Origin of the sequence: Massilia orientalis (assembly GCF_030411975.2) — a bacterium.
Classification (GTDB): Bacteria; Pseudomonadota; Gammaproteobacteria; order Burkholderiales; family Burkholderiaceae_D; genus Telluria; species Telluria orientalis.
The window spans coordinates 1-56,011 of the sequence record NZ_JASNRB020000007.1; the positions used below are offsets into that span (position 1 = coordinate 1).

At 65.5% G+C, this 56,011-nt stretch carries 52 protein-coding genes and 3 tRNA genes (1 of these 55 cut by a window edge); 26 read left to right on the forward strand and 29 right to left on the reverse strand.

All coding sequences use genetic code 11. The features are described from left to right. Position 1 precedes the first annotated feature (1 nt). The 5 genes from QPK29_RS12325 to QPK29_RS12345 form a co-directional block, all read right to left on the reverse strand. Positions 2-75: transfer RNA gene (locus tag QPK29_RS12325), tRNA-Met, on the reverse strand. A 79-nt stretch (positions 76-154) separates the two neighbouring features. Next, positions 155-231 (reverse strand) — tRNA-Met (locus QPK29_RS12330). Between the two features lie 86 nt (positions 232-317). Next, positions 318-1,271 carry a tRNA (adenosine(37)-N6)-dimethylallyltransferase MiaA gene (miaA, locus tag QPK29_RS12335; RefSeq protein WP_371768977.1) on the reverse strand — a complete coding sequence of 318 codons (954 nt, stop codon included), beginning with the start codon at positions 1,269-1,271 and terminating at the stop codon, positions 318-320. An 8-nt stretch (positions 1,272-1,279) separates the two neighbouring features. Next, positions 1,280-3,244, reverse strand: a complete 1,965-nt coding sequence (mutL, locus tag QPK29_RS12340; protein WP_371768978.1) for a DNA mismatch repair endonuclease MutL — start codon at positions 3,242-3,244, stop codon at positions 1,280-1,282. Between the two features lie 102 nt (positions 3,245-3,346). After that, on the reverse strand, positions 3,347-4,300 hold the full coding sequence (locus tag QPK29_RS12345; protein WP_371768979.1) for a peptidylprolyl isomerase: 954 nt from the start codon (positions 4,298-4,300) through the stop codon (positions 3,347-3,349). Positions 4,301-4,482: 182 nt separating this feature from the next. On the opposite strand from QPK29_RS12345, the gene QPK29_RS12350 reads away from it, so the two are divergent. Together QPK29_RS12350 and QPK29_RS12355 are read left to right on the forward strand one after the other, a co-directional pair. After that, positions 4,483-5,127 carry a VTT domain-containing protein gene (locus QPK29_RS12350; RefSeq protein WP_056130107.1) on the forward strand — a complete coding sequence of 215 codons (645 nt, stop codon included), beginning with the start codon at positions 4,483-4,485 and terminating at the stop codon, positions 5,125-5,127. A 148-nt stretch (positions 5,128-5,275) separates the two neighbouring features. Continuing rightward, positions 5,276-6,343 (forward strand): carbonic anhydrase, encoded by a 1,068-nt coding sequence (locus QPK29_RS12355; protein WP_371768980.1) that lies wholly within the window; start codon positions 5,276-5,278, stop codon positions 6,341-6,343. Between the two features lie 12 nt (positions 6,344-6,355). Here QPK29_RS12355 and QPK29_RS12360 read toward each other — a convergent pair whose 3' ends face one another. The 4 genes from QPK29_RS12360 to tsaE all read right to left on the reverse strand — a co-directional run bounded on the left by QPK29_RS12360 (position 6,356) and on the right by tsaE (position 9,456). Then, on the reverse strand, positions 6,356-6,586 hold the full coding sequence (locus tag QPK29_RS12360) for a hypothetical protein (RefSeq protein WP_371768981.1): 231 nt from the start codon (positions 6,584-6,586) through the stop codon (positions 6,356-6,358). A gap of 118 nt (positions 6,587-6,704) precedes the next feature. Beyond that, entirely contained in the window at positions 6,705-7,538 is an 834-nt protein-coding gene (locus tag QPK29_RS12365; protein ID WP_371768982.1) for a D-hexose-6-phosphate mutarotase, read from the reverse strand. A gap of 38 nt (positions 7,539-7,576) precedes the next feature. Continuing rightward, a complete protein-coding gene (locus QPK29_RS12370; protein ID WP_371768983.1) occupies positions 7,577-8,992 on the reverse strand; it encodes an N-acetylmuramoyl-L-alanine amidase in 1,416 nt (471 codons plus the stop codon). Continuing rightward, positions 8,956-9,456: a tRNA (adenosine(37)-N6)-threonylcarbamoyltransferase complex ATPase subunit type 1 TsaE gene (gene tsaE / locus QPK29_RS12375; protein WP_371768984.1), complete on the reverse strand. Its 501-nt coding sequence runs from the start codon at positions 9,454-9,456 to the stop codon at positions 8,956-8,958. Before tsaE ends, QPK29_RS12370 begins: the two co-directional genes overlap by 37 nt. 31 nt (positions 9,457-9,487) lie before the next feature. Here tsaE and queG point away from each other — a divergent pair, with 31 nt between their 5' ends. Beyond that, complete coding sequence (queG, locus tag QPK29_RS12380; RefSeq protein WP_371768985.1) at positions 9,488-10,579, forward strand: tRNA epoxyqueuosine(34) reductase QueG; 1,092 nt, start codon at positions 9,488-9,490, stop codon at positions 10,577-10,579. Here the strand turns inward: queG and QPK29_RS12385 are convergent. The 3 genes from QPK29_RS12385 to QPK29_RS12395 form a co-directional block, all read right to left on the reverse strand. Then, the gene (locus tag QPK29_RS12385) at positions 10,576-10,905 is read right to left on the reverse strand and encodes a DUF3052 family protein (protein ID WP_371768986.1); all 330 of its coding nucleotides are present in this window, start codon (positions 10,903-10,905) and stop codon (positions 10,576-10,578) included. The genes queG and QPK29_RS12385 overlap by 4 nt on opposite strands. 164 nt (positions 10,906-11,069) lie before the next feature. Then, positions 11,070-11,663: a response regulator transcription factor gene (locus QPK29_RS12390; RefSeq protein WP_056130130.1), complete on the reverse strand. Its 594-nt coding sequence runs from the start codon at positions 11,661-11,663 to the stop codon at positions 11,070-11,072. A 30-nt stretch (positions 11,664-11,693) separates the two neighbouring features. After that, positions 11,694-13,688, reverse strand: a complete 1,995-nt coding sequence (locus QPK29_RS12395; protein ID WP_371768987.1) for a two-component system sensor histidine kinase NtrB — start codon at positions 13,686-13,688, stop codon at positions 11,694-11,696. Positions 13,689-13,937: 249 nt separating this feature from the next. On the opposite strand from QPK29_RS12395, the gene QPK29_RS12400 reads away from it, so the two are divergent. The 4 genes from QPK29_RS12400 (at position 13,938) to QPK29_RS12415 (ending at position 17,024) form a co-directional block, all read left to right on the forward strand. Further along, complete coding sequence (locus tag QPK29_RS12400; RefSeq protein WP_371768988.1) at positions 13,938-14,957, forward strand: TRAP transporter substrate-binding protein; 1,020 nt, start codon at positions 13,938-13,940, stop codon at positions 14,955-14,957. Between the two features lie 411 nt (positions 14,958-15,368). Next, a complete protein-coding gene (locus tag QPK29_RS12405; protein ID WP_056130139.1) occupies positions 15,369-15,899 on the forward strand; it encodes a methylated-DNA--[protein]-cysteine S-methyltransferase in 531 nt (176 codons plus the stop codon). Next, positions 15,872-16,777 carry a site-specific tyrosine recombinase XerD gene (xerD, locus tag QPK29_RS12410; RefSeq protein ID WP_056130141.1) on the forward strand — a complete coding sequence of 302 codons (906 nt, stop codon included), beginning with the start codon at positions 15,872-15,874 and terminating at the stop codon, positions 16,775-16,777. The genes QPK29_RS12405 and xerD overlap by 28 nt, the downstream gene beginning before the upstream one ends. Positions 16,778-16,850: 73 nt before the next feature. Next, positions 16,851-17,024 carry a hypothetical protein gene (locus tag QPK29_RS12415; protein WP_200948776.1) on the forward strand — a complete coding sequence of 58 codons (174 nt, stop codon included), beginning with the start codon at positions 16,851-16,853 and terminating at the stop codon, positions 17,022-17,024. 138 nt (positions 17,025-17,162) lie between these two features. Here QPK29_RS12415 and QPK29_RS12420 read toward each other — a convergent pair whose 3' ends face one another. The 3 genes from QPK29_RS12420 to QPK29_RS12430 form a co-directional block, all read right to left on the reverse strand. Then, positions 17,163-20,270: an efflux RND transporter permease subunit gene (locus QPK29_RS12420; RefSeq protein WP_371768989.1), complete on the reverse strand. Its 3,108-nt coding sequence runs from the start codon at positions 20,268-20,270 to the stop codon at positions 17,163-17,165. Between the two features lie 3 nt (positions 20,271-20,273). Continuing rightward, on the reverse strand, positions 20,274-21,461 hold the full coding sequence (locus QPK29_RS12425; RefSeq protein ID WP_371768990.1) for an efflux RND transporter periplasmic adaptor subunit: 1,188 nt from the start codon (positions 21,459-21,461) through the stop codon (positions 20,274-20,276). Positions 21,462-21,790: 329 nt separating this feature from the next. Then, the gene (locus QPK29_RS12430; protein ID WP_371768991.1) at positions 21,791-22,762 is read right to left on the reverse strand and encodes an endonuclease/exonuclease/phosphatase family protein; all 972 of its coding nucleotides are present in this window, start codon (positions 22,760-22,762) and stop codon (positions 21,791-21,793) included. A gap of 38 nt (positions 22,763-22,800) precedes the next feature. Here QPK29_RS12430 and ybaK point away from each other — a divergent pair, with 38 nt between their 5' ends. From ybaK to QPK29_RS12445, 3 genes are all read left to right on the forward strand, one after another. Next, positions 22,801-23,292, forward strand: coding sequence for a Cys-tRNA(Pro) deacylase (ybaK, locus tag QPK29_RS12435; protein ID WP_371768992.1), 492 nt, complete (start codon positions 22,801-22,803; stop codon positions 23,290-23,292). A gap of 75 nt (positions 23,293-23,367) precedes the next feature. Continuing rightward, positions 23,368-24,009, forward strand: a complete 642-nt coding sequence (gene plsY, locus QPK29_RS12440; protein WP_056130155.1) for a glycerol-3-phosphate 1-O-acyltransferase PlsY — start codon at positions 23,368-23,370, stop codon at positions 24,007-24,009. Positions 24,010-24,164: 155 nt separating this feature from the next. Beyond that, positions 24,165-24,833 carry a DsbA family oxidoreductase gene (locus QPK29_RS12445; RefSeq protein ID WP_202114405.1) on the forward strand — a complete coding sequence of 223 codons (669 nt, stop codon included), beginning with the start codon at positions 24,165-24,167 and terminating at the stop codon, positions 24,831-24,833. 7 nt (positions 24,834-24,840) lie between these two features. On the opposite strand, the gene QPK29_RS12450 is transcribed toward QPK29_RS12445, so the two are convergent. From QPK29_RS12450 to QPK29_RS12460, 3 genes are all read right to left on the reverse strand, one after another. Further along, positions 24,841-25,686: an endonuclease/exonuclease/phosphatase family protein gene (locus QPK29_RS12450; protein ID WP_056130156.1), complete on the reverse strand. Its 846-nt coding sequence runs from the start codon at positions 25,684-25,686 to the stop codon at positions 24,841-24,843. A 98-nt stretch (positions 25,687-25,784) separates the two neighbouring features. Continuing rightward, the gene (locus tag QPK29_RS12455; RefSeq protein WP_371768993.1) at positions 25,785-26,486 is read right to left on the reverse strand and encodes a tetratricopeptide repeat protein; all 702 of its coding nucleotides are present in this window, start codon (positions 26,484-26,486) and stop codon (positions 25,785-25,787) included. Between the two features lie 6 nt (positions 26,487-26,492). Next, on the reverse strand, positions 26,493-28,592 hold the full coding sequence (locus tag QPK29_RS12460; protein ID WP_371769174.1) for a bifunctional 2',3'-cyclic-nucleotide 2'-phosphodiesterase/3'-nucleotidase: 2,100 nt from the start codon (positions 28,590-28,592) through the stop codon (positions 26,493-26,495). A gap of 321 nt (positions 28,593-28,913) precedes the next feature. On the opposite strand from QPK29_RS12460, the gene QPK29_RS12465 reads away from it, so the two are divergent. Genes QPK29_RS12465 through QPK29_RS12475 form a run of 3 tightly spaced genes read left to right on the forward strand, consistent with a single transcriptional unit; the run spans position 28,914 to position 31,817 of the window. Continuing rightward, positions 28,914-30,146 (forward strand): CmpA/NrtA family ABC transporter substrate-binding protein, encoded by a 1,233-nt coding sequence (locus QPK29_RS12465; protein ID WP_371768994.1) that lies wholly within the window; start codon positions 28,914-28,916, stop codon positions 30,144-30,146. A 13-nt stretch (positions 30,147-30,159) separates the two neighbouring features. Further along, entirely contained in the window at positions 30,160-31,014 is an 855-nt protein-coding gene (ntrB, locus tag QPK29_RS12470) for a nitrate ABC transporter permease (protein WP_371768995.1), read from the forward strand. Then, complete coding sequence (locus QPK29_RS12475) at positions 31,011-31,817, forward strand: ABC transporter ATP-binding protein (RefSeq protein WP_371768996.1); 807 nt, start codon at positions 31,011-31,013, stop codon at positions 31,815-31,817. The genes ntrB and QPK29_RS12475 overlap by 4 nt, the downstream gene beginning before the upstream one ends. 6 nt (positions 31,818-31,823) lie before the next feature. On the opposite strand, the gene tsaD is transcribed toward QPK29_RS12475, so the two are convergent. Both tsaD and QPK29_RS12485 read right to left on the reverse strand, forming a co-directional pair. Next, positions 31,824-32,861, reverse strand: a complete 1,038-nt coding sequence (gene tsaD, locus QPK29_RS12480) for a tRNA (adenosine(37)-N6)-threonylcarbamoyltransferase complex transferase subunit TsaD (protein ID WP_371768997.1) — start codon at positions 32,859-32,861, stop codon at positions 31,824-31,826. Positions 32,862-32,952: 91 nt separating this feature from the next. After that, entirely contained in the window at positions 32,953-34,011 is a 1,059-nt protein-coding gene (locus tag QPK29_RS12485; RefSeq protein ID WP_202114419.1) for a 3-deoxy-7-phosphoheptulonate synthase, read from the reverse strand. A 101-nt stretch (positions 34,012-34,112) separates the two neighbouring features. Between QPK29_RS12485 and ybiB the strand changes: the two genes are divergently transcribed. The 7 genes from ybiB to QPK29_RS12520 all read left to right on the forward strand — a co-directional run bounded on the left by ybiB (position 34,113) and on the right by QPK29_RS12520 (position 41,853). Next, positions 34,113-35,087 (forward strand): DNA-binding protein YbiB, encoded by a 975-nt coding sequence (gene ybiB / locus QPK29_RS12490; RefSeq protein ID WP_371768998.1) that lies wholly within the window; start codon positions 34,113-34,115, stop codon positions 35,085-35,087. A gap of 45 nt (positions 35,088-35,132) precedes the next feature. Then, on the forward strand, positions 35,133-36,344 hold the full coding sequence (locus QPK29_RS12495; protein WP_371768999.1) for a BaiN/RdsA family NAD(P)/FAD-dependent oxidoreductase: 1,212 nt from the start codon (positions 35,133-35,135) through the stop codon (positions 36,342-36,344). Between the two features lie 107 nt (positions 36,345-36,451). Beyond that, positions 36,452-36,664, forward strand: a complete 213-nt coding sequence (rpsU, locus tag QPK29_RS12500; RefSeq protein ID WP_005665410.1) for a 30S ribosomal protein S21 — start codon at positions 36,452-36,454, stop codon at positions 36,662-36,664. A 128-nt stretch (positions 36,665-36,792) separates the two neighbouring features. Beyond that, entirely contained in the window at positions 36,793-37,242 is a 450-nt protein-coding gene (locus QPK29_RS12505) for a GatB/YqeY domain-containing protein (protein WP_056130182.1), read from the forward strand. Between the two features lie 150 nt (positions 37,243-37,392). Next, complete coding sequence (gene dnaG / locus QPK29_RS12510; RefSeq protein ID WP_371769000.1) at positions 37,393-39,195, forward strand: DNA primase; 1,803 nt, start codon at positions 37,393-37,395, stop codon at positions 39,193-39,195. Positions 39,196-39,464: 269 nt separating this feature from the next. Further along, positions 39,465-41,675, forward strand: coding sequence for an RNA polymerase sigma factor RpoD (rpoD, locus tag QPK29_RS12515; protein WP_056130187.1), 2,211 nt, complete (start codon positions 39,465-39,467; stop codon positions 41,673-41,675). Positions 41,676-41,774: 99 nt separating this feature from the next. Continuing rightward, positions 41,775-41,853, forward strand: a tRNA-Ile gene (locus QPK29_RS12520). A gap of 59 nt (positions 41,854-41,912) precedes the next feature. Here QPK29_RS12520 and QPK29_RS12525 read toward each other — a convergent pair. The 3 genes from QPK29_RS12525 to QPK29_RS12535 all read right to left on the reverse strand — a co-directional run bounded on the left by QPK29_RS12525 (position 41,913) and on the right by QPK29_RS12535 (position 45,299). Further along, complete coding sequence (locus QPK29_RS12525) at positions 41,913-42,695, reverse strand: hypothetical protein (RefSeq protein WP_371769001.1); 783 nt, start codon at positions 42,693-42,695, stop codon at positions 41,913-41,915. A 142-nt stretch (positions 42,696-42,837) separates the two neighbouring features. Continuing rightward, positions 42,838-44,232 (reverse strand): FAD-containing oxidoreductase, encoded by a 1,395-nt coding sequence (locus QPK29_RS12530; RefSeq protein ID WP_371769002.1) that lies wholly within the window; start codon positions 44,230-44,232, stop codon positions 42,838-42,840. A 101-nt stretch (positions 44,233-44,333) separates the two neighbouring features. Then, the gene (locus QPK29_RS12535) at positions 44,334-45,299 is read right to left on the reverse strand and encodes a helix-turn-helix transcriptional regulator (protein WP_371769003.1); all 966 of its coding nucleotides are present in this window, start codon (positions 45,297-45,299) and stop codon (positions 44,334-44,336) included. A 79-nt stretch (positions 45,300-45,378) separates the two neighbouring features. Here QPK29_RS12535 and QPK29_RS12540 point away from each other — a divergent pair, with 79 nt between their 5' ends. The 3 genes from QPK29_RS12540 (at position 45,379) to QPK29_RS12550 (ending at position 48,144) form a co-directional block, all read left to right on the forward strand. Next, positions 45,379-46,056 carry an NIPSNAP family protein gene (locus QPK29_RS12540; RefSeq protein ID WP_056130200.1) on the forward strand — a complete coding sequence of 226 codons (678 nt, stop codon included), beginning with the start codon at positions 45,379-45,381 and terminating at the stop codon, positions 46,054-46,056. 10 nt (positions 46,057-46,066) lie between these two features. Continuing rightward, the gene (locus QPK29_RS12545) at positions 46,067-46,531 is read left to right on the forward strand and encodes a DUF1579 domain-containing protein (RefSeq protein ID WP_229412005.1); all 465 of its coding nucleotides are present in this window, start codon (positions 46,067-46,069) and stop codon (positions 46,529-46,531) included. Positions 46,532-46,728: 197 nt separating this feature from the next. Beyond that, positions 46,729-48,144 (forward strand): GGDEF domain-containing protein, encoded by a 1,416-nt coding sequence (locus QPK29_RS12550; RefSeq protein WP_371769004.1) that lies wholly within the window; start codon positions 46,729-46,731, stop codon positions 48,142-48,144. A gap of 92 nt (positions 48,145-48,236) precedes the next feature. Here QPK29_RS12550 and QPK29_RS12555 read toward each other — a convergent pair whose 3' ends face one another. After that, positions 48,237-48,407 carry a hypothetical protein gene (locus tag QPK29_RS12555; protein WP_371769005.1) on the reverse strand — a complete coding sequence of 57 codons (171 nt, stop codon included), beginning with the start codon at positions 48,405-48,407 and terminating at the stop codon, positions 48,237-48,239. Positions 48,408-48,503: 96 nt separating this feature from the next. Between QPK29_RS12555 and QPK29_RS12560 the strand changes: the two genes are divergently transcribed. Beyond that, the gene (locus QPK29_RS12560; protein ID WP_371769006.1) at positions 48,504-49,520 is read left to right on the forward strand and encodes a GGDEF domain-containing protein; all 1,017 of its coding nucleotides are present in this window, start codon (positions 48,504-48,506) and stop codon (positions 49,518-49,520) included. A gap of 14 nt (positions 49,521-49,534) precedes the next feature. Here QPK29_RS12560 and QPK29_RS12565 read toward each other — a convergent pair whose 3' ends face one another. After that, positions 49,535-50,116 (reverse strand): DJ-1/PfpI family protein, encoded by a 582-nt coding sequence (locus QPK29_RS12565; protein ID WP_371769007.1) that lies wholly within the window; start codon positions 50,114-50,116, stop codon positions 49,535-49,537. Between the two features lie 128 nt (positions 50,117-50,244). Here QPK29_RS12565 and QPK29_RS12570 point away from each other — a divergent pair, with 128 nt between their 5' ends. Continuing rightward, entirely contained in the window at positions 50,245-50,628 is a 384-nt protein-coding gene (locus tag QPK29_RS12570; RefSeq protein ID WP_082577120.1) for a hypothetical protein, read from the forward strand. A gap of 7 nt (positions 50,629-50,635) precedes the next feature. On the opposite strand, the gene QPK29_RS12575 is transcribed toward QPK29_RS12570, so the two are convergent. Genes QPK29_RS12575 through QPK29_RS12585 form a run of 3 tightly spaced genes read right to left on the reverse strand, consistent with a single transcriptional unit; the run spans position 50,636 to position 54,998 of the window. Continuing rightward, positions 50,636-52,501: a putative bifunctional diguanylate cyclase/phosphodiesterase gene (locus QPK29_RS12575; RefSeq protein ID WP_371769008.1), complete on the reverse strand. Its 1,866-nt coding sequence runs from the start codon at positions 52,499-52,501 to the stop codon at positions 50,636-50,638. Continuing rightward, on the reverse strand, positions 52,498-52,986 hold the full coding sequence (locus tag QPK29_RS12580) for a YfiR family protein (protein ID WP_160409372.1): 489 nt from the start codon (positions 52,984-52,986) through the stop codon (positions 52,498-52,500). Before QPK29_RS12580 ends, QPK29_RS12575 begins: the two co-directional genes overlap by 4 nt. Before the next feature lie 2 nt (positions 52,987-52,988). Next, complete coding sequence (locus QPK29_RS12585) at positions 52,989-54,998, reverse strand: TonB-dependent receptor plug domain-containing protein (RefSeq protein ID WP_400189763.1); 2,010 nt, start codon at positions 54,996-54,998, stop codon at positions 52,989-52,991. Positions 54,999-55,281: 283 nt separating this feature from the next. Here QPK29_RS12585 and QPK29_RS12590 point away from each other — a divergent pair, with 283 nt between their 5' ends. Continuing rightward, positions 55,282-55,728, forward strand: a complete 447-nt coding sequence (locus QPK29_RS12590; RefSeq protein ID WP_371769010.1) for a glycine zipper 2TM domain-containing protein — start codon at positions 55,282-55,284, stop codon at positions 55,726-55,728. A gap of 94 nt (positions 55,729-55,822) precedes the next feature. On the opposite strand, the gene QPK29_RS12595 is transcribed toward QPK29_RS12590, so the two are convergent. After that, positions 55,823-56,011, reverse strand: the final stretch of a protein-coding gene (locus tag QPK29_RS12595; RefSeq protein ID WP_371769011.1) for a cytochrome P450. Its footprint extends 1,119 nt past the window's final position; the window shows 189 of its 1,308 coding nt (coding positions 1,120-1,308); its start codon lies off the right edge, out of view; its stop codon occupies positions 55,823-55,825.

Here is a 56,011-nt window from a genome sequence, read left to right on the forward strand (position 1 = left end):
GTGGTGATAGGTGGACTTGAACCACCGACCCTAGCATTATGAATGCTATGCTCTAACCAACTGAGCTATATCACCAGCTGCATCACTGCTGAAACAAACACTTTTAAAACAAAATGGCTCAGCCTCGAGTGCCAAGCCATTTCGCTTGAATCCTTGGTGGTGATAGGTGGACTTGAACCACCGACCCTAGCATTATGAATGCTATGCTCTAACCAACTGAGCTATATCACCAGAACGGGGTGCATTATGCCGTCCGCACCCCGACGTGTCAAGGCTACCCCCTCAGGATCACCCTGTCCAGCCCCGCACGAATCGTCTCACGCCCGCAACGTGGCCAGATGAGCAAGCATCCGGCGCGCCGGATCCGGCCCCAGGCAATCGATCACGATCCGCTCCGGCATCGACCGCAACCAGGTCAGCTGGCGCTTGGCCAGCTGGCGCGTGGCGATGATGCCCGTCTCGCGCAGCTGGGCGCGGTCGATCGTGCCGTCGAGGTATTCCCACGCCTGGCGGTAGCCCACGCAGCGCATCGACGGCAGGTTCGGGTTTAAATCGCCGCGCGCGCGCAGGCCCGCGACCTCGGCCACGATGCCGGTGTCGTCGTACTTGCCCAGCATCTGGTCGAAGCGCAGCGCGATGCGCTCGTGCAGCACGGCGCGGTCCGATGGCTCCAGTGCGAACGGTACGAGGTCGAATGGCAGTTCCTGCTTCTCGCGGCGCGCGAGCAGGGCGGACATCGGCTTGCCCGACAATTCATGGATCTCCAGCGCGCGGTTGATGCGCTGGGCGTCGTTCGGCGCGAGACGGTCCGCGGTGACCGGATCGACGTCGCGCAGCTTCGCGTGCATGCCGGGCCAGCCGATGCGCGCCGCTTCCGCGTCGAGGCGTGCACGCACGTCGGCATCGGCGGTGGGCAGGTCGTCCAGGCCGTCGTTCAGGCCCTTGAAGTACATCATCGTGCCGCCGACGAGCAGCGGCAGCCGGCCGCGCGCCTGGATCTCGGCCACGAGCCGGATCGCATCTTCGCGGAACTGCGCGACGGAGTAGGCGTCGAGCGGATCGATGATGTCGATGAGGTGATGCGGCGCGCTCGCGAGTTCCTCGGCCGACGGTTTTGCCGTGCCGATGTCCATGCCGCGGTAGACGAGGGCGGAGTCGACCGAGATGATCTCGACCGGGATTTCCTTGGCGATGGTGAGCGCCGCTGCCGTCTTGCCGGACGCGGTCGGGCCCATGATGGCTACCGCCAGCGGTTTGTGTTGCGATGTCATGTGAGGCTTTACTGGCCGCGCAGGAACAGCTTGTCGAGCGCGGCGATTTCGAGTTGGACCCAGGTCGGGCGGCCGTGGTTGCACTGGTCGGCGCGTTCCGTCGCTTCCATCTGGCGCAGCAGGGCGTTCATCTCGGGCTGCGTGAGGATGCGGTTCGCGCGCACGGCCGTGTGGCAGGCGAGGGTGCCGAGCAGTTCGTTGCGGCGCTCGATCAGCACGCGCGAGCCGCCGAATTCGCGCACGTCGCGCAGCACGTCGCGCGCGAGCGTTTGCGCGTCGGCGTTCTTGAGGAGCGTCGGCACGGCACGCACGGCGAGCGTCGTCGGCGATACGGCCGCGATGTCGAAGCCCAGCGCCTTCAGCGTCTCCTGTTCTTCCTGCGCGGTGCCCACTTCGATGGCGTCGGCGAAGAACGTCACGGGGATCAGCATCTGCTGCACCTGCATCTGCTCGCCGCCGGCCTGGGCATCGAGCGCGTTCTTCAGCTGTTCGTACAGGATGCGTTCGTGCGCCGCGTGCATGTCGACGAGGACCAACCCTTTGCGGTTCTGCGCCAGCACGTAGATGCCGTGCAGCTGGGCCAGCGCGAAGCCGAGCGGGAAGTCGTCGTCGGAGGCGGGCCTGGTCGTCTCTGGCAGCGGGGCTTCCTGCACGCCCGGCGGTTGCGGGGGTTTCGGCGTGCCGGTGAACAGCGCGCCATAGTCCGAGGTGCGTTGCGGGACGCCGGCGCCCGTCGGCGCATCCCAGCGGCTGCCGGGCGGGAACGGGGACGGCGAGAACGTCGATGAGGCGCGCGAGCCACCGCCACCACCGCCGCCCGAGCCCGAGGTCCAGGCGGGCGATGCCAGTTGCGACCCGAACGACGTCTGCTCGTGCGGCCGGCGCCACGACGGCGTGTCGCCCAGCGACGTGGACGACGGCGTGATCTCGGCGGCGCTCACGGGTGCGGGCGTATCGCCGTGCGCCGTCGCCGACGTGCGGGCCAACGCGCGCTGCACGGCGTGGAACACGAACTGGTGGACGGCGCGGCTGTCGCGGAAGCGCACTTCGATCTTCGACGGGTGCACGTTCACGTCGACCATCGCCGGGTCGAGTTCGAGCGCCAGCACGTACGACGGAAAGCGGTCGCCGTGCAGCACGTCCTCGTACGCGGCTTTCACGGCGTGGACGAGCAGCTTGTCGCGCACGAAGCGGCCGTTGACATAAAAATACTGGCTGTCGGCGCGCGCCTTCGACGCCGTCGGCAGGCCGACGTAGCCGTGCAGGCGCAGCGGACCGGCACTCTCGTCGAGCTGCAGGCGGGCTTCGGCGAAGTCGCCGCCGAGGATCTGCGCGCTGCGCTTGGCCGATTCGCTCGTGTTCCAGTGGTCGATCGTGCGGCCATTGTGGGTCAGGCTGAACGACACGTCCGGCCGCGCCAGCGCGATGCGGCGCACGACTTCGGCGCAGTGGCCGTATTCGGTCTGCTCGGATTTCAGGAACTTGCGGCGCGCGGGCGTATTGAAATACAGGTCCTGCACGTCGATCGTCGTGCCGAACGGACCGGACGACGGCGACACCGTGCCCTGGTGCGAGCCGACGATCTCCCACGCGTGCGCGGCGCCCTGGGTGCGTGACGTGATCTTGACGGCGGCGACCGACGCGATCGACGCGAGCGCCTCGCCGCGGAAGCCGAGTGTGTTCACGTTCTCGAGGTCGGTCAGCGACGCGATCTTCGACGTCGCGTGACGGGCCAGCGCGAGCGGCAATTCCTCGGGCGGGATGCCGCGGCCGTTATCGGTAATGGCGATGCGTTTGACGCCGCCTTCCTCGAGCCGGACCGTGACCTGCGTGGCGCCGGCGTCGAGCGCGTTTTCCAGCAACTCCTTCACCACCGCCGACGGCCGCTCGACGACCTCGCCGGCGGCGATCTGCGAGATGAGCTGGTCGGGAAGCTGCTGGATGGGGCGGTGGGTGGGGGCCGGGGCGTTCATCCGTAAATTATAGCTCGCGGCAAGCCCCGAAACCGGAGGTGTTTGATTTTTCCCAAACCGGGGTCAGAGCCCGATTTGAGGACATTGATTGACAAAATGTCTTTAAAGAAGTTGCCAAAAACCGGGCTCTGACCCCGGTTTTTGTTCCCGCACGGGAGTCGGCGCTGCGCACAGGTCGAGATGGCCGGCCGCGACCTTGGTCCACGGGCCGCCGCGGTTGCGCTGGGCGTCCAGGACGCTCTGGTAGACGGCGCTCTCGGTGCGCATCACTTCGAAACGGCTGCGCTGGTCCGCCGGGACGTCGGCCGCCACCTTAACCGATGCGATCGGCACGTTCATCTCCGGCTTGTCGTAGAACCCCATCGGCGCGGGGCCGCGCGGCAGGGCGGACAGTTGCGGCATGCCGGAGATCACGCGGCCGACCACCGTGATGTTGCGGTCGAGGTGGCGCGCCGGGCCGATCACGGCATACAGCGCCGTGCCGCCGCCGCTGTCGGCATCGTTGTCGCGACCCACGCCGACCATGCCGTAGCAGTGCGCCAGCCAGGTCTCGCCCGTCTTCGGGTCGCGGCCGACCGGGAAACCGTTCGAATGGCCGACCTGGGGCGCGTAGCCGTCGACGTCCTTCATCCGCGTGAAATGCGTATCGTTCCTGAGGGGGACGGTGAACTCGGCCTTCAGCGTCTTCTGCGCACCTTTGATCGGGCGCACCTTGTCGTTGTCTTCGTTCGGATCGCCCCATTGCACGACCCAGTTGTCCTGCACGCGCACGACGGCCAGTCCGTCGAAATAATGCTCGCGCACGAGGGCCTTGATGTTCTTCACGTGGTTCGGCGCGAACGTCGGCGCCAGTTCGATGACGACGCGGCCGAACGGGAGTTCCATGTACAGCGTGTTGTCCGGGTCGAGAGGCCGCCAGTCCGACGGTTTCGATGCCTTGACGATGTCGGCGACGCTGGGCTTCGGCGGGAGTTCCCTGGCGCCGGCGGCCGCCGCGAAAAGGGCGCAGGTGGCGGCGAGAATCGTGTGCCGGAAGGGGAAATATGCCTTCTTCAATGTCGTCTCCTTGGCCGCTTGTGGCGGGCCGGATCATTGGATGTGTGATGACGATTGTAATCTGGAAAATATTAAAATTAAAACATTTTTGCCGATGAAGAAAATTCGCCGTGAAGATGAGCCGGCAGCCATTTTCGGGGTCGGACTGATGGTATGATTCGGCGCTACCATTTAGGAAAATTATGGATCTGATGCAATTCTTCGACATGATTCTTCATGTCGATAAGACCCTCGGCACATTGCTGGCGCAATACGGGGTGTATGTGTATGCCGTGCTGTTCGCCATCGTGTTCTGCGAAACCGGCCTCGTGGTTCTGTTCTTTTTCCCCGGTGACACCCTCCTGTTCATCGCCGGCGCCTTCTGCGCCACCGGCGAGATGAGTTATGCCTTGCTAACGCTCCTGTTGATCGTGGCGGCGGTGACGGGCAATACCCTCAACTATTACATCGGCGGGGCGATCGGGCATCGCGTGTTCACGCACGATTACCGCTGGCTGAACAAGGACGCCCTGCATCGCACCCACGAATTCTTCGAACGCCACGGCGGCAAGACGATCATCCTGGCCCGTTTCGTGCCCGTCGTGCGCACGTTCGCGCCGTTTGTCGCGGGCATCTCGGACATGACCCATGCCCGCTTCCAGATGTACAACGTCACGGGCGCCGTGGCCTGGGTGGTCAGCCTGGTGACCGGCGGTTACTTCTTCGGCAATATCCCGGTGATCCGCGATCACCTGACGATCATCGTGCTGGTGGGCGTCGGCGCGGCCGTCGTGCCCCTGGCGCTGGGCGGGCTGTACAAGGTTGGACGGCGCATGATGAGCCGCTGAAGCCCGACAATGTGATCACATGAAACGCGCCGCATGACGGCGCGTTTTTTATTTGCGGCGGCTATTGATGCACGGAATTGTTCCCCAGGCTCAAGTTTACTGTCGGTCACGCCGATAAGACAGGGGAGAGCAATACTACTGGATTCCCATGCGTACCCTGATCGCCCTGTTCGCTTGCAGCTGCGTCGCCCTGAGCGCAAGCGCCGCGAACGATCCCGCCGCCGCGGCGGCAGCCAGGCTGGCGGCTTCCGTGTCCCGGCCGGCTTCGGCCATGGTGCCGGCCGCGACGAAAAAGGCCGAGCCCGCCGAAAAGAAAGCCGAACCGAAAGCCGAACCGGCCGCGAGCGCCAGCTCGGCCAGCGAGGAAGATGCCGAGGTCGAGCTGTCGGCCAAGATCGCCCAGCGCCTGGCCGCGCTGCGCGAGCGCCAGCAAGCCCGCGCGACGGCCGCCGCGCGCGCGAAAAAACTCGCCGATGCGAAGCGCAGGCAGGAGGAGCAGGCCGCCGCCGCGGCGGCCGCCATCGCCGCTGCGCCGAAGCACGGCACCGTGTGGTCGTACGAGGGCGAGCTGGGCCCGGCGAACTGGTCGAAGATCAATGTCGACTGGGCCAAGTGCGGCACCGGCAACCGCCAGTCGCCGATCGACTTGCGCGACGGCATCAAGGTCAATCTCGAACAGATCAGCTTCGACTACCACCCGTCGTCGTTCAGCGAGGTCAACAACGGCCACACGATCCAGGTGACGGTGGGTGGCGGCAATTTCATCACGGTCGGCAACACCGTGTACGAATTGCAGGAATTTCACTTCCACCGTCCGTCGGAAGAAAAGATCAACGGCAAGGGCACGGAGATGGTCATCCACCTCGTGCACAAGAGCGCCGAAGGCAAGATCGCGATCATCGCCGTGCTGCTGGAGCGCGGCCAGCCGCACCGCCTGATGCAGACGATCTGGGACAACCTGCCGCTGGAAAAATTCGACACCGTCTCGCCCTCGATCGTGATCGACCCGACCGACGCGCTGCCGGAACGGCGCGAGTATTTCACCTACATGGGCTCGCTGACGGAACCGCCGTGCACGGAAGGCGTGCTGTGGATGGTGTTCAAGCAGCCGATGCAGGCGTCGCCGGCGCAGATGGCCCTGTTCTCGCGCCTGTATCCGTTGAACGCGCGGCCGGTCCAGTCGACCGCGGGCCGCTTGATCAAGGAATCGAACTGAGCGCTGGCGTGCTCAACGCCAGCGGCGGCCACCGCCACGGTGCCCATGCCAGCCACGGCCGCCACGATCGTACTCGTGATAGCTGAAGTCGAGCGAGACGGGCGGTCCGACATACGTGGGACCATAGCCGTACGGAGAATAAGGCGCGTCGTAGGCCGCATAAGGCGGCGCATAGACGGCGCAGCCGGACAGGGCGGACCCCGCCGCCAGCACGAGTGCCAGCCGTTTCACCAATGTACTCATTGCGTCTCCTCCTTGCGTGTCCTCCCATGCTCGTAGCATGTAGTTTAGGCCGCATGACGAGGCGCACCGCGCATTTTTTGCTACAAAATGAAACGCCGGCAAATGCCGGCGTTGCTGTTCATCCTGCCTGGACGACGGCCCGGTATGTCCCGCGCCAGATCCCGCCCGGCTCCAGTTGCTGCGGTCGGGCGGCCGCATCCCCCAGCAGGGCAGGCTCGATGCAGACGAAGCGGCGGTATTCCTCGTCTTCCATGTCGGACAGCGCCGCCGCGTCGGCCGCGCCCGGGTTCCACACGACGGCGTCGTTGAAGCCCGTCTGCTCCAGCGTCACCTTGTCCGCGCCCGTGTCGAACGCGATCGCCCCCTGGATGCGCTCGAACACCTGGTCGAGCTTGTCGGTGATGGCGAGCGTCTCCGCCTGCACGCCGTCGATGCGCACGGCTTCCACGTCCTCGACGAGGTGGTATGTATGCAGCGCGGCGGCGAACGGGAAGGCCTGCGTGCCGGTGTTGCGCACGTCGAGCGACATGTCCAGTTGCGCACCGCGCACCGCCACGCGCAGCAGCAGTTCGAAGGCGTAAGGCCAGGCGGCTGCGAGCTGCTGGGGCAGATCGCCCTGATTCAGCGCCAGCACCGCGAACGCGGCACCATCCGCTTCGCCCTGGTCGAGGACGCGCCAGGTCGCGACGCGCGCAAAGCCGTGGCGCATGCCGGTGCCGCGCTCGGCGAACTGGGGAAAGATGACGGGCACGCCGCCGCGGATCGCCTTCTGGCCGTCCAGCGCGGACAGGCTGCTCAGGAACAGGCGTTCCTGGGCCGGCCCGCCGGCCGTGGTGACGGCTTTCCACGACACGACATGGGCGCCGTACAACGTGATGGTCGCCTCGGCACCGTCCGGCGCGCGAAGTTGCAGGGCGGGCAATTGCCCGAAGTTGATGGTCGTTGCGCTCACGAGAATCCTCCTCAGGGGGGACGCCCGCGGGCGTCCCATTAAGTCATGCGGCTCTTCGCCAGCGGCGGATTGTACGCGAAGTAGCGCTTGATGCCTTTCGTGATCGCGTCGGCCAGTTGGTTCTGGTAGGCATCATCCTTCAGCCGCGCTTCCTCTTCCGGATTAGAGATGAATGCGGTCTCGACGAGGATCGAGGGGATGTCCGGCGCCTTCAGCACGGCAAAACCGGCCTGTTCGACGACGCCGCGGTGCAGGCGGTTGATGCCGCCGATTTCCGTCAGCACGGCCTTGCCGAGCTTCATGCTGTCGTTGATCTGGGCCGTCTGCGACAGGTCCATCAGCACGCTCGCCAGCTGCCTGTCGTGGCTGCCGAGATTCACGCCGCCGATCAGGTCGGCCTTGTTCTGGTCGGCCGCCAGCCAGCGCGCCGCGCTCGAGCTGGCGCCTTTTTCCGACAGCACGAACACGGAGGAGCCGCGCGCCGTCGGTTCGACGAAGGCGTCGGCGTGGATCGACACGAACAGGTCGGCCTGCACCTTCCGAGCTTTTTCCACGCGCTGGCCGAGGGGGACGAAGAAGTCGGCGTCGCGCGTCAGCATCACGCGCGTGTTCGGCAAGTCTTCCAGTTTCGCTTTCAGGCGCTTCGCCACCGCGAGCACGATGTCCTTCTCGTGCACGCCCGTGGTGCCGGTCGCGCCGGGATCCTCGCCGCCGTGGCCGGGGTCGAGCGCGATGGTGACCATGCGCGCCACCTTCTGTCCCGGCGCGGCCTTGGCGGGCGCATGCGGCTGGGCCGGTTGCGGCGTCGTCGGCTGCGGCTGCGCGGGCGTGGAGCCGGCGCGGGCGGCATCCGCTTCCAGCTTGGCGATGGCATCCGGACCGGCCTGGCCGACCGTCGGCTCGCCCGGCTGCACGGCCGGGGTCGGCGTGGCGGGGGCCGCGTCCGTCGTCCAGTTTTCCTTGGCGATCATGCTCGCGAGCGGGTCGACGGGCTTGACGGGATACAGGTCGAAGATCAGGCGGTGGTGATAGCCGGCGATGGGCGCCAGGTTGAACACCTGCGGCTTGACCTCTTCCTTCAGGTCGAACACGAGGCGCACGACGTTGGGCCGGTTCTGGCCCACGCGCACCTGCTTGATGTACGGGTCGTTCGACTCGATCTTGGCGACGAGGCTTTTCAGCGTGTCGTTCAGCGCGAGGCCGTCGATGTCGACGACGAGGCGCGGCGGGTCCGGCACCATGAAGTGCGTCGTCTTGAGCTCGCCGTCGTTTTCCAGGGTGACGCGGGTGTACTCGTCGGCCGGCCACACGCGCACGGCCATGATCTGGGCGGCGGATGCCGTCAGCGGGGCGACGACGGACAGCAGCAGCGTACCGCCGGCCTTGAGGATAGTGCGTCGTTTCGGGGAACCTGGAATCAGGGCGTCGGGGGGTAGTGCAGGCGTTCGAGGCATAGCAGGCCCAAGTCGGACAACGCTTGCAATTCTACCTCACGCCCGCGACCGCTGACCTTAAGCAACACTTTAACGTCGGGTGGCGGCAACACCGGTTCTCCCTTTTCGGGCCATTCGACGATGCAAATGTTGTTACCATCGAAATCTTCGCGGAACCCCGCGTCGAGGAATTCCTCGGGGCTGGACATGCGGTACAGGTCGTAGTGGATCAGGTTGACCTGTTGGCCATCCAGCTCGATGCGGTACGGCTCCGACAGCGTATAGGTCGGGCTCTTGACGGCGCCCTTGTGGCCGGCCGCGTGCAGCAGGGCGCGCGTGAGCGCCGTCTTGCCGGCGCCGAGGTCGCCGTGCAGGTAGATCACGAGGCCCGGGCCCAGCGCGCGCGCGAGGGCGGCGCCCAGGGCCTGCGTGGCGGATTCGTCGGGAAGATAAGCGCTCAGTTGTTGTTTCGGTTGCTGCTGCATCGAATAAAATATGAGGTTTGTAGGTCCGCCAATGTCCGCCCAGCTTCCCGTCCAGCCCGATTTCTCCGCACTCGCCCAGGCCATCAAGGCATGGGGCGCGGAACTGGGCTTTGCCGACGTGCGCATCGCCGACATCGACCTGGCCGGCCACGAAGCGGGCCTGCAGGCCTGGCTGGACGCCGGCCACCACGGCGAGATGGATTATATGGCAAGCCACGGCATGAAGCGCGCCCGGCCTGCCGAGCTGGTGCCGGGCACGGTGCGCGTGATCAGCGCGCGCATGGATTACCTGCCGATGGAGACGCCGCCCGACTGGCGTACCCGCGAGCGCCTGCGCCAGGACGACCCGCAGGCGGCCGTCGTCTCGATCTATGCGCGCGGCCGCGATTATCACAAGGTGTTGCGCAACCGGCTGCAGGCCCTGGCCGAGAAGGTCAAGGCGGCCGTCGGCGAGTACGGCTACCGCGTGTTCACGGATTCCGCACCCGTGATGGAGCTGCCGCTGGCGCAGAAGGCCGGCCTCGGCTGGCGCGGCAAGCACACGCTCTTGCTGAGCCGCGAGGCGGGCTCCACGTTCTTCATCGGCGAGATCCTCGTCGACCTGCCGCTGCCCGTCGACGAGCCGACCGGCGCCCACTGCGGCCAATGCAGCGCCTGCATAGCCGTGTGCCCGACGGGCGCGATCCTCGGCCCGGGCCGGCTGGATGCGCGCCGTTGCATTTCCTATCTGACCATCGAACTGAAGGGCGCGATCCCGGAAGAATTCCGTCCGCTGATCGGCAACCGCATCTACGGCTGCGACGATTGCCAACTTGCCTGTCCGTGGAACAAGTTCGCGCAGCGGGCGACCGTGCCGGATTTCGACGAGCGGAACGGCCTGGGCACGGCGGGACTCATCGAGCTGTTCGGCTGGAGCGAGATTGACTTCAACCGCCGCCTCGAAGGCAGCCCGATCCGACGTATCGGGCACGAGCGCTGGCTGCGCAACCTGGCGGTGGGACTCGGCAATGCAACCACGTCAGATGAAGTCGTCGGCGCGCTGCGCGCGCGCGCAGACCACCCGTCAGCGCTCGTGCGCGAACACGTCGCGTGGGCTCTCGCACGCCACGGTGAGGCTGTCTAGAGTTCGATCCGCTTCATGCGCAGCGCGGACCAGTCGCCGTCGATGGAAATCATGGCGACGCCCGTGATGCCGTTGTCCTTGGCATACGCATTGATCGAATCGCGGTTGATGTCGGTGGCCTTGGAGGCGGTCTGTTTCAGATAAGCGACCCACAACGACCCCTTGTCGCCCAGGCGCTCCTTGGCGGTCGGGAAATATTGTTCGAGTTCCTTGCGGTTCATCGCGAACAGCAGCACGACGTCCACTTTCTCCTGGTCGGATTGGATCAGGTTGGGCGGCATCTGCGACACCATGCCGGGGTGGACGTTCCCGTTCAGGATCAGCATCGATTTCGCGCTCCTCAAGAACATTTTGTCGGCTATCGTCTTCTCGCTCATCTGCGTTCCCTAAAGAATGTTTCGACGTGGTGAGTTCGACCACTCCATGATCAGGCTGATTTTACAAGCGAACCCCGCGCGGCACAGGACGCGCGGCCTGCCGTGCGCAGGTATTACTTCAGCAAGCCGGCCAGCTCGACGGCCGTCTTGACCTGCATCTTGTCGAAGATATGCGCCCGGTGCACCTCGACCGTACGCATGCTGATGCCGAGCTTGTCGGCGACGACCTTGTTCATGTTGCCGGCGAGGATGAGGTCGAGGACTTCCCGCTCGCGTGCCGACAGGGTGGCCAGCCGGGCATGGATGGCGTCGCGCGACGCGGCCTTGCGCGAGGCGGCGAGGGCTTCCTCGACGCGGTCCATCAACTGGTTGTCGTTGAACGGTTTTTCGAAGAAGTCGAAGGCGCCGCGCTTGAGGGAATCGACGGCCATCGGCACGTCGCCGTGGCCGGTCAGGAAGATCACCGGCAGGCGCGCCAGCAGGCCGCGCGCCACCAGCTGGTCGAACACGGCGATGCCGTTCATGCCCGGCATGCGCACGTCCAGCAGCACGCAGTCGCCGTGCGAAGCGTCGGCCGCAAAGCGGTCGCCGAGCGCGTCGAGGAAGGCCTGGCCGCCCGCATAGCCGCGCGCCGGCAGCCCGCGCGATTGCGCCAGCCATTCGAGCGCGTCGCGGATCACGTCTTCGTCGTCGACGATGTGCAGCATGCAGGTCTCCTTTTTTTGACGTATTGTAATTCACCGTTCGGTGACGGGTGCTTCCTGCGCCTGCTGCAACGTGAAGGTAAACACGGTGCCCCCGCCCGGATTGGCCGCGTGGGTGAGCGTGCCGCCGTGGAATTCGATCGCGGTGCGGCAGATCGACAGGCCCATGCCCATGCCTTCGGCCTTCGTCGAAAAGAACGGCGAGAACAGGCGCTCCGCCACTTCCGGCGCAATGCCATGGCCGTTGTCGATCACGGACACGGCGACTTGCCCCTGTTCGCCCGTGTGCGCGGTAATCCTCAAGACACGCCTCTCGGGGTCGATGGCCTGCATCGCCTCGATGGCGTTGCGCGTGAGATTGAGAAGCACCTGCTCGATCAGCACGCGGTCCGCGAGTACGGGCGGCAGGTCGTCCGGCACGTCCACCTGCAGCGCGACATAGCTCTGGCGGGCCTGCAGTTCGACGAGGGCGCGGATGCCGTCGACGACGTTGGGAATGCCGACCGTCTCGCGGTGCGGTTCGCGCTTCTTCACGAATTCGTGCACGCTGCGGATGATCTGGCCGGCGCGGCGCGCCTGCGTGTTGGCCTGTTCCAGCGCGCGTTTCAGCATGCCGGTGTCGAGCGGCGCCGCCTGGGTCTCGCGCGCGAGCACGTTCAGCGCGCCCGCCGTGTAGCTGGAGATGGCGGCCAACGGCTGGTTCAGTTCGTGCGCGAGCATCGACGAGATCTCGCCCATCGTCGCCAGGCGCGCGCTCGTCTCCAGCTTTTCCTGCTGCTGGCGATTCAGTTCTTCCGCACGCTTGCGGTCCGTGATGTCGAGGATGGAACTCATCCAGCCCGTGTGGCGCCCGTGCGCGTCGACGAGGGGCGCCTCGAACACGAGCACGGGCACGCGCATGCCGTCCGAGCGCTGGAACACGGTCTCGAACTGCGGCGTCGCCTGGCCCGACAGCACCTTGCGGAAGCGGCCTTCGTACTCCGCCATCGCTTCCGGCGCCCAGTACGGCATCGGCGGCTTCTTGCCCAGCAGATCTTCCATGGGATAACCGACCATGCGGCAGAACGCCGGGTTGACGTAGGTGACACGGCCCTCCAGGTCGCGTGCGCGCAGGCCCGTGAGCAGCGAGTCTTCCATCGCGGTACGGAAGGCCATCTGCTGGCGCAGCGCGTTTTCCGCCGCGATCGTGCGCGCGATGTGGCGCCACAGCGCGACGAGCGAAATGACGAGGCCCAGCGCCAGCACGATCACGGAGCCGACCAGCAGGTTCGGCAGCAGCTTCGGCGCGGCCTTGACGCTGTCGGTGGCGAGCACGATCTGCGAGCCGGGCAGGTCGAGCGCGCGCTTGTGCGTGTAGACGCCGCGGCCCGGTCCGCCCGCCGCGCGCTGCGCCACGACATGGTCGTCGCGGTCGAGCAGAGACAAGGCATTGTCCTGGGCGAACCACCACGGCACGTTCTCGTCCAGCAAGGTCTGCAGGTTGTACGTGGCGACGAGGCTGCCCATGTACTTGCCGGCGTGGACCAGCGGCAGGTGGAAGTCGATCAGGCCGTGCACGAGGCCGGTGGCACCGTATGGTTCGCTGTAGCGTCCCAGGCGCGTGCTGCGCGACATGGCGGCGGCATCGCGCGACGATTGCGTGAGCCCTTCGGGCGGCAGTTCCATGCCGCGGCTCGCCTTGACCTGGCCCTGCGCGTCGTACCAGATGATGCGCTGGAGTTCGTGGCCGTTCTTGAACATCTGCGCGAAACGGGCCTGCAGGGCGGCCGGCGCCGGCGTCTCGATGACGAGGTCGTTGCCCAGCGCGGCCAGCGCTTCCTCGCTGCGCGCGAGCTCGAAGCGCAAGGTCTGCTCGACCCACAAGGTATCGGCGATCAATTGTTCCTGCCGCTCGTTGCTTTCCATCTGGCGCGCCTGCCAGGGCAGCCACAGCAGGACGAGCAGGAACAGCAGCACGAGCAATACGGGCACGAGCCAGCGCCACGGGCCTTGCTTGACGGGGCGGGGCAGGGTGAATGGACTTTTCATGTGATAACGTTTCATTTTTTGCCGACGACTGTCTGTGTCGGAAACCTCGAAAAACCGTCGCGAGCGGCGGCAATGTTGTTTGAGAAGCGCAGCTGTACGAGTAGTACAGCGAGCATCGCAGAACAACAGTGCAACGCGCAGCAGGTTTTTCGACGTTTCCCGTCGTGGTTTTCCACGATAGCGGTACGACCCGCGAAGCGGCACACTGGCGGTCGGTATCCGAATATACACCGCGGGAACATGAAATTTATGCGCATCAAAGCCTTGCTGGCCGCGCTTGCTGTCGTGACTGGCGCCGGCGCCCACGCCCAGGCCCCGATCATCATCAAGTTCAGCCACGTCGTGTCGCCGGACGCGCCCAAGGGCCTGGCGGCCGAACGCTTCCGCGTGCTGGCGGAGCAGCGGACGCACGGCCGGGTGAAGGTCGAAGTCTATCCCAACAGCCAGCTCTACAAGGACAAGGAAGAGCTGGAAGCCCTGCAGCTGGGCGCCGTGCAGATGCTGGCGCCGTCGCTCGCCAAGTTCGCGCCGCTCGGCGTGAAGGAATTCGAAGCGTTCGACCTGCCGTACATTTTCCCGACCAAGGCGGCGCTGTATGCCGTGACGGAAGGGCCGATCGGCAAGAGCCTGCTGCAAAAACTGGAAGCCAAGGGCATCACGGGCCTGGCTTACTGGGACAACGGTTTTAAAGTGATGTCGGCCAACCGCCCGCTGCACAGCCCGGCGGATTTCCGCGGCCTGCGGATGCGCATCCAGGGCTCCAAGGTGCTCGATGTGCAGATGCGCGCGCTCGGCGCGGTGCCCCAGGTGCTGGCGTTTTCCGAAGTCTACCCCGCCCTGCAGGCCCATATCGTGGATGGCACCGAGAACCCGCCGTCGAATATGTACACGCAGAAGATGCATGAGGTGCAGAAGTACGTGACGGTGTCGAACCACGGCTATCTGGGCTACGCCGTCATCGTCAACAAGAAATTCTGGGACGGCCTGCCGCGCGACATCCGGACGGAGCTGGAGCAGGCGATGCGCGAAGCGACGGCATTCGAAAAGACCATCGCCCAGCGCGACAACGACGCGGCCCTCGAAGCGATCCGCAAGACCGGCAAGACCAAGATCTATACCTTGACGCCGCAGGAACAGGCCGACTGGCGCCGCGCCCTGCTGCCCGTGCAGAAGCAGGTGGAAGGGCGGATCGGCAAGGATCTCATCGATGCGATCAACAGGACAACCGCGCAGGCGACGGCGCCCGTCACGACAGCCCAGGCCCGGTGACAATCGCCCTCATTCGGTGCGGGTAAATAAGTGTTAGTTGCCTGTAATCAATGAAACACTGGCACTAGCATTTTTATGACATGTCATGGGGGCTTATGACCGAAATATATTTCGTGAATGTATATAAAAAACTACGCTTTTCTTATGCGGTTGCGTTATGATGGGGCACCTTTTGGCACCAACCTGGTGCGATAAAGCGACCGAATACGATTTGGGAGAGGGAAAAGAAAGCGGTAAACACAAACTTTACCGTAAAACAGTTAGGAGGAGACACACGTTTTATATGATGCAGCCGGCAATGACCAGGCAGCCGAAAACGTGACCATATTAGAAACGCACCTACGGGTGCGTTTTTTTTGCCCACGGCCGTGCAGGCTTGCGAACACGTCTTCCGGGTCTTACACTGCGTCGATGAGCACACAACAAGGCAGCGAGATTTTCAGCGCCATCATCGCGGCGCCGTTTGGAGCGATGGGTATCCGTACCGAAGATGGGCGGTTGCGCGAACTGGTCTACCTGCCGCCGCATTACCACGAAAAATCGGCGCAGGATGCCGTCGCCGAGCAGGCCGCCGTCCAGGTGGCGCGCTACTTCGAGGATCCCGATTTCCGCTTCGACCTGCCGCTGAAGGAAGCCGGCAGCGAATTCCAGCGGCGCGTGTGGGACACCATTTGCGCGATCCCGCGCGGCAGCGTCCGTACGTACGGCCAGATCGCCAAGCAGCTGGAATCGGCCCCGCGCGCCGTCGGCCAGGCCTGCGGCGCCAACTGGTTCCCGCTCGTGATCCCGTGCCACCGCGTGACGGCGTCCGGCGGCCTGGGCGGTTTTTCCAGCAGCGACGACGAACATGGATTCCAGCTCGGAATCAAGCGCTGGCTGCTGCGCCACGAAGGCGCGCTGGCGCTCGAGATGCCATGGCAGCAGCAGTCAATCTTCCCCTGATCGACGCGTTCTGCGACACGCTCTGGCTCGAGCACGGTCTCGCAAAGAACTCCCTCGATGCCTACCGGCGCGACCTGCGCCTGTTCGCGCGCTGGCTCGACGTCAAGCGGCCCGAGCGGAGCGACCTGTACGCCGTCGAGCCGCAGGACGTCGCCGCCTATTTCGCCGAACGCCATGAAGACACGAAGCCCAGTTCGGCCAACCGCCGGCTGTCCGTGCTGAAGCGTTTTTACCAGCTCGCGCTGCGCGACCGCCGCATCGCCGCCGATCCGTGTTTGAACATGGCGTCCGCGAAGCAGCCGCAGCGTTTCGTCCATACGCTCACCGAAGCCCAGGTCGATGCGCTGCTCGCGGCGCCGGACGTCTCGACGCCGCTGGGCCTGCGCGAGCGCACGATGCTCGAACTGATGTATGCCAGCGGCCTGCGCGTGTCGGAACTCGTCGCGCTGAAGCTGGTCGAACTGAGCCTGAACGATGGCGTACTGCGCATTACTGGTAAAGGCAGCAAGACGCGCCTCGTGCCGTTCGGCGAACAGGCGCGGCACTGGCTGGACCGTTACATGAAAGAGGCGCGCGGCGTCATCCTCGATGGCCAGGTCGACGACGCGCTGTTCGTGACCGGCCGCGGCGGGCCGATGACGCGCCAGATGTTCTGGGTCGTCATCAAGAAGCATGCGGCGAAGGCGGGCATCACGGCGCCGTTGTCGCCCCACACGCTGCGTCACGCGTTCGCCACGCATTTGCTGAACCACGGCGCCGATCTCCGCGTGGTGCAGTTGCTGTTGGGGCATTCCGACATTTCCACGACGCAGATCTACACCCACGTCGCGCGCGAGCGCCTGAAGCATCTCCACGCCCGGCACCACCCGCGTGGTTAATTCTCAAGACGGGGTAGGATGACTGGTCCATAATGGACTAGTACGACCTTTCCAACGATAGCAAGAGGTGAGCATGGCCAAGACGAATTTCCAGTACGAAAAACGCCAGCGGGAGTTGGAGAAGAAACGCAAGGCGGACGAAAAGGCGCGCAAGAAGCAGGAAGCCAAGCAGCACAAGGGGGACGATGCGCCGGCGCAGGATGAAGATGCCGGGGAAGAGGCGCGGCAGGAGCACGACCCCGCTTGAACGTCTGAATCGTCGTTCCCGGCACTGCCGGGAACGACTTCCTGCGAAGACGGGAACCCAAGTTAGCGTGCCGACACACGAACGTATCGATTGTCGCAGCAGAAATTGGGCCCCCGCCTTCGCGGGGGCGACGGTAGATTATGCGGTCTGCTCCTTGGCGACCTCTTCCTCCTCGTGCCCCTTCCTGAACCACGCCGCCACCCGCTTGCCCAGGCTGTCGAGATAGGTGTACGCCACGGGCACGACGACCAGGGTGAGCAGCGTCGACGTGATCACGCCCCCGATCACCGCACGTCCCATCGGCGCCTGCGTCTCTCCGCCTTCGCCCATGCCGATCGCCATCGGCAGCATGCCGAAGATCATCGCGAGCGTCGTCATCAGGATCGGGCGCAGGCGCACCTGGCCCGCTTCCATCAACGCGTCGAACTGTGACCGGCCTTCGCGCTGGCCGTGGTTCGCGAAGTCCACCAGCAGGATCGCGTTCTTCGTCACGAGACCCATCAGCATCACGACACCGATGATGGAAAAGATGTTCAGCGTCGTCTTCGTGATGAGCAGCGCGACCAGCACGCCGATCAGCGACAGCGGCAGCGACACCATGATCGCGATCGGCTGCAGGAAGCTGCCGAACTGCGAGGCCAGCACGAGGTAGATGAAGATCACGGCGATGCCCAGGGCGACGCCGAAGCCGGCCATCGTCTCGTCCATCTGCTGGGCGTCGCCGCCGACGTCGAAGCGCACGCCGTCCGGCAGCTGCATGGCTTTCATTTCCTTGTTCACGTCGCCCATCACGTCGCCCAGCGGACGGCCTTCGAGGCCGGCGAAGACCGCCACGCGGCGCTGCAGGGCCTGGCGCTTGAGCATCTGCGGGCTCGTCGACGGGATGAATTGCACGACCTGGCGCAACGGGACCATGACCGGGTTGCCCATCGCGTCACGCTTGCTCGATGCCACCGACAGGTCGGCCAGGTCGGCCACCTTTTCGCGGCCCGACTTCGGCAGCTGCACGTTGACTTCGTAGTTCTGGCCATCCGGCGCGAGCCAGCGGTTGGTCTGGTCGCCGGCGACGAACGGACGCAGCGCCGTGCCGATCTGCTGCACGGTGAGTCCGAGGTCGGACGCCAGCTCGTGGTTGATCTTGACGATGGTGGCCGGGTTCGCGCCTTCCTGGCTGTACTCGATGTCGGCGATGCCGCGGATCTTGCGCATCTTGTCCATCAGCGTGTGGGCCACGGCGTCCAGCTTCGCCTCGTCATTGCCGAGGATCGCGATGTAGATCGGACGCTGGCCCACCGTCAGCGAGATGCCGGCGATTTTCTCCAGGCGCTCGCGGATGACTTTTTCCATCTCCTGCTGCGAGCGGCGGTGCGTCTTGTGCACGTCCGTCAGCTTCAGGTGCACTTCCGAGTAATTGCGGCCCTCCCAAGAACCGACGATGGTCGAGACGCTTTCGATTTCCTTGAACTCGGCCAGCGCCGCCTCGGCCTGGCGCAGTTTCGCATCCGAGTAGTCCAGGCTGGAGCCGATCGGCGTCTTCAGGCGCATGTGGATGGTGCCGTCGTCGACCTGCGGCACGAACTCGCCGCCGATCTTCGGCACCAGCATCAGGCTGGCCGCGAACAGGACGACCGCGAGCAGCAGCGTGGATTTACGCCAGTCCAGCGCCAGCGCCAGCACCTTCGCGTAGACGTCGTGCAGCCATTCGATGCCGTGCTCGATGCGCGCCATCAGGCGGCCCAGCCACGGCATGTACTTGAAGCGGCCCTTCACGGGGTCGGGCCACACGGACGACAGCATCGGGTCGAGCGTGAAGCTGACGAACAGCGACACCAGCACGGCCACGGCGACGGTGATCCCGAACTGCAGGAAGAAGCGGCCGATGATGCCCTTCATGAACGCGATCGGCACGAACACAGCGACGATGGCGAAGGTCGTCGCCATCACCGCGACGCCGATCTCGTTGGTGCCGTCTTCCGCGGCGCGCACGTGGTTCTTGCCCATGCCGAGGTGGCGCACGATGTTTTCGCGCACGACGATGGCGTCGTCGATCAGCAGGCCGATGCACAGCGACAGCGCCATCAAGGTGAGGAAGTTCAGCGTGAAGCCGAAGTACTTCATCGCGATGAAGCTGGCCAGCACCGAGATCGGCAGGGTCAGGCCCGTGATGATGGTGCTGCGCCACGAGTGCAGGAAGAAGAACACGATCACCATGGTCAGCAGCGCACCTTCGAGGATGGTGTCCTTGACGTTGTCGAGCTGGCCCTGCACGTTCTTCGCCTTGTCGTCCAGGATGCGGAACTGCACGTCCTTCGGCAGCGTCGTCTTCATCGCCTCGATGGCGGCCTTGACGCCGGTGCCCACCTGCACCGTGTTGGCGTCCTGGATCTTCGCGATCTCCAGCGTGATGGAACGTTCGCCGTTCACGCGCGAGATCGACTGTTCCTCGGCGGCGCCGTCGGAAATGTCGGCCACCTGGCTCAGGTAGATCGGGCCGCCCGTGCGGTTGGCGACGACGATGCGCCGGAAGTCGGCCGCTTCCTTCATCTTGCCCTCGATGCGCACGAGGTTCTCGCGCGCGCCGCGGCTGATGCGGCCGGCCGGCAGGTTGGCGTTGGTCGTCGTGATCGCGTTCATCACCTCGTCGATGCCGACGTTGAGGCTCTTCAGCTGGTCGGGGCGGATGTCGATCAGCACCTGGCGGTCCTGCTTGCCGTTGACGCGGATCTGGCCGACGCCCGCCACGGCCTGCAGGCGCTTGACGATCACCTGGTCGGTCAGCATCGTCAGGTCGCGCAGGCTGCGCTCCTTCGACGTCAGCGCCAGCAGGACCACGGGCTGCGTGTTCTCGCCTTCCTCGCGGTACACGATGGGTTCCTTCACCTCGCGCGGGAAGCCGCCGCGGACGGTGCTGATGCGGTCGCGCAGGTCCTGCACGGCGCGGTCCATGTCGACCGTCAGCTGGAATTCGATGCCGACGCCCGAGCGGCCTTCCCACGACGTGCTGCGGATCGTCTTGATGCCGCCGACGGTGTTCGCCGCTTCCTCGAGCGGGCGCGTTACATCATTCTCGACCTGCTCGGGCGAGGCGCCGGGATACGCGGTCTCGATGAAGACGGCCGGGATCTCGACGTTCGGCATGCTCTCGACGCCGAGGCCGCGGTACGCGAACAGGCCGAGCACCATCAGGCCCACCATCACCATCGTGGCGAAGACGGGGTATTTGATACTGGTACGGGTGATCCACATGGCTCAGCCTTTCGCGTCCGGCAGTTTGACCTTGCTGCCCGGCTTGATGCCGTCCAGCGGCACGGCCAGCACCGTCATGCCGGCGTCGACGCCTTCCAGCGCTTCGACGACGCCTTCGTCCTGGTTGCGCAGGCCCAGCTTCACGGGCTGCGCGACGACCTTGCCGTCGGCGATACGGTAGACGACGTCGCGGCCATTGTCCTGGCGGACGGCGCCGATCGGCAGCAGCGGATGCGCGGCCGACTTGTCGGTGACGATGGTCCCCTTGGCGAACATGCCGGCGCGCAGCACGCCGTCGGGATTCGCCACGTCCACGTACACGATCATGGCGCGCGAGCCCGTCTCGGTGGCTGGATTGATGCGCGCGACCTTGCCCGTGAAGTTGCGGCCGTCGAAGCCGTCGACCTTGAACTGCACGTCCTGGCCGACCTGGATGCGGGGGATGTCGGACGCGGGCACCTGGGCGTCGAGCGTCAGGTGCTTCAGGTCGACGATCGAGAACACGGGGCTGTCCGGCGCCAGCTTTTCGCCGGCCTGCGCGTGGCGCTTGCTCACGACGCCCGAGAGCGGCGCGTGGATCGTCGTATCGGCCAGCGCGATGCGCGCGAGGTCCAGCTGCGCGCGCGCGGAATCGACGGCGGCCTGCGCCAGGTCGACGGCGTTCGCGGACGTGTCGTATGCGTTTTGCGCGATGAAATTCTGCTTCAGCAGCGATGCGCTGTTGCTCATGTTTTTCTTCGCCATCGTCAGGCGTGCCTGCGCGTCGGCCAGCATCGCCTGCTGCTGCGCCACGCGGGCGCGCGCCTCGGCGGGATCGAGCCGCGCGATCACCTGGCCGGCCTTGACGTCCATGCCTTCCTGCACGGCGGTCGACAGCACGATGCCCGACACCTTCGACTTGACGGTGGCCTGCGACAGCGGCATGAGCGAACCGGTGACGGGCAACGTGACGGCCAGCGGGCGCGCCTCGATGCGGGCGATGTCGCGCACGGACAGCTCGTGCACGGGCGCCGCCGCCGGTGCCGGCGCGGCCGTCGGCGCGGGGGCCGCGGCGCGGTGGGTCAGCGCATACGCGCCGGCGCCCGCCAGCGCGACGGCGAGCAGCGACAGCGCTATGACCCTGGCGCGGCGGCGCGGCGCCGGTTTCTTGGCGGGCTGGTCGGCGGACAAAGGCAGGGACTCGATCTTCATGGTTGTTCTTTATGTGGTGGTGAGCGCGAGCGGAATGGAGAGCGCACGTGCTCCGTCCTGCCAGGCAGGATGGAGCTCCCAGCGCATGACGGCATGGTAGGTTTGTCGATGACGAACCGCTATCGGAATGCGACGAGCGGTGCAAAAGGGACGCTGAACTGCGAAAAATCCGGGGCGGATGTGGATCCCCGACTGCGTCGTCCCCGCGAACGCGGGGACCCATGCTGAGCTTCCGGAGTCAGGTATTAAAGAGCGCGCCGGTGCTTTCGACGTACCGAATTCTGCGGCTCAGTATGGATTCCCGCGTGCGCGGGAATGACGGGTGGGCGTCAACCGTCCCCGTCCGGCGTCCCGGGCCGTTCGAACAAGCGCAGCCGCGCCAGCACCTGCCCATGATCCGACGCCTCCGGCAACCCCAGATCGAGGTGGTCGTTCAGGTACACGACGTCGATGACCTCGCCCACCGCTCCCGGCAGCCCTGCATTGAATTCCGCCGACACGAGGATGTGGTCGATCGTGGAATGGTACCCATCATGGACGTTGGAAAAACCGACGTGCCGCAGATGGTCCCGGCGGCCCTGCAGCTGGCAGGCATCATATAAACGGTCGCCGCTGGGCGCGCCGAGGCCCAGCACGATGCCGGTCGTGACCGCGTCGGCCACGTCGTTGAAGTCGCCCAGCACGACGCGCGGACGGTGGTGCGTGCGGCCGATGTCGGTCAGCAGCACGCGCAGCGCGGCCGCTTCCGTGCCGCGCCGGATCAGCGAGCGCAGCGACGCCAGCGCGTACAGCTGCGGGTCGTCGCCCGTGTCGCCCGCGCGGTAGTCGGGACGGCGCGATTTCAAATGCACCACCACCACGTCGGCGACGAGATCCGGCGTCAGCTGGATCGCCGCGTGCAGCGGGGCGCGGGTAAAACGTTCGGGATCTCGGTTGCCGGGCGGCATCGCGATCCCGGGCGGGAAATAGGGGAGCTGGCGCGGGGCGTCCGCGAGGGGCAGGCGGGAGGCGAGGGCGACGCTGGGTGTGAGCTTCTCGGCGTCCGGATCGGGATCGAAGCCGACGTGGACGGCGTCGCGGAAGCGCCGCGTGCGCGACAGCGCCTCGGCCAGCGCGGCCTGGGAGAACACTTCCTGGAAGCCGATCACGTCGGCGCCGAGCATGTCGATCTGGTGCGCGGTCCAGGCGATCTTCGCTTCGTATTCCTCGGGGGTGCTCGGCTCCAGGTTGTCGTACAGCCTGGCGCCCGGCGTGGCGAGGTTACACACGTTGAAGGTGGCAAAGCGAATCTCTTGCTGCATAATAAGCAACTCCTCCGTTTGCATTTAGCGTAACACGCATGGCCAAGAAAGAGCATATCTCCGAAACCCCGGCGACACAGTTCCTGCGCAAGCATGGGGTCGCCTTCACGGAGCACCCCTATGAATACGAGGAACACGGCGGTACGGCCGTGTCGTCGCGCGAGCTGGGCGTGGAAGAGCACGCCGTCGTGAAAACCCTCGTGATGCAGGACGAGGCGGCCAAGCCGCTGATCGTGCTGATGCATGGCGACTGCAAGGTCTCGACGAAGAACCTGGCCCGCGCCATCCCCTGCAAATCCGTCGAGCCGTGCAAGCCGGACGTCGCCCAGCGCCATTCCGGCTACCTGGTCGGCGGCACGTCGCCGTTCGGCGTGCGCAAGGCGATGCCGGTCTATGTCGAGGAAAGCATCCTGCAGCTGGACAAGATCTATATCAATGGCGGACGGCGCGGTTTCCTGGTCGGGATCGCGCCGGCCGCGCTGGTGGACGTGCTGAAAGCCCGGCCGGTCAACTGCGCGCTGGCCGACTGACTATCGCCGGGCTCGGCCGATGGTGTATATTTCACGCGCGCCAGATTCCTGGCCGGGGATTATGAAAAGAGACTCATGTACACAATTCTGTTCACCATCGCAGCCTATTTGATCGGCTCGATTTCCTTCGCCGTCGTCGCGAGCCGCCTGTTCGGCCTGGCCGACCCGCGCACCTATGGCTCGAAGAACCCGGGCGCCACCAACGTCCTGCGTTCGGGCAGCAAGAAGGCGGCCATCGCGACGCTCGTCGGCGACTGCGCCAAGGGCTGGCTGGCCGTGTGGCTCGCGGTCCAGTTCGGCGAGCGCTTCGGCGTCGAGGACGGCGGCGTGGCGCTGGTCGCCATCGCGGTCTTCCTGGGCCATCTGTGGCCCGTGTTCTTCCGCTTCGTCGGCGGCAAGGGCGTGGCGACCGCGCTGGGCGTGCTGCTGGGCCTGAACGTCTGGCTCGGCCTGGCGACGCTGGTCACGTGGCTCGTCGTCGCGTACGCGTTCCGCTACTCGTCGCTGGCCGCGCTGGTGGCCGCGATCTTCGCGCCGTTCTACTACGGCCTGCTGTTCGGCGCGGACGAAAAACTGTTCGCCGTCATCGCGATGAGCCTGCTGCTCCTCTACCGCCACAGCAGCAACATCGGCAATCTCATGGCCGGCAAGGAATCGAAGATCGGCAGCAAATCGAAGGGTGCCGCGACCGCCAAACCGGCCGTCAAAAAGAAATAAACCAAAACCGGGGTCAGAGCCCGGCTTTTGGAAATTGCTCCGAACACTATTTGCCGAATTTGTTTGGCGCGCTGCTGCCTTTCGTTCGATGTGTCACCATATGCCATCAGCGTTAATGAAACCAATTGGAAGGCGGTGAAAAAGTGAGCAAGCAAATGAGAATCGATTTCGTGTCGGATGTGTCGTGCCCGTGGTGCGCGATCGGGCTGAAATCGCTCGAACAGGCACTGGAGCGGGTGGGCGGCGACATTACGGTCGACATGCATTTCCAGCCGTTCGAGCTGAACCCGGGGATGGGTCCGGAAGGCCAGGACATCTTCGAACACATCACCGAGAAATACGGCTCCACCCCCGCCCAGCAGGAACAGTCGCGCGAGATGATCCGCCAGCGCGGCGAGGCCGTCGGCTTCACGTTCGACATGAGCAAACGCGGCCGCATCTACAACACCTTCGACGCGCACCGCCTGCTGCACTGGGCGGAAGGCCAGGGCCGCCAGCAGGCGCTGAAGGAAAAGCTGTTCGAGGCGTATTTCACGCTGGGCGAGAACCCGGGCGCGCACGACGTGCTGCTGCGCGCGGCGGGCGAGGTCGGCCTCGACGTGGAGGCCGCGCGCCAGGTGCTGGCATCGAACGCGTATGCGGACGAGGTACGCCAGCTCGAGTACTACTGGCAGCGCGCCGGGATCCGCTCGGTGCCGGCGATCGTGATCAACCAGCGCCACCTGATCTCCGGCGGCCAGCCGCCCGAGGTGTTCGAGCAGGCGCTGCGCCAGATCGCGCAGCAGGACGAGGAGCTCGAGCAGGACGAGGAACCGGCCGCCTGAGCGGTTCTCAGTTCAGATCAAGTACGATGGGCTGGTGGTCCGAGGCCGACGTCTCGGACTGTACGCTCATGTCGGACACGCGCCCCGCCAGGTCTTCCGTGACGAAGAAATAATCGTAGCAGCCGGGCTTTTCCGGCCATTTGAATCCGTGCAAGCCCGCCGTCGGGGCGCGCGGGATGTCGCCGTGGTGCACGCGCCATGCGTCGACGAGGCCCAGCGCACCGCTCGACGCGGGCGCCAGCAGGGCGCGATAGTCTTCCGAATCCGGACCAAAATTGAAATCGCCGCAGTAGATCGCCGTGCCGGGCCGGAAGCCGAGCTGGAACGGCGGCTCGAGCGCGGGGTCCGGCTGGTAGACGGCGGCGCGGGCGCACGCTTCCTCGTGCAGTTCGCGGATGCGGGCGATCTGCGCGCGGCGCTGCATGGGCGAATAGTATTCGAGGTGGGTCGTCAGCACGCGCAGCTTGCCGCCGGGCGCTTCCAGCACGGTTTCGATCATCCCGCGCGGCATGCCGGCCGGGTGTTCCGGATCGACGGGCCAGGGCAGCATGTGGCGCTGCGCCTGGGTGATGCGGTATTTGGACAGCAGGAGATTGCCGAACTGGCGGGGCAGGTTGTTCCGGTAGATTTCGCTCGGCGCCTGCTCGATCATGTGGTACCCGCCGAACGCGCCGGCCAGTTGCTTGAACTGGCTCGCGCTGGCGCTGCCCTCCAGTTCGGGATGGTTGGCGGCCACTTCCTGCAGGCAGATCACGTCGGGATTCAGCTTGCGCAGCACATCGATGATTGCGTGGATCCGGATGCGCCCGTCCCTCCCACAGCCCCAGTGAATATTCCAGCTAACCACGCGCATTCGATACCTCCGTAAAACTCAACTGCCAGAGTTTGCCATTCTTTGGAGAATGACGGTCACACGGTAGGATCGATGTCAAGGTTACAAGTTCACCCGAATCAGAAACGGTGCGCGTTGCTGCGCCGGTGTTCCGCGCCTTCTTTCAGCAGCTGGTCCGCCTCCGCGGCATCCTTCGGCGTGAGGTCGTCGCCCGTCTGCTTGACGAGCGCCAGTTCCTGGATCGCGGCCGGGTACTCGCGGTCGGCCGCGCGTTCCAGCAGCTCGCGCGCGCGGCGTGGATCGGCCGGCACGCCGTCGCCGTCCGCGTACGCGTTCGACAACAGGAACATCGCATGCGCATCGCCCGCCTGCGCGGCCACGCCGAGCCAGTGCGCGGCGGCCGCTTTGTCCGCCGGGATGCCGTCGCCGTTCTTCAACAGCAGCGCGAGCCTCAGCGCGGCTTTCGGGTGCCCTTGCTGCGCGGCCTGGCGGTACCACTGCGCAGCCTGGGCGTTCGTACCTGGGCGGTCGCGTTCCAGTTCCCCGAGTTGATGGGCGGCTTCGGCATCGCCCTGGCGCGCCGCGCGCAGGAACAGGGCGCGCGCCTGGTCGTCGCGATGGCGCTTCCGGTACAGCAGCGCGAGCTCGCGCTCGGCCACCGGCATGCCGTCGGCGGCCCATTCCTGCAGGCGCTGCTCGGCGGCGTCATCGCCGCGCTGGGACGCGGCCATCGACACGGCCTCGATCTCGGCCGGCAGCGGGGCGCGCCCACAGCCGGCGAGCAAAACGAACAGCAGCGCGCACGCGAGTCGCAGGTTCATGCCGGCTTACTTCGACAGGTCGATCGCATACTTCGCGAAGCCGCTCGCGTCCAGCCCGCCCTCGGCCGTGACGCTGGCGAGACCCGCGGCCTGCGCCAGCGCCAGGTGGCCCGGCGCCGAGCGCAGGATCACGGGGCCGGCGGTCGCCGTCTGGACGAAGCGCCAGCTGCGCGCACCGCCGTTCGCGGCCAGGGTGACCTTGCCGGTGGCCGCGCCGATCTTCTGCAGGTAGTTGCTGACGACGGACTGGTTCGCGTCCGGCGACTTGATGATCGTCTTGCTGCCGTCGATGCCGGGGAAGTTGCCGCCGCCGCCCGCGCGGTAGTCGTTGGTGGCGACGATGAAGTCGTCCGTGTCCGCCACCGGCTTGCCCTGGTACGTCAGGTCGACGATGCGGCTGCCCGCCGGCTTCGTCACGTCGATCTGGTACTGCAGCGCGTTGTTCTCGGCATAGAACACATCGTAGTTGTAGATCGTGCCGTACGACGGGACGAGGTCCTGCTCGGCGGTCGCTGCCGGATCGATGCGCGCGAACTGCTTCGCGGCCGTCTCCAGCCAGTTCTTCAGGTCCGCGCCCTTGATCTTCACGGCCTGCAGGTTGTTGTTGCTGTACAGGTAAAGGTCGCCCGGGTTGCGCACTTGCAGGCCGACCGGCGCCGCCGGCGTCGCGCCCGGCGCCACGTCCGTGAAGTCCGACGGCCCGTTGCGGCCCGCCTTGAACGGCGCGCTGCACGAGATCACGGGGATGTTTTTATAGCTCGACAGCGTCGCGTCGGTGCTGGCCGCGATGGCGTTCTTCACATAGTCGATCTGCGCCTGGTTCACGAGCTGGATGGCCGACACGTCGCCGACGAGCGCGAAGTACGAGGACATCTCGAAGTCCGTCGACACGCCCAGCGGCTGCTTGGCATACGCGATCGTCGCCTGGTGCTCGGTCTGCACGGCGGCGGCGATGGCCGGGTCGGCCGCGACGCTGGTCGTGCCGTCCTTGTACTTGTAGCCGCGCGATTCGACCGTCGTCCGCGCCGGCTGCACCACCCACTTGCCGCCCTGGTACGCGAGCGTCAGCTTGACGATGCCGAGGCGCCGCCCCCAGCTCTGCGCCATCACGGTCGGCACGCCGTTGACGAAGCCGTTCACCGCATCGACCTTGGCCGATGCGGGGATCGCCGCGAACGACGGATCCAGCGCCGCGGCGCCTGTCTCTTTCCCCTTCGGGAAGATGAGGTGCGAGTGGCCGATCAGCAGGGCGTCGATGCCGGTCGTGCTCAGGTGATAGCTCTGGTTTTCCATCTTCGGGCTGTACGCGCTCGTATCGAGGCCGCCGTGCGACAGCGCGACGACGAGGTCCGCGCCCTTGCCGCGCATCTCCGGCACGTACTGCTTCGCCGCTTCCACGGACCCGCCGACGGCCACCTTGCCGGCCAGGTTCTTCTGGTCCCAGTCGAGGATTTGCGGCGGCACGAAGCTCATCACGCCCACGTTGACGGTGACCGGCATCGTCTCGCCGTTCGGCTTCGTCGCCGTGAAGTTGCGCGCGAGGATGCGGTACGGCTCGTAGATCGTCTTGTTCGTGGCGACCGCGGTCACGTTCGACAGCACGAGCGGGAAGTTCGGACCGCCGCAGGTGCCGGCTGGCTTGCTCACGCCCGGGATGCCGAAGTCGGTGTTCGTGACCTGGCTGAGGAACGGCAGGCCGTAGTTGAATTCGTGGTTGCCCAGGCCGCCCGCGTCGTACTTCAGCGCGTTCATCGCCTTGTGCACGGCCAGCGTCTCCCCGCACTTCACGGGCGCGGTGACGGCCTGCAGGTCGGCCAGCAGGGTGCCCTGGATGACGTCGCCGTCGTCGAACAGCAGGTTGTTCGGGCTTTCCGCGCGCGCCTGCCGGATCAGCGTGGACGTGCGGTCGAGGCCAAGGGTCGCGTCGTCGGCGAGCGAGTAATAGTTGTAGCCCAGGACGTTCGAGTGGATGTCGGTGGTCTCGAGCAGGGCGAGGGTGACGGTCGTGCCTTCGGGGATGACGTTGGCGGGCGTCGATGGCTCGCCGCAGCCTGTGAGGCCGGCGGCAGCAAGGGCCGCGAGCAATGCGTGGTTGCGTTTCAAGATCGTGGTCCGTGGTAGTGGGAACGGGGCGCAACTCTATCTTGATGGGATGACAACGATGTGACAGGCGCCCATGCGCCACGCCGGCGCACGCCGCACGGTTCCGGACGCGCATGCGCCGCAGGCTGGCATACCCGCGCGTGGCTCTGCACGCAATCGGTGTGTGCGCCCGTTTTTCGTGGTGCGTCGGCACAACCGCGGTGCCGACGCACCGTTTCGACTGTTGGCATGGCAATTGCTGTATTGACTATGAGGGCGCCGGAGCTGGCCACTCCGCCGCCGCAGCGTTGTCTCTTCTTTCGATTGCCTTCTACAAGGACCAACATGACCGATACAACCAATCTGACCCGCCGCCGCCTGCTGGCCGCCGGTGCCACGGCCTCGCTCACCGGACTCGTTTCCGGCGGGGTCTTCGCCGCCGGCTCCGACAAGCCCGAGAAGACCGAAGTGAAGGTCGGCTTCATTCCCCTGACCGATTGCGCCTCCGTGGTAATGGCGTCGGTGCTGGGCTTCGACAAGAAGTACGGCATCAGGATTGTCCCCAGCAAGGAATCGTCGTGGGCCAGCGTGCGCGACAAGCTGGTCAACGGCGAACTGGACGCCGCCCACGTGCTGTACGGCCTGATCTACGGCGTGCAGATGGGGATCGGCGGTCCGAAGAAGGACATGGCGGTGCTGATGAGCCTGAACCAGAATGGCCAGGCCATCAGCCTGTCGAAGAAGCTGGCCGACGCCCGTGCGGTCGACGGCCCGTCGCTGGCGAAGGTGATGAGCAAGGACAAGCGCGAGTACAGCTTCGCCCAGACCTTCCCGACCGGCACCCACGCGATGTGGCTGTACTACTGGCTGGCCAGCTACGGCATCAACCCGATGAAGGACGCGAAGGTGATCACGGTGCCGCCGCCGCAGATGGTGGCGAACATGCGCGTCGGGAACATGGACGGCTTCTGCGTGGGCGAACCGTGGAATCATCGCGCCATCGTCGACGGCGTCGGCATCACGGCCGCAACCACCCAGGACATCTGGAAAGACCACCCGGAAAAGACCCTTGGTACGTCGCTCGAATGGGTCAAGAAATACCCGAACACGGCGCGCGCCCTGGTGGCCGCCGTGCTGGAAGCCAGCCGCTGGATCGATGCGAGCATGTCCAACAAGGTCAAGATGGCCGAGACGATCGCCGACAAATCGTACGTCAACACCTCGGTGGACGTGATCAACCAGCGCATCCTGGGCCGCTACCAGAACGGCCTGGGCAAGACGTGGGACGACCCGAACACCATGAAGTTCTACAACGACGGCTCGGTCAACTTCCCGTACCTGTCGGACGGCATGTGGTTCATGACCCAGCACCGCCGCTGGGGCCTGCTCAAGTCCGATCCGGATTATCTGGCCGTGGCCTCGAGCGTCAACCAAGTCGCGCTGTACCGCGAGGCGGCCGCCATGGCGAAGGCCGACGTGCCGAAGTCGCCGATGCGGTCCGCGAAGCTCATCGACGGCGTCGTGTGGGACGGGAAGAACCCGGCCGCGTATGCCGCCGCTTTCAAGATCAAGACCTGAACCGGAGGACATCATGAATACCGTCGTGAATTCGACAGCGGGCGCACACGCCGTGCCAGCCCGGCGCGCCCTGGCGCTGCGCGTGCCGAACGGCCGCGCGCTGTTGCTGGCGGTGCTGCCGCCCGTGCTGGGTCTCGCCATGCTGGTGCTGGTGTGGCAGCTCGTCTCCGCGAACAACAGCAACTTCCCGTCGCCCCTCGTCACGTGGGAGGCGGCCGTCCAGCTGTTCGCCGACCCGTTCTACAGCAACGGGCCGAACGACCAGGGCATCGGCTGGAACATCCTCGCGTCGCTCGAGCGGGTGGCGCTGGGCTTCGGCCTCGCGGCGGCGGCGGGCATCCCGCTCGGCTTCCTGATCGGCCGCTCGCGCTTCCTGGCCGGGATGTGCAATCCCATCGTCAGCCTGCTGCGCCCCGTGTCGCCGCTGGCCTGGCTGCCCATCGGCCTGCTCGTGTTCAAGGCCGCGAATCCCGCCGCCATCTGGGCCATCTTCATCTGCTCGATCTGGCCGATGATCATCAACACGGCCGTCGGCGTGCAGCGCGTGCCGCAGGACTACCTGAACGTGGCGAGGGTGCTGAACCTGTCGGAGTGGAAGGTCTTCACGAAGATCCTGCTGCCCGCGGTGCTGCCGTACATGCTGACCGGCGTGCGCCTCGCGATCGGCACGGCGTGGCTCGTCATCGTCGCGGCCGAGATGCTGACCGGCGGCGTGGGCATCGGCTTCTGGGTGTGGGACGAGTGGAACAACCTGAACGTGCCGCACATCCTCATCGCCATCGTCGTCATCGGTGTGGTCGGGTTGGTGCTGGAGCAGGCGCTGGTCGCACTGGCCCGCGCCGTCACCTACGAAGAGAGTGGATCATGAGCGAACCGAAATTCATCGAAGTCCAACAGGTCGAGATGCTGTTCGACACCCGCAAGGGCCGCTTCCACGCGCTCACCGACGTCAACCTGAAGGTGGCGCGGGGCGAGTTCATCACGCTGATCGGCCACTCCGGCTGCGGCAAGTCCACGTTGCTGAACCTGCTGGCGGGCCTGACCCGCGCCACCGAGGGCGTGCTGATCTGCGCCGGCCGCGAGATCGCCGGACCGGCGCCGGAGCGCGCGGTCGTGTTCCAGAACCATTCGCTGCTGCCGTGGCTGACCTGTTTCGAGAACGTCTACCTGGCCGTCGAGCGCGTGTTCGGCGCCCGCGAAGGGAAGGAGCAACTGCGTACCCGCACGGCCGATGCGCTGGCGCTGGTGGGCCTGACGCACGCGGCGCAGAAGCGGCCCAGCGAAATCTCGGGCGGCATGAAGCAGCGCGTCGGCATCGCCCGCGCGCTGTCGATGGAACCCAAGGTGCTGCTGATGGACGAGCCGTTCGGCGCCCTCGACGCGCTGACCCGCGCTCACTTGCAGGACGAGTTGCTGCGCATCGTCGCCCAGACGGAGTCCACGGTCGTGATGGTCACGCACGACGTGGACGAGGCGGTGCTGCTGTCCGACCGCATCGTGATGATGACGAACGGCCCGGCCGCGACCATCGGCGAGATCGTGGATGTGCGCCTGCCGCGGCCGCGCGAGCGCGTCGCGCTGGCGCACGATGCGCTGTACAACGAGTATCGGACCCGGGTGCTGGAGTTCCTGTATCACCGGCAGGCGAGGCCGGCGAAGGAAGCCGCCTGAGAGGCGTTACGCCGGCTCGATCTCGTCCAGCGGCCAGCGCGGGCGCACGTTGAATGCGTAGTCGCGCTGCGCCGCGTCCGGATTGCGTTCCAGGCGCAGCGCGCCCGCGAACGCGATCATCGCGCCGTTGTCCGTGCAGAATTCGAGTTCGGGGTAGTAGACCTTGAAGCGCTTCTTCGCGGCGGCCTCGTTGAGCGACGCGCGCAGCTGGCGGTTCGCGCCGACGCCGCCCGCGATCACGAGGCGTTTCAATCCCGTGTGCTTCAGCGCCAGCACGCATTTCGCCGTCAGCACGTCGACGATGGCATCGACGAAGCCGCGTGCGATGTTGGCCTTGTCCTGCTCGCAGACGTTGGCGATGTCCGCTGCATTGTTCTTCACGACGGTCAGCACGGCCGTTTTCAGGCCCGAGAAGCTGAAGTTGAAGTCTTTCGAGTGCAGCATCGGGCGCGGCAGTTTATACGCTTCCGGATCGCCGAATTCTGCCAGGCGCGAAATGGCCGGGCCACCCGGATAGCCGAGGCCCAGCAGCTTGGCCGATTTGTCGAAGGCTTCGCCGGCCGCGTCGTCCAGCGTCTCGCCCAGCAGGGTGTAGCGGCCGACGCCATCCACGCGCATCAGCTGCGTGTGGCCGCCGGAGACGAGGAGGGCGACGAACGGGAATTCCGGCCGCTCGGTCGCGAGCAGCGGCGACAGCAGGTGACCCTCCAGGTGGTGCACGCCCAGCACGGGTTTATCCAGCGCCAGCGCCAGGCTGCAGGCGACGGACGATCCGACCAGCAGCGCACCGGCGAGGCCGGGGCCCTGCGTGTAGGCGATGGCGTCGATGCGCTCCATCGGCAGGTCGGCCTGCGCGAGCACTTGTTCCAGCAGCGGCAGCGCGCGCCGGATGTGGTCGCGCGACGCCAGTTCCGGCACCACGCCGCCGTACTCCTCGTGCATCGCGACCTGCGAGTGCAGTGCGTGGGCCAGCAGGCCGCGCTCCGTGTCGTACAGAGCCAGGCCGGTTTCATCGCAGGAGGATTCGACGCCGAGGACAATCATGGGCAAGCAGGGAACAGTGTGAGGTAGACAAGATCGGCGCGCCGGGGCGGCGCGCAATCTGCCATTGTACCTGCATTGGCCCGCCAGGGCATCACGGCCGCTGCAGCAATTCCTGGTGCGCGTTGCGCAGCATGGCCTCGGTGTCGTCCCAGGCGATGCAGCCGTCGGTGACGGAGCAGCCGTACTTCAGCTGCGACAGATCGCTCGGAATCGGCTGGCTGCCGCCGACGATGTTCGATTCGATCATCACGCCGACGAGGGACTGGTTGCCGTGCCTGATCTGCTGGATCACGTCCGACATGACGAGCGGCTGCAGCTCCGGCTTCTTGTAGCTGTTGGCGTGCGAGCAGTCGACGACGAGGTTCGCCGGCAGGCCGGCTTTCGTCAGGGCCTGTGCGGCGATCGCGACGGAGACCGAGTCGTAGTTCGGACGGCCGCCGCCGCCGCGCAGCACGACGTGGCCGTAGGCGTTGCCGCGCGTGCGCACGATCGACACGCCGCCCTGGCCGTTGATGCCCAGGAAGGAGTGCGGGCTGGACGAGGACAGCACGGCGTTGATGGCGATGCTGACGTCGCCGTCGGTGCCGTTCTTGAAGCCGACCGGCGTGGAGAGGCCGGACGACATCTCGCGGTGCGTCTGCGATTCGGTGGTGCGCGCGCCGATCGCGGTCCAGGCGATCAGGTCGCCCAGGTATTGCGGCGAGATCGGGTCGAGCGCCTCGGTGGCCGTCGGCAGGCCCAGTTCGCACACGTCGAGCAGGAACTGGCGCGCGCGCTCCATGCCGACGTCCACGCGGAACGAGTCGTCCATGAAGGGATCGTTGATATAGCCCTTCCAGCCGGTCGTGGTGCGCGGCTTTTCGAAATACACGCGCATCACGAGCACCATCGTGTCTTCCACCTCGGCCTGCAGCGCCTTCAGGCGGCGCGCATAGTCGAGACCCGCGACCGGGTCGTGGATCGAGCAGGGGCCGACGACGACGAACAGGCGCTTGTCCTTGCGGTCGAGGATGTTGCGCAGGGTCTCGCGGCCCTTCATCACGGTGGTGAAGGCCTTGTCCGTCAGCGGCAGCTTTTTATGCAGCTCGCTGGGCGTCGGCATGGTCGCGAACGAGGTGACGTTGGTGTTTTCGATATCGGGCGTGATCAGCATGGCAATCGTATTTATTCCAGAGGGGATCGTTGAGTCTAGCCTGAAATCTTACACCGTGCATCCTCCTGCCCAAAAATGTTGCATGGTATCCTGTCATTATGGACACGACCAACACCTCCCCAAATCCCTTCCCGGCCGCCCGCTTCATCAAGGAGATCGGCCGCGGCGTAAAAGGCGCGCGCAGCATGTCGCGCGAGGATGCGAAACTGCTCTACGCCGCCATGCTCGACGGGCGGGTGTCCGACCTGGAACTGGGCGGCATCCTGCTCGCGATGCGCATCAAGGGCGAATCCGTCGAAGAAATCGCCGGCTTCATGGACGCGGCGGAAAGCTCGTTCGCGCCGCTGCCCGCGCCGCCCGGCGATTTCGCGCCCGTGCTGATCCCCAGCTACAACGGCGCGCGCAAGCTGGCCAACCTCACGCCGCTGCTGGCCCTGCTGCTCGCGCGCGAGGGCGTGCCGGTGCTCGTGCACGGCGTGCAGGAAGATCCGGGCCGCGTGACGACGGCCGAGATCTTCGCCGAGATGGGCATCGGCCCGAGCGGCTCCACGGCCGACATGCTGGACGCCTTCGCCGCCGGCCGCCCGTGCTTCATGCCGATCGAGTTGCTGGCGCCGGAACTGGCGCACCAGTTGGCGCTGCGCCGCATCCTCGGCGTGCGCAATTCCACGCACACGATCGTCAAGATCCTGCAGCCGTTCGAAGGCCCGGCGTTGCGTCTCGTGTCGTACACGCATCCGGAATACCTGGCGATGCTGACCGAGTATTTCGCAACGGCCGCCCCGCACGCGCGCGGCGATGCCTTCCTCATGCGCGGCACGGAAGGGGAGACGGTGGCGAACGCCAACCGCGCCCAGGAAATCAACTGGTTCCACGCCGGCCAGAAAACGCTGCTGGTCGAGCGCGATGCCCCGACCGACGAGCTGGCGCCGGCACCGGAAGGCCGCGACGCCGCGGCGACCGCGGACTGGATCGCGCGGGCGCTGCGCGGTGAACAGCCCGTGCCGCCGCCGATCGCGGCGCAGGTGGCGCAGTGCGTGCAGGTGGCGCGGGCGTTACGCCAGGCTGCCTGATCCCGTACAATCACGCCTTTTGCGCGCAGCATTGACGGAAGAGGCATGGCAAAACACTACGATGTGGCGATCATCGGCGCCGGCGCCGCCGGCATGATGTGCGCCGCCACCGCGGCCCAGCGCGGCAAGCGCGTCCTGCTGGTCGACCACGCCGGCAAGCTGGCGGAAAAAATCCGCATCTCCGGCGGCGGGCGCTGCAACTTCACCAACATCAACGCCGGCCCGCAGAATTTCCTGTCCGAGAATCCGCATTTCTGCCGCAGCGCGCTGTCGCGCTACACGCCGCAGGATTTCCTCGCGCTCGTCAAGAAGCACCGCATCGCGTACCACGAAAAACACCGCGGCCAACTGTTCTGCGACGACTCGTCCGAACAGATCATCGCCATGCTGAAGGCCGAATGCGACGCGGGCGGTGTGCAGTGGCGCATGCCGTGCAAGGTGGCCGGCGTCACGAAGAATATGGAAGGGTTCCGCATCGACACGGATGGCGAGCCCATCCTCGCGAGCAATGTCGTTGTCGCAACGGGCGGCCTGTCGATCCCGAAGATCGGCGCCACCGACCTCGGCTACCGCATCGCGAAGCACTTCGATTTGAACATCGTCGAGACGCGCCCCGGCCTCGTGCCGCTGACGTTCGACGGCCCCAGCTGGCAACCGTTCGTGCCGCTGGCCGGCATCGCGCTCGAAGTGGACGTGACGACGGGATCGAAGAAGGGCAAGAACGCGAAGTACGGCTACTTCCGCGAAGACTTATTGTTTACGCACCGCGGCCTGTCCGGCCCGGCCATCCTGCAAATCTCCAGCTACTGGCAGCCGGGCACGCCCATCGTCCTGGATCTGCTGCCGGAAATGGATGTGGCGGAAGAGCTGATCGGCATGAAGATGTCGGTGAAAAAGCAGCTGGGCAATATCTTGTCGCAATGGCTGCCCACGCGCCTGGCGGAAGGCCTGCTGACCGGCAATGGCCTGATGCCGGATGCGCGCCTGCCCGACATGGCCGATGCGAAATTGCGCAAGCTGGGCGATGCGATCAACCGCTGGGCCATCGTCCCGACCGGCTCGGAAGGCTATAAAAAGGCCGAGGTGACCCTGGGTGGCGTCGACACGCGCGAACTGTCGCAGCAGACGATGATGGCGAACCATGTCCCGGGCCTGTATTTCATCGGCGAGACGGTCGACGTGACGGGCTGGCTCGGCGGGTACAACTTCCAGTGGGCATGGGCGTCCGGCGTGGCGGCGGGTAGGGCGATCGAGTGAAAAATGCAGCCGTGTAGCAACTTTGCACACTGATGAAAAACTTCGCACAGAACTTGAAAAGCTGTTAGAATTTCGTTCTTCCCTAAATCCAACGGTTTCATTTTTACATGACCACTATCCGCCTTAAAGAAAACGAGCCGTTCGAAGTCGCTATGCGTCGCTTCAAGCGCACTATCGAAAAAACCGGTCTGCTGACCGAACTGCGCGCACGCGAGTTCTACGAGAAGCCGACTGCAGAGCGCAAGCGCAAGCTGGCCGCTGCCGTGAAGCGTCACTACAAGCGCATCCGCAGCCAGCAACTGCCGAAGAAGCTGTACTGATTTATATTCACGCTTTCCCCGGTGACGGCCACTGCCAGTCCCGGCGTTGCAAAGCCTGAATTCGACGAAGCCCGCTCCGGTTGTGCCGCAGCGGGTTTTGCCTTTTGCCCCTATCGAACGGAGTTTCCATGAGCTTGAAAGACCAAATCACCGACGACATGAAAACCGCCATGCGCGCCAAGGACAGCGAGCGCCTCGCCACGGTTCGCCTCTTGATTGCCGAGATCAAGCGCAAGGAAGTGGACGAGCGTATTGAGCTGGACGATGCCCAGGTCGTGGCCATTGTCGAGAAGATGATCAAGCAGCGCAAGGATTCGATCACCCAGTTCGAGGCAGGCGGTCGCCAGGATCTGGCCGACATCGAGAAGGCCGAACTTGCTGTACTGGTGACGTACATGCCGGCCGGCCTGTCGGATGAGGAAGTCGCCGCCGAAGTGGCCGCCGCCGTCGCCGCATCGGGCGCCGCCGGTCCGCAGGACATGGGCAAGGTGATGGCCATCCTGAAACCGAAACTCGCCGGCCGCGCCGACATGACGGCCGTCTCGGCACAGGTCAAGAAAGCCCTCGCAGGCGGCTGATGCCTGGTGGCACGGCTGCGGCATCGCCGCCACGGTCGTGTCTGTTTTGATGCACCGGAGCGGCAACGCCATGTTGCATTGTTGCAAATCAACTTGTAACGAGCCCTGCGGTATAGTCTGACCTGAGACAAATACTGTTAGTTAGATCAAGTGATTCCGCAATCATTCATTACCGATCTGCTCAACCGCGTTGACATCGTCGACGTGGTGGGGCGTTACGTGCAGCTGAAAAAGGGCGGCGCCAATTATATGGGGCTCTGTCCGTTTCACAACGAGAAATCCCCCAGCTTCACCGTCAGCCCGACCAAGCAGTTCTATCACTGCTTCGGCTGCGGCGCCCATGGCACCGCCATCGGCTTCATGATCGAATACTCGGGCATGGGTTTCGTCGACGCCGTCAAGGACTTGGCGCAAAGTGTGGGCATGATCGTACCCCAGGAGGACGACAAGATCCCGCCGGCCCAGCGCGCCGCCCAGCAGGCGCAGACCCTGGCGCTGACGGACGCGCTGAACCAGGCCTGCGACTTCTACCGCGCCCAGCTGCGCACGGCGCCGAACGCCATCGCCTATCTGAAAGGCCGCGGCCTGACGGGCGAAGTGGCGGCCCGCTTCGGCCTCGGCTATGCACCGGGCGGCTGGGACAATCTGCGTTCCGTCTTCCGCGACTACGATGCGCTGGCGCTCGTCGAATCCGGCCTCGTCATCGACAAGGTGGACGAAGATGGCAACAACAAGAAGCGGTACGACCGTTTTCGTGAGCGGATCATGTTCCCGATCCGGAACACGAAAGGGCAGGTGATCGGCTTCGGCGGCCGCGTGATGGACGGTGGCGAACCCAAATACCTGAACTCGCCGGAAACCCCGCTGTTCCAGAAGGGGCACGAACTGTACGGCCTGTTCGAGGCGCGCCAGGCGATCCGCGACGCCGGCTACGTGCTGGTGACGGAAGGTTATATGGACGTCGTCGCGCTCGCCCAGCTCGGCTTCCCGCAAGCCGTCGCGACGCTCGGCACGGCGTGTACCAGTACCCACGTGCAAAAGCTGCTGCGCCAGACGGACAACGTCATCTTCAGCTTCGACGGCGACAAGGCCGGCCGCCGCGCCGCCCGCCGCGCACTGGAAGCATGCCTGCCGCAAGTGACGGACAACAAGACGATCAGGTTCCTGTTCTTGCCGCAAGAGCATGATCCGGACAGCTATGTGCGCGAATTCGGCGCGGATGCTTTCGCACAGGAAATCAACGAGGCGATGCCGTTGTCGCAATTCCTGTTGCGCGAGGTCACGACGGAGCACGACCTCGACACACCGGAAGGCCGGGCGCGTGTCCAGTTCGATGCGAAACCGCTGCTGCAGGCGATGACGCCGTCGGCCCTGCGCCTGCAGATCGTGCGCGGCCTGGCGAACCTGACGGAGTCAACGCCGGCGGAGATCGAAACGTTGTTTGAATTGTCCAAGCCGGTTGCGGTGGCCAGGAAAGCGCCGCCGCGCCAGGGGCGTCCGGAACCGGTCGGCCTGGAATTGCAGATGTCGCGCATCCTGGTTTCGCATCCGGCGCTGGCCCTGGGCCTGGACGAGTCGGCCTTGCGCGCCTTCGACCACTTCGGCACCGAGCAGGCCGAACGCCTGCGCCAGCTCGTGGCGATGGCGCAGGCGTTGGGACCGAACGGTACGTTCGCCGCGTTGTCCGAGCAATTGAAGGAAGCGAGTTCGGAGTACGACAACCTGATCGCATCGATCGCGGTCGAGCCCGAATCGGATATCGACGGGGACCGCGTGTGGCTGACAAGTGCAGTGAGGCAAGTCAAGATGGACGTGCTGAAACAGGAGTTGAACCAGTTGTTTTCTTCCGGATTGACCCCAGATCAGGTGAGTGCCCGCTATCGCGAAATCACAGCTCAGCAGGACCTCTTGGCCCGGGAGGCAGCGAACGACACCCCTGCGAAATTCGCCTGATTGGAGAGGGTTGCCGAGGCGCCGTTCTTGACTGGAAAGAACAAGGGCGCGTGCTATAATAAAACGCTAACTATTGCAAGCATTGAAACGATTTTTCGTGACAATTCGGGCGAGGTGTTTCAGTTAGTGGGGCAAACAGTATGTGCCTGCAGCGTGATGTAAGGTAACAAAACTTTATCTTTAACCATCGTAAAGTGGTCGTTGTGACTTCGAAAGCGCCTGTGCCAACCAAGAAACCCGAAACCAAAGTGGCTACCAAATCCACCAGAATGTCCGCTAAAGTGGACAATTCGCAAGACAAGGCGGAAGCTCGCGTTGCGGGTGTCGCCCCAGTCAACCAGACGACCGATGCGGAAGCCCTCGCCGCAATCGATACGTCGGGCTACGTGCTGCCGGCCGTCAAGGTGCCAGGCCGCCGTGGCCGCAAGCCCAAGGAATTCACGCCCGAAAACGATGAAGTCGCCGCCCTGAACGCGGTCGAGCGCGCCGAGCTGAAAGCGGTCGACAAGGCCAAGGCCAAGGACCGCAAGGCCAAGGAAAAGGCGCTGCTGAAAGATGCGTTCTCGTCGGACACGGAAGCGAGCGAAGAGGAACTGGAAATCCGCCGCCAGAAGCTCAAGGCCCTGATCAAGTCGGGCAAGGAGCGCGGCTTCCTCACGTATTCCGAGATCAACGACCATCTGCCGGACAACATCGTCGATCCGGAAGCGATCGAAGGCATCATCGGCACGTTCAACGACATGGGCATTGCCGTCTACGAGCACGCGCCCGATGCCGAAACGCTGCTGCTGTCCGATAACGTCGCCACCGTCACCAGCGACGACGAAGCCGAGGCTGCCGCCGAAGCGGCGCTGTCGACCGTCGACTCCGATTTCGGCCGCACGACGGACCCCGTGCGCATGTACATGCGCGAGATGGGCTCGGTCGAACTGCTGACCCGCGAAGGCGAGATCGAGATCGCCAAGCGCATCGAAGACGGCCTGCGCGACATGATCCAGGCAATCTCCGCCTGCCCGGTGACGATCGCCGAGATCATCGACGCCGCCCGCCGTATCGAGCAGGACGAGATCAAGATCGACGAAATCGTCGACGGCATGGTTGATCCGGAAGGGGACGAAGCGACGTCCCCGGCGGCCGTCGCCCCGGCGTCGACCGAATCCGACGACGATGAGGACGAAGACGAGGAAGAGGAAGAAGAGGAAGAGGAAGAAGAGGCGAACGCGGGTTCCGGCGCGGCCGGCTATTCCGCCGAACAGCTCGAGCAGCTGAAGAACTCGGCCCTCGACAAATTCCGCGAAATCGAACAGCAGTTCGACAAGATGCGCAAGGCCTACGAGAAGCAGGGCTATAACTCCGACGGCTACATCAAGGCCCAGGAAGCGATCTCGAACGAACTGCTCGGCATCCGCTTCACGGCCAAGGTCGTCGAAAAGCTGTGCGACACCCTGCGTGGCCAGGTCGACGAAGTGCGCCACATCGAGAAGCAGATCCTGGACGTGGCCGTGAACCGCTGCGGCATGCCCCGCGCCCACTTCATCAAGGTCTTCCCGGGCAACGAGACGAACCTCGACTGGGTCGACGGCGAAGTGAACGCCGGCCACGCGTACAGCGCGATTCTCGGCCGCAATATCCCGACGATCAAGGAACTGCAGCAACGCCTGATCGACCTGCAAGCCCGCGTCGTCCTGCCGCTGCCCGACCTGCGCAACATCAACCGCCAGATGGCGGCTGGTGAAATGAAGGCGCGCAAGGCCAAGCGCGAAATGACGGAAGCTAACCTGCGTCTCGTCATCTCGATCGCGAAGAAATACACGAACCGCGGCCTGCAATTCCTCGACCTGATCCAGGAAGGCAACATCGGCCTGATGAAGGCGGTGGACAAGTTCGAATACCGTCGCGGCTATAAATTCTCGACGTATGCGACGTGGTGGATCCGCCAGGCCATTACCCGTTCGATCGCGGACCAGGCGCGCACGATCCGTATTCCGGTGCACATGATCGAAACGATCAACAAGATGAACCGGATCTCGCGCCAGATCCTGCAGGAGACGGGCGCCGAGCCGGACCCGGCCACCCTCGCGATCAAGATGGAAATGCCGGAAGATAAGATCCGGAAGATCATGAAGATCGCGAAAGAGCCGATCTCGATGGAAACGCCGATCGGTGACGACGACGATTCGCATCTGGGCGACTTTATCGAGGACAACAACACGCTGGCGCCTTCGGACGCCGCGCTGCACGCCTCGATGCGCGGTGTCGTCAAGGACGTGCTCGACTCGCTGACGCCGCGCGAAGCGAAGGTGCTGCGCATGCGCTTCGGCATCGAAATGTCGACCGACCACACGCTGGAAGAGGTCGGCAAGCAATTCGACGTCACGCGCGAGCGCATCCGCCAGATCGAAGCGAAAGCGCTGCGCAAGCTGCGCCACCCGTCGCGCTCCGACAAGCTGAAGAGCTTCCTCGAGAACAACAGCGGCTGAGGCTTGACGGACCTACGCTAAAACAATATCCTCTCGCCACTTCGGCCGCTCCGTGACCGTAAGTGGCGAGTTTTTAGCGTCTTCGGATGTACCAGTTTCGGGCCTCTAGCTCATGCCTGGTTAGAGCAGCGGACTCATAATCCGTTGGTGCCCGGTTCGACTCCGGGGAGGCCTACCACAAATCCACAATGAATCAGGGGCTTGCGCGACATCCGCCAAGCCCCTGATTTTTTGGTCTCAATGCCCCAGCAGCATCTTCGCCACCGGTAACCACGCCGGCCACAGATACAGGCTGACGTGCGTGACTTGCCAGCCGAAACTCCAGACCACGCCCATCACGTAGGCCGGATGCAACCGCCCGCGGGTCAGCAGGTCGTGCACACCGATACCGAGCGCGAGCACGTCGTTGGTCAGGTGCAGGATCAGGAACGTCGCCCAGAAACTCTGCCCCCAATAGCCGAACGGATAGGCGGCGCTGATCGTACCGCCCAGCCAGCGCGCAAAGCCCGCTGTGCTCAGTTGCAGGATCGCCAGCATCATCAGGCGCTTGTGTGCCGCTACCCGCTTGCGGAGAACGATGCCCGCCACACTCAGGCCGACGAAACCAATCAAATCGCCGAGTTGCACGCTCAGGAATGCAGGATCGCTGTGCGGCGTGCCGAACTTCAGGTTTTGTATCGTATAAGCCGTCAGCGGGCCGACGATGGCGAGCACGCCCACACCGAATGCCATTGCGATGCCCAGGCGCCGGTGCAGGGCGGGCTTCCCTGCGCGAACGAGCAGGATTTGCGCGGTGAACGCGACCAGCCATGTGGCGAACACGGCGGAATGCACGTGCAGGATCATGGGGTAGGGCGGGTCATTGTTCGCGATATGCTGCGCGATTTCACGACCGAAGCCGAGCAGCATCCCGATCCAGATCAGCGTGATATAGATGAGAAAGAGCGAACCGTCGGCAGGGTGGGTGGGTGCGAATTCCAGGCGTGTCCGTAGCGGTTTGGCGGCTGCATCGGAAAACATCGTGCGTTCTCGTTCAACGAAAGTTGAAAGAGTCTGGCCGACCAGCTGTTCGGGTGGCAATTACAAAAACGCCCAGGAGCGTCAACATTTTTGATGCAACTTATGCATGGGAAATGCGACGCCAGCGCAGCGGCGCCGCGCGTCAGCCGCCGCCCGCGTGCGGCGCGTCCAGTTCGCCGGCGATCGTGGGAATCAGCTCGGATACGGTCGGGTGGATCGCCACCACGTGGGTCAGTTGTCGGCTGGTCATCCCGGCGGCCATCGCAGCCAGCACCATGTGCACGGCCTCGTCGCCGCCGGGGCCGAGGATGGCGGCCCCGAGGATCTCGTCCGTCTGCGCATCCGCGACGATGCGCATCGAGCCCTGGGACTCGCCTTTTTCGACGGCGCGTCCCACGCGCGTCATCGGCCGCTTGCCGACGCGAACGGTGCGGCCCTGCGCCAGCGCCTGTTCCTCCGTCATGCCGACGCGTCCGAGGGGCGGGTCGATATACAGTGCATAGACGGGGACGCGGTCGTTCACCGAGCGCGACTCGCCGTCCAGCAGGTTGGCGGCGACGATCTCGTAGTCGTTATAGGCCGTGTGCGTGAAGGCGCCGCGCCCGTTGCAGTCGCCCAGCGCCCAGATGCCGGGGACGTTCGTCCGCAACTGCTCGTCGACCTCGATATGGCCGTGCGGACCGGTGCAGACGCCCGCCTTGTCGAGGCCCAGGTCGTCCGTGTTCGGCACGCGGCCGGCCGCCACGAGGATGTGGCTGCCGACGGTCTGCTCCTTGCCGCCATGCGTGATCACCGCGCCGCCTTCCGGATGCGGGCGCACCTGGATGCATTCCGCGTCCAGCTTGAACACGATGCCCTCGGCTTCGAGGATGGCGCGGATCTCGTCCGAGACGTCGCTGTCCTCGCGCGGCATGAGGCGCGCGCCGCGTTCCACCACCGTCACCTGCGAACCGAAACGGCGGAACATCTGCGCGAACTCCAGCCCGATGTAGCTGCCGCCGATGACGACCAGGTGGCGCGGCAGTTCGCGCAGCGTCACCATGTCGCTGCTGCTGAGCCAATCGACGTCGCCGAGTCCTTCGATGTTCGACGCGGAAGCGCGGCCGCCCACGTCGATGAAGATCTTGTCCGCCTCCAGCAGCCGGTCGCCGACCCGCACCGTGCGCGCGCTCTCGAAGCGCGCATGGCCGTGGATCAGCGTGCAGCCGGGCAGGCCGGTGATCCAGCGCTCGAGTCCCGCGCGGCTCTTGTCGACGATGGCGCGGGTCCGGTCGTTCACGGCCGCCATGTCGACCACGGGCGCACCCGGGATCGTCACGCCGTATTCGCCGGCCCGCGCGGCCAGGCGGGCGACGCGGGCGCTCGCCACCATCGCCTTGGTGGGCGTGCAGCCGACGTTCACGCAGGTGCCGCCCACGGCACGGCGTTCGATGACGGCGACGGTCATGCCGGCCGTTCCCAGGCGGTTGGCCAGGGCGGAGGCCGCCTGGCCCACGCCGATGATCACTGCGTCGAATCGTTCGGTGACGGCTGGCATTGCTGTTCTCCTTGTCGGCGCCGGCGCGGCTGTCCGGCCGGGTGTTCTATTGTAGGACGTCCGGCCGGGCGGCCGGCACTGGCCGGATTGCGGGGGACGCGTCAGCACCCATACATCTCCGACTGGCACCGCAACCTGGAAACGATCGCTTTCCTGAGCCTGGCCGGCCCCGTCACCTCCACGTCCGGCGCCAGCCGCAGCAACTGGCCGGCCCCGTGCTCGACCGACTCGACCGGAATCCGCAACGCCACCCGCCCATCCCGCCGCCGCGACGGCCGCGCTTCCGCCACGGCACGGGCAACGGCGGCATTCAGGTAGCGCAGATGCTTGAGCCCGGCCGGCGTCGCCAGCACGTCCGCATGGTCCATATACAGCTCGGCCTCGAAGCGCGCGACCGACGCCGCCCAATAACGCGCCAGGTCGAACCGTGCCGGCCGTTTTACGCGCTGCTCCAGCTTCGCCGCGCGTTTCACGTTCGAGATCCGGTACGTGCGCGGCTTGCCGTCCGCCGCGGCGACGAGATACCACGCACCCGCCTTCAGCACGAGCCCCAGCGGATGGACGACCCGCTCGACCTCGTCGCGCCAGCTCTCGTAGTGCATGCCCAGCTGCCTGTCCGTCCAGAGCGCGTCGGCGACGACCGCCAGGCACGGCACCGCATCCGCCTCGCGATACCAGTCGACCGGATCGAGGTGAAAGCGCGACTGCATCTTCTGCGCTTCCGAGCGCGAGGATTCCGGCAGCGACGTCAGCAACTTGAGTTGCGCGCCCTGCAGCGGCTTGTCGAGGCCGAGGTCGGCTGCGGGGCCGGCCAGGCCGCTGAGGAAGACGACTTGCGCTTCGGCCGGCGTCAGGCCGGTGAGTCGCGTGTTCCAGCCGTCGAGCAGGCGGAAGCCGCCGGTGCGGCCGCGCTCCGCGTAGATGGGCACGCCGGCGGCGGTCAGCTGGTCGATGTCGCGGTGCAGCGTGCGCACAGAAATTTCCAGCGCCTCGGCGAGCGCGGCGGCGCTCATGGTGCCGCGTGTCTCGAGCATCATTTGGATGGAAAGCAGGCGGCTGGCGCGCATGGTGCGGCGGAATATATGACATCAGGTGGCAGATATTCTATTCGATACTGCCGGCATCGACATCAACAAGGAGCCCACCATGCCACCGACACATCCCCAGGTTGTCGAACTGCGCCAGTACACGCTGCGCCCACAACAGCGCGATGCGCTGATCGAGCTGTTCGACCGCGAATTCGTCGAGTCCCAGGAAGCGGAAGGCATGGGCGTGATGGGCCAGTTCCGTGACCTGGGCGACCCGGACCGCTTCGTCTGGCTGCGCGGTTTTGCCGACATGCCTTCGCGTGCACGCGGCCTGCAGGGTTTCTACGGCGGTCCGGTCTGGGCGGCCCATCGCGATGCGGCGAACGCGACCATGATCGATTCCGACGACGTCCTGCTGCTGCGCCCGGCGTGGCACGGTGCCGGTCTGGCGCATGATCCCGCGCGCAGGGCAGGGGGCGCGGGCGGCTTGGTCGCCGTCACCGTGTTCACCCTGAACGATGCCGCGAGCCCGGCGCTGCTCGACGTCTGCCGCGAGCGCATGGCGTCCGTTCTGCAAAGCGACGGGGCGCTGGCGCAAGGGTGGTATGTCACCGAACCGAGCCCGAACAATTTCCCGCGGCTGCCCGTGCGTGAAGGTGAGCATGTGCTCGTCAGCGTGGCCGTGTTCAAGGAGCCGATCGGACGGCACGTGACGCCGGCCCTGTCGCAGTGGCTCAAACAGCCGCCCCATTCCATGAAACTTGCGCCGACAGCCCGCTCGGCCATCCATGCATAAGGACCCCGCCATGAACGATTTCGATTTCCTCGTCGGCCACTGGACGGTCCGCCATCGGCGTCTCAAGGAACGCCTCGTCGGATGCACCGAATGGGAAGAGTTTGGCGGGACATGTTCCCTGCGACCGCTGTTGGACGGCCAGGCGAACGTCGACGACAACGTGCTGGAAACGCCGTCAGGCACCTATCGTGCGGCTTCGATCCGCGCCTACGACCCGGCGACGCAGCGATGGTCCATCTGGTGGCTCGACAGCCGCCAGCCCCATGACCTGGGCGTCCCGGTCGTCGGCGCGTTCAAGGATGGCACCGGCACCTTCTTCGCCGCCGACACCCTGAACGGCCAACCGATCCGTGTGCGCTTCCTCTGGACGGACATCACGGCCGCGAGCGCCCGCTGGCAGCAGGCGTTCTCGAGGGATGGCGGCGCGACGTGGGAAACGAATTGGGTCATGAAGTTCGAGCGCGCCGTTTCTTGAACGTTCCGCGCAGCAGGCCGTCCATGCCCCGCCCTTGCCATCGCATCGGTCTTGTTCGGCCATGCGGGACGGTCGGGGTTCGGTGTCGGGACGGTTTTCAGATTGGGGTTATTCCGCGTCAGCAGGACGACATCCAATTTGTTCGCCATTCGCACTAACTGATACCGATTGGCAACACTGCTTTTCAGTTTTATTGCATGCACCTAAACGGTGAGGTATCTTGCTGTATCGCAAGAATCTCTAAGAAACTCACCATGTCGGTGCCCTCCACTGAAACCTCGCTGCAGCCCCTGGTCCGGCTCCTCGGCCATGCCCGCTATGTCTTCGCGGGCTTGTTGCTCATCACGGTCGTCCTGCTCGTATGGCAGCGCTATGGCATGGAAAAGGTTGTCGAGTTGACCGGCGATCACTTTCCGCTGTGGGTAGAGGATGACCGGTCGGGCGGTGGCGCTTCCGTGGCCTCGCTCGAGCGCAAAGGGCAGGACCTCATCGTGCACTGCCATATCGCGTCGAAGAGCGCATGGCCGTACTGCAAGTTGAGTTTCAATTTCCTCAAGGGGGAAAAGGGCATGGACATGTCCCGTTTCGACTTCCTGACCATCGAGGGGCGATATGCCGGGCCGGGGGCGTCGAAATTCGGCCTGGTGCTTGCGGATATCGAAGAAGGGCTGACCCGCCTCGACCAATGGCAAACCTACAAGATCAACCAGATCGATGCGCTCGACCTGCCGCCCGATGGCAAAGTCTTCGTGATACCGATCAAGTGGTTTGGCGTGGCGCAGTGGTGGAAGGACATGACAAAGCCGACGCTGGCGCATTCCGCGGTCAATGTCGACAACGTCGCGCGCGCGGAATTGATGATCAATGGCGGCGGCAAGGAAGGCGAGCACGTCTTCACCCTGCACGCCCTGCGCCTGCACGGCAAGATGATCAGCCGCGACATGCTGCTGATGTGGATCGTGGCCGCATGGGTATCGTGCGCCGTCGGCTGGCTCGCGATCCTCACGCTGTCGCTGCGCTCGCAACTGCGGGACAGCCGGGCGGCCGTCGCGCTGCTCCGGACGGTCAACAAGGCGCTCGAACTCGAAGCGCGTGACCTGGCCGGGCAGGCGCACATCGATCCGCTCACGGGCGTGCTGAACCGGCAAGGCCTGCGTGCCGCGCTGATGAGTACGTCAAGCCTGCTGGCCGATCCGATGGCCGTGATCTTCATCGACATCGACCACTTCAAATCGATCAACGACACGCACGGCCACGACGTGGGCGACGATGTCCTGCGCAAGTTCGCCAACGTCATCGCATCCGGCATCCGTTCGTCCGACCGTCTGGTGCGCTGGGGCGGCGAGGAATTCCTCATCGTCTGTCCGATGACTAATGTGTTCCAGGGACGAATTCTGGCGGAAAACCTGCGCCGTGCGCTGCACCAGCAGGCGTGGCCGGTTGGCCTGCGCGTCACGGCCTCGTTCGGCGTGGCGCAGCATCACGAGCGCGATGAAGTCGGTGTCGTCATCAAGCACGCCGACGAAGAGCTGTATCGCGCCAAGCAGGGCGGCCGCGACCGCGTTTGCGCCTATGTTCCGTCCGACATGATCGCGAACGCCGAGGCGGCCTGACGTCATCGCGTATAACGATCATGTCCACGTCCATCGCCTCGCTTCAGCCGTTAGCCCGTATTGTCGGCTATGCCCGTTACGTGTTCGGCGGACTATTGCTGCTGACGATCGTTCTGCTCACCTGGCAGCGCGTCGGCATGGAGCAGGTGGTCGAGCTGACCGGCGATCATTTCCAAGTCTGGATCGAGGATGATCGCAGCAGCAGCGATGGCGGCGCTTCGGTCGGGTCGATCGAAAAGAATGGGCGCGACCTGGTCGTGCATTGTCATATCGTCCCAAAGTACGGATGGCCATATTGCAAGCTCACGTTCAATCTTCTCAAGGGGAATGTGGGTATGGACATGTCAACGTTCGATTACATGACCATTGACGGACACTATTCCGGAACCGGGAACCCAGGCTTCAGTCTGGCCCTGGCCCAGGTCGAGGAAGGGTTGACGCGGCTCGACCAGTGGGAAACCTTCAAGGTCCACCAGGTCGATAAGCTCGATTTGCCGGCCGACGGCAAGTTGCGGATTCCGCTCAAATGGTTCGCCGTGGCACCCTGGTGGAAGGACATGGCCAAGCCGTCGATGGAACACGCGGCCGTCAATGTCGACAATGTCGCGCGCGTCGAGTTGCTGATCAGGGGCGATGGCAAGGACGGCAAGCACGTGTTCACGTTGCGCCGGCTGCAGTTGCACGGCAAGGTGATCGCCCTGAATACATTGCTGATGGGGCTGGTGAGCGCCTGGGTGCTGTGCGCCGTCGGCTGGCTGGTGGCCGTCACGCTGTCGTTGCGTACGGAATTGAAGGACCGGGAGGCGGCCATCGCCTTGCTCAAGGAGGTCAACAAGGCGCTCGAGCTCGAGGCGCGCGACCTGGCCGGGCAGGCGCACATCGATCCGCTCACGGGCGCGCTGAACCGGCAGGGCCTGCGTGCAGCGCTGATGAGTACGTCGAGCCTGCTGGCCGATCCGATGGCCGTGATCTTCATCGACATCGACCACTTCAAGTCGATCAACGACACGCACGGCCACGACGTGGGCGACGATGTCCTGCGCAAGTTCGCCAACGTCATCGCGTCCGGCATCCGTTCGTCGGACCGCCTCGTGCGCTGGGGCGGCGAGGAATTTCTCATCGTCTGTCCGGTAACCAACGTGCACCAGGGACGGACGCTCGCGGAAAACCTGCGCCGTACGCTGCACCAGCAGGCGTGGCCGGTCGGCCTGCGCGTCACGGCGTCGTTCGGCGTGGCGCAGCACCACGAGCGCGACGCAATCGGCGTCGTCATCAAGCACGCCGACGAGGAATTGTACCGGGCCAAGCGGAGCGGCCGCGACCGCGTGTGCGCCTATACTCCAGGCGAGACGACCGCGCCCGCCGAAGCGGCCTGACGTTACCGCGCGAACTACAGTGCTATGTCGGTCCCGAGCCGCTTGAGGAACTGCGCGATCCATTGCGGATGCGCGGGCCAGGCCGGGGCGGTGACGAGGTTGCCGTCCGTGACGGCCTGGTCGACCGGGATGTCGGCATATTCTCCGCCGGCCATCTTGACCTCCGGCGCGCAGGCGGGATAGGCCGACACGCGCTTGCCGCGGATGACGTCGGCGGCTGCCAGCAGCTGGGCGCCGTGGCAGACGGCGGCGATCGGCTTGTCGGCGTGCGCAAAGCCCCGCACCAGCGCGATCACCTGCGGATCGAGGCGCAGGTATTCCGGCGCGCGGCCGCCCGCGATGACGAGGGCGTCGTAGTCGTCCGCGTTCGCCTCGGCGAAATCGGCATTCAGCGCGAACTGGTGGCCGGGCTTTTCCGTGTAGGTCTGGTCGCCTTCGAAATCGTGGATCGCGGTCTTGACCTTGTCGCCCTTCTTCTTGCCGGGGCAGACGGCATGCACCGTATGGCCTACCGCCAGCAGTGCCTGGAACGGCACCATGGTTTCGTAATCTTCCGCAAAATCGCCGGTCAACAACAGGATCTTTTTCGCTGCCATCGTGTGTTCTCCTTAAGTAGTTCCCTAGGACTTGCCGTGACAAGATACCATCGTCGCGCGGGCGCCGTAAGGCTTGATGTTCGGCACGGTTTGTTGCCGGAATCGGACCCGCAGCAATGGAGCCCTCAATGACCGTGGATGAACTGAAATCGCTCGCCGACGCATCGGCCGCCGTGACGCAGCCGTGCGCCTGCGCCATCGACACCTACCGGGAATGGACGCGCGTACCGGTCGATTTTCCGGAGTCGCAGATGCGCACCGTGGGCACGCTCGTGGCCGACCCGTACGGCGAGCCCACGTTCGCCGAGTACCACCCGGACGGCACCACGAACTGGTCGCCGGAGGCGCCCATCGCGCCGCGCCACTATCCGTACAACCGCGCGCAGGTCGCGCAATGCACCGTGTGCGGGCGCTGCGCGTTGCGCTATGTGGAGGCGGGCGGGTATTACGTGGAGCCGCGGATCCGGTCGCTCGATCCGCGCCTGATCGTGGACGTGCCGGCGCCGGATTGAAAGCGGCTCAGGCCGCCGGCACGCATTCCTCGAGCACGCGCGCACGCAGGGCCGCCAGCGGCAGCGGGCGCGCCAGCAGGTAACCCTGCACGTAGTCGCAGCCCGCCTGGCGCAGCCATTCGAACTGCTCGGGTTCCTCGACGCCCTCGGCGACCACGGTCAGCTTGAAGCCGTGGGCGAGGGCGATCACGGCGCCGGCGATCGTCGTGCCGGACGTGGGCAGCAGGCGGACGAAGCTGCGGTCGATCTTGAGGTGGTTGATCGGGAAGGTCTGCAGGTAGGCGAGCGACGAATAGCCGGTGCCGAAGTCGTCGATCGACAGGCGCACGCCCAGCGCGCGCACGTTGTGCATGAATTCGACGGCGCCGTCCAGGTCTTCCATCAGCATGCTTTCCGTGAGCTCCAGCTCGAGCCGGTCCGCGGGCAGGCCCGTGTGCGCCAGCGTGCTTTCGACGACGCCGATGAAATCCTTGTCGCGCAGCTGGCGCGCGGAGACGTTGACGGCCATGCTGAGCCACATGCCGGTCTGGCGGTACAGCGCGACGGCGTCGCGGCAGGCGCGGTCCAGCACCCACTTGCCGACTTCGACGATCAGGCCGCTTTCCTCGGCGATGGGGATGAATTCCGCCGGCGAGATATACCCCTGGTCCGGATGCGGCCAGCGCAGCAGCGCTTCCACGCCGACCATCTTGCGCGAGCCGCAGGCGTATTGCGGCTGGTAGCACAGTTCCAGCAGGCCGGCCTCGAGGTGGCGGCGCAGGTCGCGTTCCAGGCGCGCGCGCCGCTGCGTGGCGAGGATCATGTCGCGCTCGAACAGGGCCACGTTGTCGCGGCCCTTGCCCTTGGCGCGGTACAGGGCGGCGTCGGCGTTGCTGAGCAGTTCGCTCATCGTGTGCGCGTCGTCCGGGAACACGCAGGCGCCGATGCTGGCCGTGGGCATCACTTCGATCCCCTCGACCTGCAGCGGCTGGCGCAGCGCGGCCACGATGCGCTGGCCCACGCGTTCCAGCTCGGCCGGATCGTCGAGCGGGGCGACGATGACGGCGAATTCGTCGCCGCCGATGCGGCCGATGCGGTCGCTGGCGCGCGCCGTCGCGCGCAGCCGGCTGGCCACCTGTTGCAGCAGGCGGTCGCCGGCGGCGTGGCCGGCCGTGTCGTTGACGACCTTGAAGTTGTCGAGGTCGATCAAGAGCAGGCCGATGCGGCCGCCGTCCTCGGTGCGCATGGCGATTTCGAGCTCCAGCGCCTCATAGGTGCAGCGGCGGTTCGGCAGGTCGGTCACGGTGTCCGTGTAGGCCAGGTGCTTCAGCTGCGATTCGGCGCGGCGCATGCGTGCCTTGGTGCGGCGCGTGAGCATGGACGTCGTCACCAGCGCGCCCAGCGAGGCCAGGGCCAGCAGGGCGCCGTAGCGCAGCAGGCCGTTGCGGATGCCGACCGTGTCGGCCGTCAGCACGACCCGGCCCAGCGCCATGCCGCGGTAGCGGATGGGCCGCGCGACCGAGAGCGGCGTGAACAGCGTCCAGTCGCGCAGCAGCGACGGCATCTCGTCGACGGCGCCGTTGCGGTAGGCGGCGAATTCGACGTCCTGGCGGTCGTACACCGTGGCGGCGGCGAGGAACGACGAGTGACGGAACGAGCGCAGCATCTCGTGCGCCGCGTCCTGGTCGTGGAACATCAAGGTGGCCGCCACGTTGTCGGCGATGATCGCGGCCTGCACGGTGAGGTCGTCGGTGAGGTTACGGCGCAGCGCGACGAACTGGTAAGCGAGCAGGATGCAGCAGGCCACGCCGAGCGCGGCGGCCGCGGCCAGCAGCTGGCCCATGCCGAGCATGCGGCTCAGTTCTCCGGGGCGGCGCGCCGTCGTCGGGTTCATAACACGTTCCTCGCCAGGCGCAGCAGGTGGGAAGAAAAGCGCAGGCCGCTCTTCGCCGCTTCCTGCGTGTCGATGTCGAAGCGGATGTGTTCATCGTCCTCGACGAGCGTGATGGCGGCCTTGCCGCCGGCGCCATCGCGCACGACGAGCACGCCCGCCGACAGCAGCGCCGGCCGCTCCATCGAGCGCGCCAGCACGGCGATGTCGCAGTGCGCGGCTTTCGGATGCGCCAGTTCGGTCACGGTCCAGGGACGGCCGTTGATCGGCTTGCCGTTCAGGGCGCTCAGCGCGGACCACAGCGGATTGTCCGGACTCGCGCATACGAACAGCGGTCCCTTGCCGGCGGCATCCGGCCAGGTCGTGAACATCGCGAAGTTGAAAATGTATGCCGCCTTCAGGTCCTTGCCCTCGACCTGGGCGCGGCAGGCGCCGGCTGCCAGGCCCAGGCCGGCCACGATCGCCAGGAAGGAGAGGGCGCGGAGCATCGTCAGAACCGCCAGTCCAGTTTCGCGGCCAGCGTGCGGCCCTCGCGCGCGAGCGCGGTCTGCACGAAGGCGGGGCCGGCCACGTCGGCATAGCGCTTGCCGGTGGCGTTGTAGGCGCTGAGCGACAGCTCGGTGCGCGGCAGCAGCCGCAGCGCGGAGAGCGTGACGTTGGCGACGCAGTAGCCGCCGGCCGCGCCCTGGTCGGCCAGGCGCCTGCCGCTGCACTGCAGCTCGGCGCCGACGCGGCCGCCGCGCCAGCCCAGCGGCGCCGTGAGGTTGGCCTTGGCCAGGTGGCGCGGCGAATCGACCAGGGGCACGCCGCCGGTGCCGCGTGCCAGCTGCCAGGAATAGCTGGCGCGCAGGCGCACGGCGCCGAAGTCGCGGTCGAGCGCGGCTTCCAGGCCGCGGGCATCGGCATGGTCGATATTGCGGAAGATGAGCATGTCCGTGGCCGGGTCGAGCTGCTGGCTGATCAGGTCGTCCACCGCGTAGCGGAACAGGGACAGCGTGGCGTGGCCGCCGCCTGCCAGGACGTGTTCCAGCACCAGCTCGCGCGTCGCGATCTTTTCCGGGCGCAGGTTAGGGTTGGGGAGCAGGCCACCGGCCATCTCCGGCAGCGCGTAATACATCTCGTAGGCGTTGGCCGCGCGGAAGGCGCTGCCCGCGATCAGCTTGACGGTGTCGCTTGGGGTGGCCTTGTACACGACGGCCACGCGCGGGCTGAAGCGATGCATGTCCGGGTCTTCGCGGTCGTCGTAGCGCACGCCGGCGTTGACGAGGAAGCCGGCCGGCAGGCGGATCTCGTCTTCCACGAACACGGCGCGGCGCATCGCGTCGCGGTGGTCCTGCAGCAGCAATTCGTAGGGCTGCTCGTTGTAGTTGTACTGGTCGCGGTGCGCGTCGCGTCCCAGCTCGGCGCCGATCACGATCTTCTGGCCCGGCAGGTTCGTCAGGGTCGCGTGCGCGCTGGCTTCGTACCAGCGCGCGTGGGCGCCGTCGACGTTCTGGCGGACCACGCCCCCGATGTCCGGATACCAGCCCGGCCCCTCGTAATCGGCCTGGCCCGACTGCAGCTGGACCGCGAGCGCCAGCGCGGGCGCGAGCTGGCGGTTCCATGCGGCGCCGATGATCGTCTGCGTGTCGCGTGTCTGGTTCGGCGCATTGAACACGGCGCCGAAGGATCCGGTCGGGATGCCCTTGGTGCGCGCGACGTGGCTGGCCGACAGCGTCACGCCGCCAAAGCTGCCCTTGACGAGGAAGTTCTGGGCGCGGTCCCAGTCGAGGTGGCGGGCGATGCCGTTGTTGGTCGCGGGGGTGTCGAACTCCGGGTAATACAGGTCGCGGCCCGCGCGGTTGAAGGCGCTGGCGGACAACAGCAGGTCGGCGCCGTTCTGGCCGTGCCAGCCGTAGCTGGTGCGGGCCTTGCGCTCGCCCTGGCCGGCCGCGGTGACGGCGCCCTGGACGCCGGGCAGGCCGCTGCCGTCGCGCGTGACGACGTTGATCACGCCGAACAGCGCGTTCGAGCCGTACACGGCCGAGCCTGGACCGGGCACGAATTCGATGCGCTTGACCATGTCCATGTCGATCAGGCCCCCGGTGCCGATGAGGGCCTGGTCGTACACGGCGTCGTTGACGCGCATGCCGTCGACCAGCAGCAGGAAGCGGCTGTTGTAGTCGCCCGGACGCAGGAAGCCGCGCGCGCCCAGGTACGTGTAGTTGCGGTCGCTCGTCACGTACAGGCCGGGCAGCGTGGCCAGCGCGTCGGCCAGCGTGCGCCAGCCATGGTCGCGGATGTCGGAAGCCGTGAGCACGACCACGGACGACGGTGCGTCGCTGATCGGCTGGGCGAATTTCGATGCGGCCGTCACGACCCGCATCTGCATCAGTTCCTCGAGGGGGATCGTGCTCAGCGTGCGGATGTCGCCGGTTTCCGTGTCGGTCCCGGCGAGCGCGACGGTGGGCCAGGCCAGCACGGCGGTGCAGACGATGACGGACAGGGTGCGTGACGACATGGACGTGGACATGGGATGACAAAGGCCTGCAGTAACGGCCCGTCTTCTGTAAATTGTTTCAAATAATCACATGTCAGTACTATAGAGAAACTTTCGCAGCATGGCATCGAAAAGTTGCATCAAAAAGACAGAATAACGCATTTATGGCAAGCATCATTCCATATTGCACCAAAAATGGACGGTTACACTCGCTTGCAATTGATACTGTTTCACTCTTTCCACATTGGAGCGTGACCGTTACTCTGTACACATATTTGTTACAACGATATGTAAGGGGAACACCATGCAAGCATTCGCTGTCCGTCACACCGCCCGTGCCGCCCTCGTCGCCGCGATCCTCGCCGCGCCATTCGCAGCCCAGGCCGCACCCGACCACCATCCGCGCGCCGAAGCGCAATGCCGCAACTGCGCCACGGTCGTCTCGAACCATACATACAAGCGTGAACCCGAGCGCGCCAGCGGCGTCGGCGGCGTGGGGGGTGCAGTCGTCGGCGGCCTGCTGGGCAACCAGGTAGGCAGCGGCCGCGGCCGCACCCTCGCCACGGTGGCGGGCGCGGTGGGCGGCGCCTATGCCGGCAACCGCATCGAGCGCAACATGAAGGCGGAAACCTATACGGACGTGCGCGTGAAGATGGCGGCCGGCGGGTACCGTACCTTCACCGAGAAGGGCGCGCCGCGGTTCCGCAATGGGGAGCGCGTGCGCGTGCTGGATGGGCGCCTGGTGCGCTGACCCGTCGCTCCCGCGAAAGCGGGAGCCCATGCTGAACGTCGGAGGCCGGACGTCGAGCACATCGCGTTATCTTTAAGGTACGGATTTCTGTACCTCAGCATGGGTCCCCGCTTTCGCGGGGATGACGTTGTTTTACGTTCTTGATCACGAACCCGCTCGCCGGCAACGCCGGAATCCTGCGCATGCCGACCGTCAGGTCCTGCGGCGGCACGTCGTAGGCGATCTCGCCGGCGAACAACTGCAGCGCCGACTTCACCAGGTCGCCCGTGACGAATTCGCCCGG

Coding starts and splice junctions, on each gene's coding strand:
- miaA (WP_371768977.1), bottom strand. CDS start 1,271: ATGACATCGCAACACAAACCGCTGGCGGTAGCCATCATGGGCCCGACC.
- mutL (WP_371768978.1), bottom strand. CDS start 3,244: ATGAACGCCCCGGCCCCCACCCACCGCCCCATCCAGCAGCTTCCCGAC.
- QPK29_RS12350 (WP_056130107.1), top strand. CDS start 4,483: ATGGATCTGATGCAATTCTTCGACATGATTCTTCATGTCGATAAGACC.
- QPK29_RS12355 (WP_371768980.1), top strand. CDS start 5,276: ATGCGTACCCTGATCGCCCTGTTCGCTTGCAGCTGCGTCGCCCTGAGC.
- QPK29_RS12360 (WP_371768981.1), bottom strand. CDS start 6,586: ATGAGTACATTGGTGAAACGGCTGGCACTCGTGCTGGCGGCGGGGTCC.
- QPK29_RS12370 (WP_371768983.1), bottom strand. CDS start 8,992: ATGCCTCGAACGCCTGCACTACCCCCCGACGCCCTGATTCCAGGTTCC.
- tsaE (WP_371768984.1), bottom strand. CDS start 9,456: ATGCAGCAGCAACCGAAACAACAACTGAGCGCTTATCTTCCCGACGAA.
- queG (WP_371768985.1), top strand. CDS start 9,488: ATGTCCGCCCAGCTTCCCGTCCAGCCCGATTTCTCCGCACTCGCCCAG.
- QPK29_RS12385 (WP_371768986.1), bottom strand. CDS start 10,905: ATGCTGATCCTGAACGGGAACGTCCACCCCGGCATGGTGTCGCAGATG.
- QPK29_RS12390 (WP_056130130.1), bottom strand. CDS start 11,663: ATGCTGCACATCGTCGACGACGAAGACGTGATCCGCGACGCGCTCGAA.
- QPK29_RS12395 (WP_371768987.1), bottom strand. CDS start 13,688: ATGAAAAGTCCATTCACCCTGCCCCGCCCCGTCAAGCAAGGCCCGTGG.
- QPK29_RS12400 (WP_371768988.1), top strand. CDS start 13,938: ATGCGCATCAAAGCCTTGCTGGCCGCGCTTGCTGTCGTGACTGGCGCC.
- QPK29_RS12405 (WP_056130139.1), top strand. CDS start 15,369: ATGAGCACACAACAAGGCAGCGAGATTTTCAGCGCCATCATCGCGGCG.
- xerD (WP_056130141.1), top strand. CDS start 15,872: ATGGCAGCAGCAGTCAATCTTCCCCTGATCGACGCGTTCTGCGACACG.
- QPK29_RS12415 (WP_200948776.1), top strand. CDS start 16,851: ATGGCCAAGACGAATTTCCAGTACGAAAAACGCCAGCGGGAGTTGGAG.
- QPK29_RS12420 (WP_371768989.1), bottom strand. CDS start 20,270: ATGTGGATCACCCGTACCAGTATCAAATACCCCGTCTTCGCCACGATG.
- QPK29_RS12425 (WP_371768990.1), bottom strand. CDS start 21,461: ATGAAGATCGAGTCCCTGCCTTTGTCCGCCGACCAGCCCGCCAAGAAA.
- QPK29_RS12430 (WP_371768991.1), bottom strand. CDS start 22,762: ATGCAGCAAGAGATTCGCTTTGCCACCTTCAACGTGTGTAACCTCGCC.
- ybaK (WP_371768992.1), top strand. CDS start 22,801: ATGGCCAAGAAAGAGCATATCTCCGAAACCCCGGCGACACAGTTCCTG.
- plsY (WP_056130155.1), top strand. CDS start 23,368: ATGTACACAATTCTGTTCACCATCGCAGCCTATTTGATCGGCTCGATT.
- QPK29_RS12445 (WP_202114405.1), top strand. CDS start 24,165: ATGAGAATCGATTTCGTGTCGGATGTGTCGTGCCCGTGGTGCGCGATC.
- QPK29_RS12450 (WP_056130156.1), bottom strand. CDS start 25,686: ATGCGCGTGGTTAGCTGGAATATTCACTGGGGCTGTGGGAGGGACGGG.
- QPK29_RS12455 (WP_371768993.1), bottom strand. CDS start 26,486: ATGAACCTGCGACTCGCGTGCGCGCTGCTGTTCGTTTTGCTCGCCGGC.
- QPK29_RS12465 (WP_371768994.1), top strand. CDS start 28,914: ATGACCGATACAACCAATCTGACCCGCCGCCGCCTGCTGGCCGCCGGT.
- ntrB (WP_371768995.1), top strand. CDS start 30,160: ATGAATACCGTCGTGAATTCGACAGCGGGCGCACACGCCGTGCCAGCC.
- QPK29_RS12475 (WP_371768996.1), top strand. CDS start 31,011: ATGAGCGAACCGAAATTCATCGAAGTCCAACAGGTCGAGATGCTGTTC.
- tsaD (WP_371768997.1), bottom strand. CDS start 32,861: ATGATTGTCCTCGGCGTCGAATCCTCCTGCGATGAAACCGGCCTGGCT.
- ybiB (WP_371768998.1), top strand. CDS start 34,113: ATGGACACGACCAACACCTCCCCAAATCCCTTCCCGGCCGCCCGCTTC.
- QPK29_RS12495 (WP_371768999.1), top strand. CDS start 35,133: ATGGCAAAACACTACGATGTGGCGATCATCGGCGCCGGCGCCGCCGGC.
- rpsU (WP_005665410.1), top strand. CDS start 36,452: ATGACCACTATCCGCCTTAAAGAAAACGAGCCGTTCGAAGTCGCTATG.
- QPK29_RS12505 (WP_056130182.1), top strand. CDS start 36,793: ATGAGCTTGAAAGACCAAATCACCGACGACATGAAAACCGCCATGCGC.
- rpoD (WP_056130187.1), top strand. CDS start 39,465: ATGTCCGCTAAAGTGGACAATTCGCAAGACAAGGCGGAAGCTCGCGTT.
- QPK29_RS12525 (WP_371769001.1), bottom strand. CDS start 42,695: ATGTTTTCCGATGCAGCCGCCAAACCGCTACGGACACGCCTGGAATTC.
- QPK29_RS12530 (WP_371769002.1), bottom strand. CDS start 44,232: ATGCCAGCCGTCACCGAACGATTCGACGCAGTGATCATCGGCGTGGGC.
- QPK29_RS12535 (WP_371769003.1), bottom strand. CDS start 45,299: ATGCGCGCCAGCCGCCTGCTTTCCATCCAAATGATGCTCGAGACACGC.
- QPK29_RS12540 (WP_056130200.1), top strand. CDS start 45,379: ATGCCACCGACACATCCCCAGGTTGTCGAACTGCGCCAGTACACGCTG.
- QPK29_RS12545 (WP_229412005.1), top strand. CDS start 46,067: ATGAACGATTTCGATTTCCTCGTCGGCCACTGGACGGTCCGCCATCGG.
- QPK29_RS12550 (WP_371769004.1), top strand. CDS start 46,729: ATGCACCTAAACGGTGAGGTATCTTGCTGTATCGCAAGAATCTCTAAG.
- QPK29_RS12555 (WP_371769005.1), bottom strand. CDS start 48,407: ATGCACGACCAGGTCGCGCCCATTCTTTTCGATCGACCCGACCGAAGC.
- QPK29_RS12560 (WP_371769006.1), top strand. CDS start 48,504: ATGACCATTGACGGACACTATTCCGGAACCGGGAACCCAGGCTTCAGT.
- QPK29_RS12565 (WP_371769007.1), bottom strand. CDS start 50,116: ATGGCAGCGAAAAAGATCCTGTTGTTGACCGGCGATTTTGCGGAAGAT.
- QPK29_RS12570 (WP_082577120.1), top strand. CDS start 50,245: ATGACCGTGGATGAACTGAAATCGCTCGCCGACGCATCGGCCGCCGTG.
- QPK29_RS12575 (WP_371769008.1), bottom strand. CDS start 52,501: ATGAACCCGACGACGGCGCGCCGCCCCGGAGAACTGAGCCGCATGCTC.
- QPK29_RS12580 (WP_160409372.1), bottom strand. CDS start 52,986: ATGCTCCGCGCCCTCTCCTTCCTGGCGATCGTGGCCGGCCTGGGCCTG.
- QPK29_RS12585 (WP_400189763.1), bottom strand. CDS start 54,998: ATGTCGTCACGCACCCTGTCCGTCATCGTCTGCACCGCCGTGCTGGCC.
- QPK29_RS12590 (WP_371769010.1), top strand. CDS start 55,282: ATGCAAGCATTCGCTGTCCGTCACACCGCCCGTGCCGCCCTCGTCGCC.